Below are 57208 nucleotides of genomic sequence, written 5' to 3' on the forward strand. Positions count from 1 at the left end.
GGTTCCTCGCCATGGCGCAGGAGCTCGACCTCTGCGAGATCAACAAGGTCGCGGAGAGGCTCGGGGTCTACCAGGGTGACCTCACCCCGGTGACCGAGAAGAACGACCCCTACGGTGCGGTGCTCGGATCGAAGAACATCGCCCCGCTGCAGATGGCGGGGGCCTTTGCGGCGGTCGCCAACAAGGGCATCTTCTGCCAGCCTCGCGTGATCGACAAGATCATCGCCCAGGACGGTACCGAGCTGCCGGTCCCCCAGTCGAACTGCACGCAGGCGATCCAGCCCGAGATCGCCGCGACGGCGGCATTCGCCCTGCAGGGCGTGATGACGAACGGCACCGGCCGCGCCTCGAATCCGTTCGACGGGACGCCGGTGCTCGGCAAGACCGGCACGCACGAGGACTACAGCACGATGATGGTCGAGTCCAGCACCAAGGTGACCACCGCGGTGTGGGTCGGCGACTACAAGGGCGAGAACGGCTCGCTGTACGACAAGTGGTGGAACGGCGTGCGCTACTCCGACCTGCGCCACGAGATCGCCCCGGTCATGCAGCACGCGGCGAACGAGGTCTACGGCGGCGAGGAGTTCCCCCGGCCCGATCAGAACCTCACCCGTCCGGTCATGAAGGAGCTGCCGAACGTCGTCGGCATGCCGGTCGACCAGGCGACCCAGACGCTGGAGGAGGCCGGGTTCCAGGTCAGCGTCGGCGCCCCGGTGGACAGCACCGTCGGGGCCGGCCTCGTCGCCGCCCAGGACCCGGCGGCGGGTCAGGCCGCCGCCGGCACGACCGTCACGATCTCGCCGAGCTCCGGCAAGGCGCCGGCCGCACCGGTGCCGAACGTCGTCGGCTCGAAGCTCAAGCAGGCCGAGAAGGCGCTCACCGACGCCGGCTACGGGGTGACATCGGACGGATGCGGCAACGACGACGCCGTCGTCGCGCAGAACCCGGCCGCCGGCGCCGCTGTACCGCCCGGCACCTCCGTCGCACTGCAGTGCGGCGACGACGATTGAGCGCCGCACGGACGCACCCGGCCCTCATCGCGCTCGGCGCGATGGGGGCCGCCGGTGCGGCCGCCGCGGTGTGGGGCATCGGCATCGAGCGGTATCTGTTCACGGTCCGTGAGGCGACGGTGGCCGCCCTCGCTCCCGGGTCCGCGCCGATCCGGGTGCTGCACGTGTCGGACGCCCACATGGCGCCCTGGCAGGAGCGCAAGCAGCGCTGGCTGGCATCCCTCGCGGCGCTGGAGCCCGACCTTGTCGTGAACACCGGGGACAATCTCGGGCACCGCGACGGCATGCAGGGCATCCGCCGCGCATTCGAGCCGCTGGCGGGCATCCCCGGCGTCTTCGTGCACGGCTCGAACGACGTCAGCGCGCCGTCGCCGCGCAACCCGTTCCGCTACTTCCTGGGCCCGTCCGTGAAGAAGCCGGACCCGCGTCCTCTCGACACCGCGGCCATGGACCGCTTCTTCACAGAGGAGCTGGGCTGGCACGGGCTCAACAACGCCGCGGTGCGGCTCAGCGTCGCCGGCGGGACCGTCGACCTCTTCGGCGTGGACGACGCTCATCGCGACTGGGACCGGCTCGATGACCTCCCCGCCGCCCTCGACGGGCTCGGCCCGCGGCCGGAGGGCGCGTCGGTCCTCGGGGTGACGCACGCGCCGTATCAGCGCGTGCTGAACACGTTCACGGACCTCGGCGCGGATGCGATCTTCGCCGGGCACACGCACGGCGGGCAGGTCTGCCTGCCGTTCTTCGGCGCCCTCGTCGCGAACTGCGACATCCCGCTGAAGCAGGCGAAGGGCCTGAGCAGCTGGACGCACCACCGCCGCACGGTGCCGCTGAACGTGAGCGCCGGGTGCGGGCACTCGATCTACGCCCCGGTGCGCTTCGCGTGCCGTCCGGAGGCCACGCTGCTCACCCTCACGGCCCGGGGCTGACCCGCCGCCGTCACACCAGGACGGTGTGCGGCAGCCAGCCCTCACGACCGTCCGCGGCGCGGCACAGCTCCAGCCGGACTCCGCACGTTACGAGGACACGCCCGCGCGTGCCCCCTCGATTCGGAGATCGGCGCCGGTTCGATGTAGACTCGAACGGTTGCGAAACGGGGTGTGGCGCAGCTTGGTAGCGCGCTTCGTTCGGGACGAAGAGGCCGCAGGTTCAAATCCTGTCACCCCGACAAACGAGGAAGGGCCCGCCATCGGCGGGCCCTTCCTCGTTTCGCCGAGGTGACAGCGGGGCCCCGCGGTGCAGGAGGCTCCGCGCCCCGGCATCCGCCCCGCCCCGCCCACCCTGAACGCCTCCGTTCAGCCTGCTCCACTACCCTGGAACACACCATGACCTCGACCACGCCTCGCCTCGTCGCCTTCGACCTCGATGACACGCTGGCCCCGTCCAAGGGTGCGATCGATCCACGCATCGCGGACCTGCTGCGGGCGCTGCTGCGCCACGTGGACGTCGCGATCATCTCCGGCGGCAACGAGGAGCAGTTCCGCTCCCAGGTGATCGCCCGCCTCGGCGAGGCCGACCCCGCCGAGCAGGCGCGCCTGCACCTGCTCCCCACCTGCGGCACGCGCTATCTGCGCCACGACGGCACCGGCTTCGCGACCGTGTACGCCCACGACCTCTCCGAGGAGGAGAAGGAGGCGGCGATGGTCGCGCTCCGCGAGGAGGCCACGCGTCTGGGACTGTGGGAGGCGGAGCCCTGGGGAGAGATCCTCGAGGACCGCGGCTCGCAGATCACGTTCTCCGCGCTCGGTCAGCAGGCACCGCGCGAGGCGAAGCACCGCTGGGACCCGGACGGCGCCAAGCGCGCCGCCCTGCGCGACGCGGTGGCCGCCCGGCTCCCCGAGCTCGAGGTGCGCTCGGGCGGCTCGACGTCGATCGACGTCACCCGCGCCGGCATCGACAAGGCGTACGGGATGCTGCAGCTCGCCGAGCACACCGGCATCCCGCTGGCCGACATGCTCTTCTACGGCGACCGCCTCGACGAGGGCGGCAACGACTACCCGGTCCTCGCACTCGGCGTCCCCTCGGTCGCCGTCGAGGGCTGGGAGGACACCGCCGACAAGCTCGACGCCCTCCTGGAGACGCTCGAAGCCGACGTGGCATCCGCTCGCGCCTGACCGCGGCCTCCTCGCCCCGTGCGGCGACGCCACTCAGCGGGCGGCGGCCCCCACGGCATCCGACACCACCGGCACCAGCCGGGTCAGCTGCGTGACGTGCGCCGGCTCGAGCTCGGCGAGCGAGGACACGCCGAGCAGGCGCATGGTGCGCTCGATCTCGCCGCGCAGGATCGCGATCGCGCGGTCGACGCCGGCGCGCCCGCCCGCCATCAGCCCGTACAGGTAGGCGCGCCCGATCAGCGTGAAGTCCGCCCCGAGGGCGACGGATGCCACGATGTCCGCGCCGTTCATGATGCCGGTGTCGATCATCACGGTGAACTCGTCGCCGACGGCCCGGCGCACCTGGGGCAGCAGGTGGAACGGGATCGGCGCCCGGTCCAGCTGCCGGCCGCCGTGGTTGGAGAGGACGATGCCGTCCACACCCGCGTCCCGCAGCCGCAGCGAGTCCTCGACCGTCTGCACGCCCTTCACGACGATCCTCCCGGGCCAGAGGTCGCGGATCACGTCGAGGTCGGCGTAGCTGATCGTGGGGTCCATCGCCGCGTCCAGCAGCTCGCCGACCGTGCCGCCGGTCGAGCTCAGCGAGGCGAACTCGAGCTTCGGCGTGGTGAGGAAGTCGAACCACCACCACGGGCGGGGCAGCGCGTCGATGACCGTGCCCAGCGTGAGCTGCGGCGGGATGGAGAAGCCGTTGCGCTTGTCGCGCAGGCGGGCACCGGCGACCGGGGTGTCGACGGTGAACATCAGCGTGTCGAAGCCGGCCGCGGCGGCCCGCCGGGTCAGGTCGTACGAGATCTCCCGGTCGCGCATGACGTAGAGCTGGAACCAGTTGCGTCCGCGCGGGTTCGCCTCGGTCACGCCCTCGATGGAGGTCGTCCCGAGCGTGGAGAGGGTGAACGGGATGCCGGCGGCGCCGGCCGCGCCCGCCCCCGCGACCTCGCCCTCGGTCTGCATGAGCCGGGTGAATCCGGTCGGCGCGATGCCGAACGGGAGCGCGCTCGGTCCGCCGAGGATCGACACGCTCGTGTCCACCGTCGGCGCCGGCTTCAGCATGCCCGGGTGGAACTCGACGTCCTGGAACGCCTGACGGGCGCGGGCGAGGGAGATCTCGCCCTCGGCCGCGCCGTCGGTGTAGTCGAACGCGGCCTTCGGCGTGCGGCGCTTGGCGATGAGCCGCAGGTCGCCGATGGTGAGCGCGGACTCCAGGCGGCGCTTGCGCAGATCCAGCTCGGGCTTCTTGAACCTCATCAGCTCGAAGATCTCGCGGGGGTTGGGCAGCTGGCGCTGGACCATGGCATTCCTCTCGGTGTGCGGCGGCGGGGGCGGTCGGTGCGGACGGTCGGGGCGTCAGTCGGTGCGGACGGGGCGGTCCTCGGCGACGAGGCCCGCCGCGGTGTAGTAGCCGATGATGTGGTCGTGCACGAGGGCGCGGGCGGCATCCGCGTCGCCCGCCGCGATCGCCTCCACGATGCGGCGGTGCTCGCCGCGGAGCCGGCCGGCCATCGCCGGCCAGTCCTCCACGCGACCCGCCCCCTCGAGGACGTACGACTCGATCGAGGTGCGCAGCCCCGCCATCATCGCGGTGATCACGGTGTTGCCGGAGGCCTCGGCGAGGGCGAGGTGCAGCCGGGCGTCCAAGGCGAGGAACTCCGGCGCCGTGAGCTCCTCGGCATCCATCGCGTCGAGGATCCGCCGCGCCTCGGCCAGGTCGCGGTCGGGTCGGGCGGCGAGGGATGCCGCGACCGCGTCCTCCAGCACGAGACGGGTCTGCACCACGTCGCGGAGCGGGAAGCCCTGCGCCGCGACCTGCAGCCGCAGCAGGGCCGCCATCCCGCCTCCGGGAGCGGCCACGACGATCGCGCCCGCCTGCGGGCCGGAGCCGGTCGTGGTGCGGATCAGGCCCATCACCTCGAGCACCCGCAGCGCCTCCCGGACGCTGGAGCGCGCCACGCCGAGGTCGGCCGCGAGCTCACGCTCCGACGGCAGACGGTCCCCCGGGCCGAGGACGCCGTCCAGCAGATTTCCCTCGATCCGCTCCAGCACGGTGCGCCAGGCGCGCGGCGCCTGCGAGCCCTGCCTCGCGTCCGGCATCCGCACCTCCCTGTGGTCTGACCACAGAGTATCCTGTGTGGTCTGACCACGCAACCGCGGCGGCGTCCGTCAGCCCAGCCGCCCGCCGGACTCCTCGAGGTAGCAGTTGCCGCACAGCGACTCGTACGACACCACGCCCGGCCCGGTGGCCGGGCGCAGCGCCCCGGTGCCGTCGATGGCCACCTGGTCGCCCTGGAACACGAAGCGGCCGTCCACGATCCGGCCGTTGAACACGGCCTTGCGTCCGCAGCGGCAGATCGTCTTGAGCTCCTCGAGGGTGTGCGCGATCGCGAGCAGGCGGGCCGAGCCGGGGAAGGCGTGGGTGAGGAAGTCGTTGCGGATGCCGTAGGCCAGCACCGGGATGCCGTCGAGCACGGCGATCCGGAACAGATCGTCGACCTGCGCGGGGGTGAGGAACTGCGCCTCGTCGATGAGCAGGCAGGCCACGTCCATGGGGCCGGCCGGGAGCAGTCCGGCATCCGCGCTCCGGCGCACGCGCTCGCGCTCGGCGGCGAACAGGGCACGGGCGTCGTCGTCGGGGCCGAGCAGGAAGTCGACCTCGCGGGTGACGCCGAGGCGGCTCTCGATCTGCGAGGCGCCCTTCGTGTCGATCGCCGGCTTCGCGAGCAGCACGTGCTGGCCGCGCTCCTCGTAGTTGTACGCCGCCTGCAGCAGCGCGGTGGACTTGCCGGAGTTCATCGCGCCGTAGCGGAAGTACAGTTTGGCCACCGGTCGAGTGTAATGCCGGCCCACTCCCTCGTTCGGGAGGGGGTCAGTCGGTCATGCCGCGGCGCAGCAGCCGGCCGCGCGGGGTCTCGAAGTCGATCACCTCGCCGTGCAGCCACGTCTTGCGCACCACGCCGGCCAGGGGCTTGCCGTGGTACGGGGTGAGCGGGTTCTTGTGGTGCAGCTTCTTCACGTCGACCACGTAGGCGTCGTCGGCGGCGAACACCGAGAAGTCGGCGTCGTAGCCGGGGGCGATGCGGCCCTTGCCGGTCAGCCCGGCGAACTGCGCCGGGCGCTCGCTCATCCAGGAGACCACCTGCTCCAGCGACAGCCCGCGCTGTCGCGCCTCGGTCCAGATCAGCGACAGGCCGAGCTGCAGGGACGCCACGCCGCCCCAGGCGACGGCGAAGTCGCCGTTCTCGAGGTCCTTCAGGTCGAGGGTGGACGGCGAGTGGTCGGAGACGATGAAGTCGATCGTGCCGTCCTCGTGCCCCTGCCAGAGCAGCTCGCGGTTGCCGGCCTCGCGGATCGGCGGGCAGCACTTGAACTGCGTGGCGCCGTGCGGGATCTCCTCGGCGGTGAGCGTGAGGTAGTGCGGGCAGGTCTCGACCGTGAGCTTCAGGCCGTCCTGCTTGGCGGTGCGCAGCATCGGCAGCGCGTCCGAGGAGGACAGGTGCAGGATGTGGGCGCGGGCGCCGGTCCAGCGGGCCCGCTCGATGACCTCGGCGATGGCGAGGTTCTCGGCGCCGCGGGGACGCGAGGCCAGGAACTTGCTGTAGTCGTCGCCCTCGGGCTGCGGGGCGCGGTCGATGGCGCGGGAGTCCTCGGCGTGCACGATGAGGACGGAGTCGAAGGATGCCAGCTCGCGCATGTCCTTCTCCATCTCGTCCGCATCCAGCGGCGGGAACTCGTCCACGCCCGAGTGCAGCAGGAAGCACTTGAACCCGAACACGCCGGCGTCGTGCAGGGCGCGCAGGTCGCCGGTGTTGCCGGGCACGGCGCCAGAAGCCGACGTCCACGTGCGTCTGCCCCGTGGCGGCCTCGCGCTTGACGTTCAGCGCCTCCACGTTCACCGTCGGCGGGATGCTGTTCAGCGGCATGTCGATGATCGGCGTGACGCCGCCGGCGGCGGCCGCCCTGGTCGCCGAGTCGAAGCCCTCCCACTCGGTGCGGCCGGGCTCGTTCACGTGCACGTGCGTGTCGACCAGGCCCGGGATGAGGGTCTCGTCGTCGGCGAGCTCGACGACCTCGGTGCCGTCGAGGTTGTTGCCCAGCGGCTGCATCGCGACGATCACGCCGTCGCGCACGCCCACCTCGCGCGGCCGGATGCCGGCGCTGGTGAGCACGCGCTGACCGCGGATGGGATCGCGTCGGCGACGCGGTCGGCGTGCTCGGGCGAGGAGGTGTTGGCGGTGACGTCGACGATCATGCGGTCGGCGTGCGACTCGACGACGTCGAGCGCGGTGACCTGGCCGCCGGCCGCGCCGACGGCGGCCGCGAGCTCACTGGTGACCTGGTAGCTCGAGGGCGCTTCGACACGGACGGTGATTGAATAACCGGGGCTGGGGTTGGCCATAGGATCCTCCTTGATCGGCGAGGCCCGGCGGGCGCCGCTGCAACCGACTCCCTTCAGGAGGAACCATGACCGAACGGACCACGGGCGGCGTGCAGTCCGTCGAGCGCGCCTTCGAGCTTCTCGATCTCATGGCGGACGCCGGAGGCACGCAGACGCTCTCCGAGCTCGCCAACCGCACCGAGCTGCCCCCGCCCACCATCCACCGGCTGCTGCGCACCCTGGTCGGCCGCGGCTACGTGCGTCAGCTGCCGAACCGCCGGTACGCGCTGGGCCCCCGGCTGATCCGGCTGGGCGACGGCGCCAACCGGCAGCTCGGGCAGATCGCCGAACCGTACCTCGCCGAGCTCGTCGGCACGCTGCAGGAGACGGCGAACCTCGCCGTGCTCGACGGCGACATGGTGCTGTACGTCGCCCAGGTGCCCTCGCCGCACTCGGTGCGCATGTTCACCGAGATCGGCCGCCGCGCCCACACTCACGACACCGGCGTGGGCAAGGCCATCCTGTCCCAGCTGGACGAGCAGACGGTGCGCTCGATCGTGACCCGGGTGGGGATGCCCCGGGCCACCGAGCACAGCATCGGCGACCCGGACCAGCTGCTCGCCCACCTGTCGGAGATCCGCCGCCGCGGCTACTCGATCGACGACAACGAGCAGGAGATCGGCGTGCGCTGCTACGCCGTGCCGATCCCGAACGCGCCCACCCCGACCGCGGTGTCCGTGTCCGGTCCGCAGACCCGCGTCGACGAGGCGTTCGGCGAGCGCGCCGTGCCGCTGCTGATCTCCGCTGCAGAGGCCATCGGCCGCGAGATGAACCGGGTGGCCTGAGCCGAACCGGGCGGCCTGAACGAACCAGGAGCCGCCGCAGACGGGAGCGGGGCCGGCGCGTGACGTACAGCTCGCGCGGCTGGCCGGCATGCAGCACGGCGCTGTCGGCGTCGAGGGCCTCGCGGCGCAGTTCGTGGCTGGTCACAGACCACACGTCCGCGGCTACGCCCCACTCCTCGGCGAGGAGGCGCTGCGCCTCGATCGATCGTGACGACGGGATAGAAGGTGTCCGTGCCGCGCTGCGCGAAGTAGTCGGCGACCTCGAAGCGCAGCCGGTAGTGCCCGGTCTGCAGGGTCTCGGGGCCGAGGTCCTTCACACGTCCGTCCGCATCGGTGCGGGCGGATGCGACGACCGCGCCGTCGCCGGCCTCGAGCACGACCGCGACGTCCGCGGCCGGCCGGCCGATCGAGGCGTCGAGGATGTGCGTGGTGACGTGGCTCATGCGCGGAGGATCCCTTCCAGTCGGAGGAGCGCGATCTGGCGAAGCTGTTCGGCCACTTCCCGGATCTCGTCCTCGTCGGTGTTGCCGAGTCGGCGGTTCAGCTCGTCGAGAATCTCCCGACCGCTGCGGCCCGCCGCCCGGATGAGGAAGACACGGCCGAAGCGCTCCTCATAGGCGCGGTTGCCCTCGAGCAGCTGCTCGGCCAGCGCCGAATCGCTGGCATCGACGCCGGCCTGCTCACCGCGCTACATGCCGGCCTCGGTCGAGCTTCCACTCGCCCGCTCGCCGATGCGCGGATGATGTGCCAGCGCCGCATCGATGTCCTCGTCCGTCCAGTCGAGCGCCCGTTCGCGGGCAACCGACAGCACCTCCTCCACGCTGGAGTACGGACGAGCCGACACCACGGCCTCCACCCAGCCGTCGATGTCCGCGCTCGGGCGGATGAGCGCATCCGCCTCGTCGCGCGTCGCCGTCGTCACCGGAGCGGGCTCCGGGATCGGCCACGCCACCGCGCGAGAGCTGGGCCGGCGCGGCTGGCGGCTCGCCCTGATCGGCCGCACCCCGGAGACCCTCGAGCGCACGGCATCCGAGATCCGCGCGCAGGGCGGGGCGGACGTGCTGTGCGCGCCTGCCGACGTGACGCGCGCCGACGAGGTCGGCGCGGCGTTCGACCTCGCCCACGAGCGCTTCGGCCGGGTGGATCTGCTCTTCAACAACGCCGGCTCCTTCGGCCCGCAGGCGCGCGTCGATGAGCTCTCGGACGAGGACTGGGCGGCCACCCTGGCCGTGAACGTCACCGGCGCGCTGCACTGCGCCCGAGAGGCATTCCGGCGGATGCGGGCGCAGAGCCCGCAGGGCGGACGGATCATCAACAACGGGTCCGTGTCCGCCCACCGGCCGCGGCCGCGCTCGGCGGCGTACGCCATCACCAAGCACGCGGTGACCGGCCTCACCCGCTCAATCGCCTGTAAGTCTCTGAAGTGGCTGGCCTGGGGTCGGCTGGCAGGGTGGGTGCTGGTGCTCCGTCTGGTCGTGACTCTTGAATCGCCTGGCCTCCCGCTTCGGCGGGGTGCCTTTCCCAGGATCTGTCCGGCCGGGTGGGTGCCGGCGCCGACCCTGCCCACTCCGATGGCTTGATCAGAAGCTTGCCCGACCGTTCACGGCGGTCGTGGCCCATTACAGGCCTGCCTCGAAGTGACCATTCCCGGGTCGACGCCAGCAGTGACGTCAACCCAGTGGAGAGGATCACGGTCACCATGACCATCGTCGCAAACACGTTCGCGTATGTCATCGGCGCGGACACCCATTCCAGAACACACACTCTCGCCGTGCTCGACGCGCGCACTGGCGCCAGAGTGGACACTCGGACCTTCCCGACGACGCCGGCGGGATTATCACGCGCGGTCGCGTGGATCGCTCGGCGCACCAGCGGGCTGGCCGATGTGCTCGTAACGATCGAGGGCGTCGGCTCGTATGGCGCCCGGCTCGCGAGAGCATGCCAGGACGCCGGCTACCGGGTCGTGGAGTCGTTCCCGACAGCGGCACGTGAACGTCGCGGACGAGGCAAGAGCGACGAGATCGACGCGGAACTGATCGCCCGCTCCGTGCTCGGCGTCGATGCCGACAACCTCCGTGATCCGCGTCAGGACGCGGGAGTCCGCGCGGCGCTGCGGGTGCTGATCGGCGCCCGCGACCTCATCAACCTCGAACGCACCAGGTCGATCAACGCCTTGACCGCGCTGCTTCGAACGGTCGACCTCGGCATCGACGCCCGCGCCTCGCTCACCAAGAAGCAGCTCGCGGCGATCGAGTCCTGGCGCACGCGACAGGAGGACCTCGCGACCGCGACAGCCCGCCGGGAAGCGATCCGGCTGGCCCGACGGGTTGCCGTCTGCGATGAGGACCTCGCTGCTAACCGTGACGCGATCACCGCGCTGGTCGCCGCCAGCGACGCCGCAATCCTGCTCGACGAGCCCGGGATCGGCGCGATCAACGCGGCCGTGATCATCGCCGCCTGGTCACACCCCGGCCGGGTCCGCTCCGAAGCAGCGTTCGCCGTGCTCGCCGGCGTCAGTCCCGTGCCCGCCTCGAGCGGAAACACCACCCGTCATCGCCTCAACCGAGGAGGCGACAGGCGTCTGAACAGAGCCTTATCGTCGATCGCGCTGACCCGAATGTCGCACCACCCGCCGACCCGCGCCTACGTCGAACGCCGACGAGCCGAAGGACGCACCACCAAGGAAATCCGCCGCTCACTCAAGCGATACATAGCCCGCCAGCTCTACCGCCGCCTCAGCGAGCAGAGCGGACTTGACAACACATAGAAGCATCCTGGACGGGCGCGCGTTCGGCATCACCGCCACCCAGATCGACATCGGCAACGCCGCCACCGAGCTGCTGCAGGGCATCGGCGCGGACGCCGGCGCGCTGCAGGCGGACGGCTCGCGGCGCCCCGAGCCGTCCTTCGACGCCGCGCACGCCGCCCGGCTGATCGCCGACGTCGCCGATCTCCCCCTGGACGTCGCTGTGCACGAACTGGTGGTGACGGCCGCGGGCATGCCCTACGATGGCCGCGGCTGAGAACGCGCCGTTGCGCGCCGCGGCATCCGTGCTCTAGGCTCGGATTCCGATACACAGAAGCTTTGTTTCACGATACGGAACTGGAGGCATCGTGGCCACCCAACTCGAGCCCGGAGACGCCGCACCCGACTTCTCGCTCACGGATGCCGCCGGACGCACGGTCCGGCTCGGCGACTTCGCCGGACGGCGCGTGATCCTGTACTTCTACCCCGCCGCCTTCACGCCGGGGTGCACCACCGAGGCGTGCGACTTCCGCGACAACCTCGCGTCGCTGCGCGGCGCGGGCTACGAGGTCGTCGGGGTGTCCGGCGACGACCAGGAGACGCTGGCGCGCTTCGCCGCGGAGGACCGCCTGGAGTTCCCGCTGCTGTCCGACCCCGGCAACGAGGTCGCGAAGGCGTACGGGGCGTGGGGCGAGAAGGAGATCGACGGACGCACCCTGACGGGTGTGCTGCGCTCCACCTTCGTCATCGACGGCGACGGGCGGATCGAGCTCGCGCAGTACCGGGTCGACCCGAACGGGCACGTCGCAGCCCTGCGCGAGGAGCTCGCCGCCTGAGCCGGGCCCGTCGCGGCCCCGCGCGAGTGGCCGCGACGGGCGTGCTCAGGCCTGGAGCTGCAGCACCTCGGCGGTGCGGCGCATCGATTCCTGCGCCTTGGTGGCGTCGGTGTTCAGCTTCTCGCCGTAGGTCGGGATGAGCTCGCGCAGCGCCGGCTCCCACGACCGGAACCGGTCCGGGAAGCAGCGCTGCAGCAGGCTGAGCATGATCGGCACCGCCGTGGACGCACCCGGCGAGGCGCCGAGGAGTCCGGCGATCGTGCCGTCCTCCGCCGCGACCACCTCGGTGCCGAACTGCAGGATGCCGCCCTTCTCCGGGTCCTTCTTCATGACCTGGGCGCGCTGACCGGCCTGGATGAGCTCCCAGTCCTCGTCCTGCGCGGTCGGCATGAACACCCGCAGGCTGTCCACCTTCTTGCGGTGCGTCTTCAGCAGCTCGCCGACCAGGTAGGTGATCAGGTCGGGGTTGGCGAAGGCGACGCGGAGCATCGGCCAGATGTTGTGCGGCCGCACCTGGGTGACCAGGTCGAGCAGCGAGCCGTTCTTCAGGAATTTCGGGCTGAACGTCGCGAACGGGCCGAACAGCAGCGACGACTCGCCGTCCACGACGCGCGCGTCCAGGTGCGGGACGGACATCGGCGGGGCGCCGACGGAGGCCTGCGAGTACACCTTCGCCTTGTGCTGGGCGACGATCTTCGGGTTCGTGGTCTTCAGGAACTGTCCGCCGATCGGGAAGACGCCGTAGCCCTTGATCTCCGGGATGCCGGAGCGCTGCAGCATCTTCAGCGCCCAGCCGCCGGCGCCGACGAACACGAACCGCGCCTTCACCTCGCCCGGGGTGCCGCCGATGGTGCGGCGGTACTTGACCAGCCAGGAGCCGTCCTTCTGGCGCTTGAGGCGGCGCACCTCGGTGTCGGTGCGCAGCTCCACGCCGTTGGCGGAGAGGTGGTCGAAGAGCTGGTGGGTGAGGGCGCCGAAGTCCACGTCGGTGCCGGAGGGCACCCGCGTCGCCGCGAACGGCTCGCCCTTGCGGCGCTTCTGCATCAGCAGCGGCGCCCACTGGTTGATCACCCGGGAGTCCTCGCTGTACTCGATGCCCTCGAACAGCGGCTGGTCCTTGAGGATCTCGTAGCGGGCCTTCAGGTAGGCGACGTCCTTCTCGCCGCGCACGAAGGTCATGTGCGGCGTGGAGTTGATGAAAGTCGCCGGCTCGCGCAGCACCCCGCGCTCGACGAGGGATGCCCAGAACTGGCGGCTCTGCTGGAACTGCTCGTTGATCGAGATCGCCTTGGCGGGGTCGAGCGAGCCGTCCTTGCCCTGCGGCATGTAGTTCAGCTCGCACAGGGCGGCGTGACCGGTGCCGGCGTTGTTCCAGGGGTTGGTGCTCTCCTCGCCGATGTCGCTGAGGCGCTCGAACGCCACGATCCTCCAGTCGGGCTGGAGCTCGTGCAGCAGGGTACCCAGGGTGGCGCTCATGATGCCACCACCGATCAGGACGACGTCGACGGTTTCAGTCACCCGACCAGTCTAGTTCGACGCCGGATGCCCCCTTGGCCGCGTGACCCGTCCGGGAGCCGTTCAGGCGACGAGCGCGGGGACCAGCAGCTCGGCGATCTGCACGGCGTTCAGCGCGGCGCCCTTGCGGAGGTTGTCGTTGCTGATGAATAGCACGAGCCCCCTGCCCCCGGGGGCGGACTGGTCGGCGCGGATGCGGCCGACGAAGCTCGGGTCCTTGCCGGCGGCCTGCAGCGGCGTGGGCACCTCTTCGAGGGCGACGCCGGGTGCGGATGCCAGCACCTCGCGCGCCCGCTCAGGGGTGATCTCCCGCGCGAACTCGGCGTTGATCGAGAGCGAGTGGCCGGTGAACACCGGCACCCGCACGCACGTGCCGGCCACGCGGAGGTCGGGCAGCTCGAGGATCTTGCGGCTCTCGTTGCGGAGCTTCTTCTCCTCGTCGGTCTCGTTCAGCCCGTCGTCGACGACGGATCCGGCCAGCGGGATGACGTCGAACGCGATCGGGGCGACGTACTTCTGCGGCTCCGGGAAGTCCACGGCGGAGCCGTCGTGCACCAGGCGCAGCGTGTCGCCCTGGGCGAGCACGCCCTCGACCTGCCCGAGCAGCTCCTGCGCTCCGGCGAGGCCCGAACCGGACACCGCCTGGTAGGTGGAGACGATGAGACGCTCCAGCCCGGCCTCCTCGTGCAGCGCCTTCAGCACGGGCATCGCCGCCATCGTGGTGCAGTTCGGGTTGGCGATGATGCCCTTGGGCCGGTCGGCGGCGGCGTGCGGGTTGACCTCGCTGACCACCAGCGGCACCTCGGGGTCCATCCGCCAGGCGCTGGAGTTGTCGACCACGACGGCGCCGGCTTCGGCGAACCGCGGCGCGTAGGCGCGGCTGGCGGTGGCGCCGGCGGAGAACAGGGCGACGTCGATCCCGGACGGATCCGCGGTCTCCACATCCTCGACGACGACCGGGACGCCGCCGAAGTCGATGGCGGTGCCGGCGGAGCGGGCGGAGGCGAACAGGCGCAGCTCGCGCACGGGGAAGGACCGCTCGGCGAGGATCTCGCGCATCACGGTGCCCACCTGGCCGGTGGCGCCGACGATGGCGACGGAGAGTCCGGAATCGGAGATACGGGTCATGGGGGATCCTTGGCGTGGTGACGTTACGCCAGGCTCAGCCCCAGGGTGCGGATGCTGCGCCTGGCGGCGATGTCAGGGTTGCCGCGAGTCTACCGCCTCCCCGCACCCCCGGGTCGCGCCTTCTCCCCGGCCGCCCCGCTCCGGACGGTTCGGGGGCCGGGCGCGGTCGCGGCCGGGGGTCGGCGGGATCAGCGGCCGGAGGGCCGGGCGGGGTCGCGGCCGGGGGCGGCGGGATCAGCGGCCGGTGCCGGCGTGGACGACGGCCTCGACCTCGCCGTCCAGGCCGTAGGCGGTGTGCACGGCGCGGGCGGCGTCGACGAGGTCGGAGCCGCGCAGCACCACCGAGATGCGGATCTCCGAGGTGGAGATCATCTCGATGTTGATGCCGGTGTTCTTCAGCGCCTCGAACAGGGTGGCGGACACGCCGGAGTGGGTGCGCATGCCCGCACCGACGACGGAGAGCTTGCCGATCTGGTCGTCGTGGATGAGGTTCTCGAACCCGATCTCGGACTGGTCGGCGGCGAGCGCCTTCAGCGCCGCGGCGGCATCCGCCTTCGGCAGCGTGAACGAGATGTCGGTGCGCCCGGTGGAGGCGGCGGACACGTTCTGCACGATCATGTCCACGTTCGCACCGGACTTGGCGACGATGGTGAAGATCTCGGCTGCCTTGCCCGGCACGTCCGGGACGCCGGACACGGTGATCTTCGCCTGGCTGAGATCGGTGGCGACGCCGGTGACGATCGGTTCTTCCATGGCTGCTCCCTCGGGGTCGCGGGGGCTTCGCATGCCCTCGCCCAGAACGTAGGTGCCCTCTGCCGAGGAGAAGCTCGACCGGGCGTGGATGAGAACGCCGTGGCGGCGGGCGAACTCGACGGCGCGGATGTAGAGGACCTTGGCGCCGTTGGCCGCGAGCTCGAGCATCTCCTCGCTGGTGATGGTGTCGAGCTTGCGCGCCTTCGGGATGACGCGCGGATCGGCGGTGAAGATGCCGTCCACGTCGCTGTAGATCTCGCACACGTCGGCGTCCAGCGCGGCAGCGAGCGCCACGGCGGTGGTGTCGGAGCCGCCGCGGCCGAGCGTGGTGATGTCGCGGGTGTCGCGGTTGAAGCCCTGGAACCCGGCGACGATGACGATCGCCCCCTCGTCCAGCGCCTCGCGCAGCCGCACCGGCGTGACGTCCACGATGCGGGCGGCGCCGTGCTTGGCATCCGTGATCATGCCCGCCTGACTGCCGGTGAAGGAGCGGGCCTCGAAGCCCATCGAGTGGATCGCCATCGCCAGCAGTGCCATCGAGATGCGCTCCCCGCTGGAGAGGAGCATGTCGAGCTCCCGCGGCGCGGGGATCGGCGCCACCTCGCCTGCCAGCTCGAGGAGATCGTCGGTGGTGTCCCCCATCGCGCTCACCGCGACGACGACGTCGTGCCCGGCACGGCGCGTGTCGACGATGCGCTTGGCGACGCGCTTGATGCTCTCGGCGTCGGCGACGGACGAGCCGCCGTATTTCTGCACGATCAGGGCCACGTTCACTCCCGGGGACGTCGGGCGGATCCGCCCACGCACATTCTACGGACGCGCCTCATGCCCGCCCGTGCATGTGACGGTCAGCGCTCGTTGTCGGCGACGACGACCTCGGCGGTCTCGGCGGTGGTGACCGGGCCCGTGGTGAGGTCCGCCGCCGGGGCGTGCAGCCGGCCGCCGGTGGCGGCGAGCCAGCAGCCGGCGAGCACGATCGGGAACCCGACGAGCAGCCCGAGGGTGATCGGCTCGGCGAGCAGGGCGGTGCCGAGCAGGATCGCCACGATCGGGTTGATGTACGTGAACAGCGGCGCCCGCACCGGCCCGACCTCGCGGATCAGGGCGAAGAAGCCCACGAACGCGAGCGCGGTGCAGACGATCCCGAGCAGCGCCAGCGACACCGTGGACCGCAGCGTGGGGACGTCATGCTGGGTCAGCAGCGCGGCGGGCAGGTAGCCGATGCCGATGGCGAACAGGGCGAGGGTGATCGTGCCGATCGAGGGGACGTCGTGAAGCTTGTGCGCGATGATGAACGGCGCGATCGCGTACAGCAGCGCGGTGAGCAGGATCTCGCCGATCGCCAGCATGCTGCCGGCGCCCTGCGGGAACAGGCCGGGGCCGGCGACGACGATGACCACGCCGGCGAACCCGAGCACCAGCCCGCCCAGACGGACCGGGGCGAGCACCGTGCGGTCGCCGCGCAGCAGCGCGATGAGCACGGCGAACAGGGGCACGGTCGCGACCAGCAGCCCGGTCAGCCCGGACGGCAGACGGGTCTCGGCGTGGCTGAGCAGCAGGAACGGGCCGGCCATCTCGACGACGCCGAAGGCGAGCACCCACGGCCAGTGCCGCCACGCGGCGCGCAGGGCGCCGCTGCGGAGGGCGAAGGGCAGCAGGATGAGCGCGCCGAGCAGAGTGCGACCGGCGACGACGGCGGGCGGGCTGTAGGAGTGCACCGCCTCCTTGATGAACAGGTAGGTGGTGCCCCACACGAAGGACATGATCGCGAAGAGGATCCAGCCTTTGCGCGTGAATCCTGCGGTGTGCGCGGTCACAGCCGGCGCCGCCCCTCGAACGCGCGCCCGAGGGTGACCTCGTCGGCGTACTCCAGGTCGCCGCCGACGGGAAGGCCGGATGCCAGGCGGGAGACGGTGATCTGCATGCTCGTGAGCAGCCGGCTGAGGTAGCTCGCGGTGGCCTCCCCCTCGAGGTTCGGGTTGGTGGCGAGGATGACCTCCTGCACGGTGCCGTCGGCGAGGCGGCTCATCAGCTGCGCGACGCGCAGGTCGTCGGGGCCGACGCCGGCGATCGGGCTGATCGCGCCGCCGAGCACGTGGTACAGCCCACGGAACTCGCGGGTGCGCTCGATGGCGGCCACGTCCTTGGCGTCCTCGACCACGCAGATGAGCTCGGGATTGCGTCGCGGGTCGCGGCAGATGGCGCAGCGGTCCTGTTCGGACACGTTCCCGCACACCTCGCAGAATCGCACCCGGGCGCGCACCTCGGTGAGCAGCTCGGCGAGACGGGCGACGTCGAAGCTCGGCGTCTGCAGGATGTGGAACGCGATCCGCTGCGCCGACTTCGGTCCGATGCCGGGCAGCCGGCCGAACTCGTCGATGAGCTCCTGAACGATGCCGTCGTACATCAGCTGAACCTCGTCGGGGGCTCGAAGGGCTCCTCGCGCAGGAAGGTGGCGCCGAGCACCTGGCGGACCACGGCCTCGCCGTAGCGCTGCACGCCCTCGGGCGCCACGGAGCGGGCCGTCACGACCGGCGCGTTCGGCCCGGCCGGCCCGCGCCCGGGGACGGATGCCCGAGAGGCGGATGCCGGCGCGGATGCGGAGCCGGATGCCGGACCGGAGCCGGATGCCGGGCCGGACGGCGCAGCAGGGGCCGACGTCGACGCACGATGGGCCGACGCGCGATCGGGAGCCGACGCGGTCCGTCCCCCCGCCGGGATCACGGGCGCGCCAGCGCGTGCGGACGCACCGGGCCCGTCGAGATACGGATCGTACGGGGGCTCGTCGTCGTAGGGCGGGTGGTCGTCGTAGGGCGGCTCGTCATCGGGCAGCGGCGGCGGCTCCGGGTCGACCATGCCGTCCACCGCAGACGCGGGCGCGGAACGGGCGGCCTCGACCTCGGCCGGCTCCTCGTCGACGGGGAACTGCGGCTGCGGTGCTGTGATCGTCGCCGTGGGGATCGGCGCGACCGCCCACTCGGTCACCGGAGCCGACTGCGCGCGCGGGGCCTGTCGCGGAGCGGATGCCCGGGGGCCCGGCCGCTCCGGCTCCTGCATCGGGTTCGCCCAGCCGGCGGCCGGCGCGCTGTCGGACAGCGGAGCGCTCCCTGCCGCAGCGGGGCCGCTGGAGGGCTGCGAGCCGCGGGCGGGGGCGTCCGGACCGGCGGATGCGCGCGGGTCCGCGGTGCCGCGAGCCGTCCGGGGTGCCGGGCCGGACGACGGACCGCTCCCGCGGGACGCCGAGCCCGGGCCCGAAGCCGGGCCGGCGGACGTTCCTGCGCCCGGGGCCGGGGGCCCCGAGGATCCCGGATTCGCTCCGCCGGGCGGCATCGGCGCGGGCAGGTACTTCACGGTGACGCCGAGCTCCTGCTGGATGGCGGTGCGGAGGTGGTCGGAGGTGCCCTTGCCCGGCGTGGAGCCCTTGAATCGCGCCACGTCGCTCGGGCTGGTGAAGCCCAGTGTGAGCACGCTGCTGTCGGTGTCGTAGGCGAGCGGCTGCACGGCCGTGACGACGAGCCAGGATGCCCGGCTGATGCCCTCGAGACGGCGGAGGATGGCCGGCCAGGCGGCGGCGATGCGCTCGAAGGTCACCGGGCCGGAAGCGGCGGGTGCCGCATCCGTCTGCTCGGCCGCGCCGCCAGGAGCCGGCACCTGCGCGTCGGCAGCGCTCGCGCTGCCCGCTGGGCCCGCGGATGCCGGGCCCGCGCTGGACGGCGTCCCCACCGCCCCACCGGCCGCAGGAGCCCCACCGGCCGCAGGAGCCCCACCGGCCGCAGGAGCCCCACCGGCCGCAGGAGCGGCACCAACGGCGGAACCCGCGGCGTTCGCGGCGGCCTGCGCGGCACTGCCGGCGACGGACGGGGCCGCGACGGCATCCGCCGAGGCCCCCGAGAGCACTCGCGCGACCATCAGCTCCAGGTGCAGTCGCGGCGAGGTGGCGCCGGTCATGTCATCGAGTGCCTGGCTGACCAGGTCCGCGGTGCGCGACAGCCGCGCCGACCCGAAGGCCGCCGCCTGCTCCCGCATCCGCTGCAGCTCGTCCGCCGGGATGCCGCGCAGCACCGCCGAGGCGCCCTCGCCGACCGCGGCGATGACGATGAGGTCGCGCAGCCGCTCGAGCAGGTCGTCCACGAACCGGCGCGGGTCCTGCCCGGTCTGCACCACCCGGTCGACGGCCGGGAAGGCCGCTGCCGCGTCGCCCGCGGCGAGCGCGTCCACGATCTCGTCGAGCAGGGCGGCGTGCGTGTAGCCGAGGAGCGCGACCGCGCGCTCGTACCGCACCGACACCGCGCCGTCGCGGTCCTGATCCGAGCCGGCGATGAGCTGGTCCAGCAGCGACAGCGTGTCGCGCGGCGAACCGCCGCCGGCGCGCACCACGAGCGGAAGCACACCCGGCTCGACCTGCACCCCCTCCTCGGCGCACAGCTTCTCGACGTACTCGAGCATGGCCGCGGGCGGCACCAGCCGGAACGGGTAGTGGTGGGTGCGCGAGCGGATCGTGCCGAGCACCTTCTCCGGCTCGGTGGTCGCGAAGATGAACTTCACGTGCGCCGGCGGCTCCTCGACGAGCTTCAGCAGCGCGTTGAAGCCCTGCGGCGTGACCATGTGCGCCTCGTCGAGGATGAAGATCTTGTAGCGGTCGCGGCTGGGCGCGAAGGTGGCGCGCTCGCGCAGGTCGCGGGCATCGTCGACGCCGTTGTGGCTGGCCGCGTCGATCTCGACGACGTCCAGCGACCCGCCGCCGGAGCGCGACAGCTCCACGCAGCTCGGGCACACGCCGCACGGGGTGTCGGTGGGCCCCTCGGCGCAGTTCAGGCAGCGCGCCAGGATGCGGGCCGAGGTGGTCTTGCCGCACCCGCGCGGCCCGGAGAACAGGTAGGCGTGCCCGACCCGGTCGCTGCGCAGCGCGGTCATGAGCGGCTCGGTCACCTGGGACTGCCCGATCATCTCCGCGAAGGTCTCAGGCCGGTAGCGGCGGTAGAGGGCTGTGGTCACCCGTCCAGCCTACGGCGTGCCGCCGACACCGGACCCCGGGCATCCGCGCATCCCGCCCGGGCTTCCGCCGACCTGTTCCGCCCCGGCATCCGCCGAAGAGCGGGTTCCCGGCATCCGCCCGCGACGGATGCCGGGAACTCGCTAGTCCTCGATGGCGATGACCGGGATCGCCGAGGTCGTCACCGGGACCGTCGGCGACATCAGCGTGCCGTCTTCGCGGCGCGCCTCGGCGAACTTCTGCAGCGACGGGCGGCCGGGCCGCCGCGGGCCCTGCCCGGCGAGCGGGACCAGGGCGTCGCGCCCGACGCCCGCGCTGTGCGCGGCGCCGCGCACCGTGAACTCGACGTCGTCGCCGGAACGCACCTCGACGCGCAGCCGGTCGCGGGTGATCGTCACGAGCAGCTGCGAGCCGCGCCACTGCAGCGGGAAGGTCAGCTCCGGCCAGTCCTGGGGCAGGCGCGGATCGAAGCTGAGCCGGCCGCCGTGGTCGCGCATGCCGCCGAACCCGCAGGCGAGCGCGGCCCAGACGCCGCCCGCCGAGGCGACGTGCACCCCGTCCGCGGCGTTGTGGTGCAGGTCGCCGAGGTCGACGAAGAGCGCCTGCTCGAAGTACTCCCGCGCCAGGTCCTGGTAGCCGACCTCGGCCGCCATGATCGACTGCACCACCGCGGACAGCGTGGAGTCGCCGGTGGTCAGCGGGTCGTAGTACTCGAAGTCGGCGAGCTTCTCCTCGGCCGTGAAGTGGTCGCCCTGCAGGAACAGCGCGAGCACGACGTCCGCCTGCTTCAGCACCTGGAAGCGGTAGATGACCAGCGGGTGGAAGTGCAGCAGCAGCGGCCGCTGCTCCGGCGGGGTGTTCGCCAGGTCCCACACCTCGCGCTCCAGGAACAGCGAGTCCTGCGGGTGGATGCCGAGGTTCTCGCTGAACGGGATGTGCATGGCCTCCGCGGCGCGCGCCCACGCCTGCGGCTCGCCGGCGTCGAGTCCGGTGCGCTCGACCAGGGCGGCGTAGGCGGCCGGATGCTCCTGCGCGATCTCCTGCACCACCTGCGCGGCGTAGCCGAGGTTGAAGCGGGCCATCACGTTGGTGAACAGGTTGTCGTTCACGACCGTGGTGTACTCGTCCGGCCCGGTCACGCCGTGGATGTGGAAGGTCGCCGAGCCGTGGTGACCGGCCGCGGCCGGCAGCGTCCCGGCCGCCGGGTCGCGCCAGAAGCCGAGCGTCGCCCACAGCCGCGCGGTCTCGACGAGGATGTCGGCCCCCTCGCGGAGCAGGAAGTCGCGGTCGCCGGTGGCCTCGACGTACTTGCCGACCGCGAAGGAGATGTCGGCGTTGATGTGGTACTGCGCGGTGCCGGCGGCGTAGTAGGCGGACGCCTCCTCGCCGTTGATCGTGCGCCACGGGAACAGCGCCCCCGCCTCGTTCAGCTGCGCGGCGCGACGGCGCGCGGCCGGCAGCATCAGGGCACGCGCGCGCAGGGCGTTCCGCGCCCACTGCGGGGAGGTGTAGGTGAGGAACGGGAGCACGTAGATCTCGGTGTCCCAGAAATAGTGGCCGCTGTATCCGGAGCCGGTGAGGCCCTTCGCGGGCACGCCGGCGCCGTCGGCGCGCGCCGAGGCCTGCGCGAGCTGGAACAGGCACCAGCGGATCGCCTGCTGCAGGTCGTCGCGTCCGCCGATGCGCACGTCGCTGCGATCCCAGAACGCGGTCAGCCATTCCGCCTGACGGCGGAACTGGGTGTCCACACCCTCCACCGCGGCCCGGTCGAGCGTGCGCCGGCAGCGGTCCACGAGCTCGCGGGGCGGGACGCCGCGGGAGGTGTGGTAGCTCACCAGCTTGGTGATCCGCACCGGGACGCCGGCCTTCGCCTGCACGCGGAACACGTTCTTCGCGATGTCGGGCTCGACCAGCGAGCGGGCGCTGTAGTCGTTGTCGGTCTCGATGATGTGGTCGGCGACCACCGCGACCGTCATGCCCGAATCGGTGACCCGGTACGACAGCGCGGAGCGCAGCCCGTCCTGCCAGTACTCGGCGGGCTGCAGCACCCGCTCGGTGATCTTCTCCGCCTTGCGCGGGTCGAACGTCGCGGTCTTCCCCGCCGTGGACCGCGCCGCGGCCGGCGTGCCGGCGTAGATGCTGCCGCCGTCCTGGCGGTTCAGCAGCTGGCAGCTGATCGTGACCGGGGCGTCGGCGTTCTCCACCTCGACCTCGAGGCGCAGCACCGCCAGATGCCGCTCCTCGAAGCTCACCATCCGCTCGTCACGGATGCGCACCCGCTTCCCGGACGGGGTCTCCCACACCAGCGAGCGCTCCAGCACGCCGCGGCGCATGTCCAGCACCCGGGAGTACTCGCGCACGTCCGCCTCGTCGAAGGACAGCGGCTCGTCGTCGACGTAGACGCGCATGATCTTGGCATCCGGCGCATTCACGATGGTCTGGCCCACCTCGGCGAACCCGTACGCCTGCTCGGCGTGCCGGATCGGCCAGGTCTCGTGCAGGCCGTTGATGAACGTGCCGTGCTCGTGCGCGCCGCGGCCCTCCACGTGGTTGCCGCGCAGGCCGAGGTAGCCGTTGCCGACCGAGAACAGGGTCTCGGACACGCCGTGCTGGTCGTAGCGCGTCTCGATGAGGCGCCACGGGTCGACGGGGTAGAGGCCGCGGTCGATCATGCGTTCTCCGAGGGGGTCGGAAGGAGTCGGGCAAGGTCATCGACGATACCGGTTGCGCCGGCCGCGCGGAGCGCATCCGCGCCGGCCCCGCGGTCGACGCCGATCACGACGCCGAAGCCGGCCGCCGCGGCGGACGCGACGCCCGAGACGGCGTCCTCCACCGCCACGGCGTCCGCGGGCGCGACGCCGAGCGCCGCGGCGCCCTCGCGGAACATGTCCGGCGCCGGCTTGGAGGCGAGGCTGTCGCGCTCGGCGACCGCGCCGTCGACGACGGCGGTGAAGAAGTCGCGGATGCCGGCGGAGGCGAGCACCTCCTCGGCGTTCTTCGAGCTGGAGACGACGCCCATCGGCACGCCCTCCTCACGGAGCAGCTCGATCAGCGCCAGCGATCCGGGGAACGGCGCGATGCCGCCGCTGCGCAGCGCCGCGGCGAAGGCGGCGTTCTTGCGGTTGCCGATGCCGCACACCGTCTCCGCCTCGGGCGGATCGTCGACCTCGCCCCAGGGGATCTCGACGTTGCGGCTGTGCAGCAGGCTCGCCACGCCGTCGTAGCGCTTCTTGCCGTCGACGTAGGCGAAGTAGTCGTCGTCGGTGTACGGGGGCTCGATCCCCCAGCGGTCGAACACCTCGTCGAACACCTGCTTCCAGGCGCGCATGTGCACCTCGGCGGTGGGGGTGAGCACGCCGTCGAGGTCGAAGAGGACCGCTGCGGCGCGGCGCAGGTCGGGCAAGTCGGACACGGAGGCTCCTGGGGGCGGCGGGCTGGTCGGTTGGCCGTTACCCAGCGTAGTGACGCCGGTGCCCGCATGCGCCGCGAATCCCGCATCCGCCCCTCCCCGGCATCCGCTCCTCCCGGGCATCCACGCCCCGGCATCCGCCGGAAATCCCGGACCGGATGCCGCAGGCGCGGCGTGTCGAACCGGCGACACGCCGGAGGTGTGACGATCGGACTGGGTTTTCCGTCGCCCACCGGGCCCGCGCACCCACCCGCCCGCCGCGGTCAGATCGCGCTGAGCGTCTGCCGTGCGATCTCGAGCTCCTCGTCGGTGGGTACGACGAGGACGGCGACCGCGGAGTCGTCGGCGGAGATGAGACGGATGCCCCGGGCCCGCTCGGCGTTCCGGTCCGGGTCGACCCGCACGCCGAGGAAGCCGAGCGTGGCGAGGGCATCCGCGCGCACCGGCGCCGCGTTCTCGCCCACGCCCGCGGTGAACGAGATCACGTCCACTCCCCCGAGCTGGGCGATGTACGCCCCGGCGTAGGCGCGCAGCCGGTGGATGTACACGTCGTAGGCGAGGGTGGCCGCCTCGTCGCCCGCCTCCCGGCCGGCGAGGATGTCGCGCATGTCGCTGCGGCCGGCAAGGCCCCGCAGCCCGCTGCGCTTGTTCAGCAGGTCGTCGAGATCGTCCACGCCGAGACCGGCGCGGCGGGCGAGGTGCAGCAGAGCCGCGGGATCGATGTCGCCCGAGCGGGTGCCCATCACCAGGCCCTCGAGCGGTGTCAGGCCCATCGACGTCTCCACCGAGCGCCCGCCGTCGACGGCGGTGACGGATGCCCCGTTGCCGAGGTGGAACACGATCTGCTTCAGCGCGCCGAGGTCGCGGCCGAGGAAGGCCGCGGCGGCTTCGCTGACGTACTTGTGGCTGGTGCCGTGGAACCCGTAGCGGCGCACCCGGTGCTCCCGCGCGAGAGCCTCGTCGATGGCGTACGTGTACGCCGGGGCGGGCAGGGTCTGATGGAAGGCGGTGTCGAAGACCGCGACGTGGGGCACGTCGCCGAAGACCGCCTTCGCCGCGCGGATGCCGGCGAGATTGGCCGGGTTGTGCAGCGGCGCGAGCACGCTGAGCTCGCCGATCTGCCGCTCCACGTCGTCGGTGATCGGGGTGGGCGCGAAGAAGCGGGCGCCGCCGTGCACGACCCGGTGCCCGACCGCGACCGGCGGGCGGTCCTCCAGCGCGGGGCCGTGCGCCGCGAACATCGCCAGCATCGCGGCGAAGGCCTCGTCGTGGTCGGCGATCGGCCGCTCCTCGGTCCGCGTGGCCCTCAGCATCGCCGGCGCGGGCTCCCCGGGCCCGGCGCTCTGGTGCACGGTGTGGGTGACGGCCCCCTCAGCCTGGCCGATCCGCTCGACGAGCCCGTCCGCGAGCTCGGTCTCGCTGTCCATGTCGATCAGGCTGTACTTCAGCGACGACGAGCCGCTGTTGATCACCAGGACGACGCTCACCGGTCCTCCCCCGGGGTCGTCGCGTCGGCGCCCGCCGGTGCGCCCGCGGCCTGCGCCTGGATGGCGGTGATCGCGACGGTGTTCACGATGTCGTCGACGAGGGCGCCTCGGGAGAGGTCGTTGATCGGCTTGTTCAGGCCCTGCAGCACCGGGCCGATCGCCACCGCGCCGGCCGAGCGCTGCACGGCCTTGTAGGTGTTGTTGCCGGTGTTGAGATCCGGGAAGACGAACACGGTGGCGCGGCCGGCCACCGCCGACCCGGGCAGCTTCGCCTTCGCCACCGCGGCGTCGGCTGCCGCGTCGTACTGGATCGGCCCCTCCACCAGCAGCTCCGGCGCCCGCTCGCGCACGAGCGCGGTCGCCTCGCGCACCTTGTCGACGTCGGCCCCGGAGCCGGACTCGCCGGTCGAGTAGGAGAGCATCGCGACCCGCGGCTCGATGCCGAACTGCCGCGCGGTCGCCGCCGAGGAGATCGCGATGTCGGCGAGCTGCACGCTGGTGGGGTCGGGGATGACGGCGCAGTCGCCGTAGACGAGCACCCGATCGGCGAGCGCCATCAGGAAGACGCTGGAGACGACGTCCACGCCCGGACGCGTCTTGATCACCTCGAACGCGGGCCGGATGGTGTGCGCGGTGGTGTGCGCGGCGCCGGAGACCATTCCGTCGGCGAGGCCGAGATGCACCATCATCGTGCCGAAGTAGGACACGTCGGTGACGGTGTCCGCCGCCTGCTGCAGGGTGACGCCCTTGTGCGCCCGCAGCCGGGCGTACTCGGCCGCGAACCGCTCCACAAGCTCCGGGTCGGTCGGGCTCACCACGCGCGCCGCGGACAGGTCGAGGCCGAGGGCCGCGGCACGGGCGCGGATGTCCTTCTCGGCGCCGACGAGGGTGAGGTCGGCGACGTCGCGCGCGAGCAGGATCGCGGCGGCGCGCAGGATGCGGTCGTCGTCGCCCTCCGGCAGCACGATGTGCCGCCGGTCGGCCCGCGCCCGCTCGATCAGGCCGTACTGGAACATCAGCGGCGTGACCACGCGGGACTCGGCGAGCCCGAGCTCGATGGTCAGCTCGGTGAGGTCCACATGGCGCTGGAACAGCGACAGCGCGCGCTGGTAGCGCGGGCCGGATTCGGCGGTGAGCCGGCCGCGCGTGCTCATGATCCGCACCGCGGTGTCGTAGGTGCCGAGGTCGGTGGCGACGATGGGGATCTGCACGGAGAACCCGTCCAGCAGCCGCTCGATCGGCTCGGGGAGCGGGAACGGGCCGTTCAGCACGATCCCGGCGAGCGACGGGAAGGTGCCAGAGGAGGAGGCGAGCAGGGTGGCCAGCAGCACCTCGGTGCGGTCGGCGGGGATCACCACGACGGCGCCCTCGGTCAGCCGCGGCAGCACGTTCACCATCGACATGCCGGCGATCACGACCGCGTACGCCTCGCGTTCGAGCAGGTCGGCGTCGCCGCGCACGACGCGGCCGTCGACGGCGGCGAGGATGCCCCGCATGGACGGGGCGACGAGGGTGCGGTCCTCCGGGATCGCCCACACCGGTGTCCGGCCCACCGGGCCGTCCTGCAGCTCGTCCACGATCTCGCGGAGCCGGTCCGGGTCGGCGCGGTTGACGACGACGGCGAACAGCTCGGCGCGCTCGGCGGCGAGCTCGGCGGATGCCAGAGCCGCGATGTGACCGACCTCGGCGGGGGTCCGCGCGGTGGTGGTGCCCAGCTGCTCGGCCTGCCGCTGCTGGTCGCGGCCGGAGAGCACGAGCATCACCGGGGCGCCGAGGTTCGCGGCGATGCGGGCGTTGTAGCCGAGCTCGGCGGGACTGGCCACATCCGTGTAGTCGCTGCCGATCACGACCACCGCGTCGCACTGGGCCTCCACGGCCTTGAACCGGGCGACGATCGTCGCCAGCGCGTGCTCCGCGTCCTCCCGCACGTCGTCGTACGTCACGCCGACGCAGTCCTCGTAGTCCAGGTGCACGCCGTCGTGCGCGAGCAGCAGCTCGAGCACGTAGTCGCGCTCGCCGGCCGAGCGCGCGATCGGGCGGAACACGCCGACGCGCGGCGAGACCCGCATCAGGGCGTCGAGCACGCCCAGCGCGATCGTCGACTTGCCGGTGTGCCCCTCGGCCGAGGTGATGTAGATGCTCCGCGCCACGGCCCCAGCCTAGGTGGGGGCGGCGCGGCCCCGCATCCCTCCGCCTCGCCCCGCCGCTAGCTGTACCCGGCCATGAGGTTGGTCCCCTCGTTGGGATTGTGAATGGGGAGGACCTCCGGGCTTAGTGGAGATATCTGACGTCTTCACGAAGCACACGGAGGTCCCATGGCCCACGCTAACGCCCGTCTGACCGTTCATGGCAGGCGGTTGATCATTGAACGTGCCCGAGCCGGCTGGAAGCAGGCGCACATCGCCGCGGCGATGGGAGTCTCACGTCGTTGCGTGAAGCGCTGGATCGAGCGTTACCGCGCCGAGGGCGAGGCTGGGCTGGTCGACCGTTCCTCGCGTCCGCACACCAGCCCGACGCGTACGAGTCCCGGGCGCGAGGAGGCAGTGCTCGAGCTGCGCCAGAGGGAACGCATCGGGCGTGAGGAGATCGCCGCGCGACTGGGCATGTCGGCTCGGACGGTCTCGCGCATCCTCGCCCGTCACGGCGTCCCGCCGCTGCGGGCACTGGATCCGATCACGGGGGAGGTGATCCGCGCGTCGAAGACCACCGCGGTCCGTTACGAGCGGGACCGGGCCGGCGAGCTGGTCCACATGGACGTGAAGAAGCTCGGCAAGATCCCCGACGGCGGCGGCTGGAAAGCACACGGCCGCGCCAGCGGATCCATCCTGCGAGACCGGAACACGAAGGTCGGGTACGACTATGTCCACTCACTCGTCGACGATCACTCCCGGCTCGCGTACTCGGAGGTCCTGCCCGACGAGAAGGGAGCCACCTGCGCGGCGTTCCTGGAACGCGCGATCGCCTACTTTGCCGCCCACGGCATCCCCCGCATCGAGCGGCTCATCACCGACAACGCCTGGGCCTACAGGTTCTCGCTGCGCGAGGTCTGCGCCGCGCACGGGATCCGGCAGAAGTTCATCAAGCCGCACTGCCCCTGGCAGAACGGCAAGGTCGAACGCTTCAACCGCACCCTGCAGACCGAATGGGCCTACCGGCACGTCTTCCTCACCAACACAGACCGCACCGCAGCGCTTGCACCCTGGCTCGAGCACTACAACACTGGACGGCGCCACTCAGCCCTCGGAGGCCACCCGCCGATCACCCGACTGGCACCAACGTGATGACCCGGTACAGCTAGCGCGTCGTCGCCGGGCACGGCCCGGACAGGGCGTCGACGACGGCGGCGGCATCCGCCTCGAACCGGGCGTAGTGCTCGGGGTCGCTGTTGACCTGCACCCGGTGGATGGCGTGCGACGGCTCCATCTGCTGCCAGCCGTCCAGCCGTGCCAGGCGGGTGTAGAAGAGGGCGGCCGCGGTGGCCGGGTCCAGGCGCGCCTCGCGGCTGCCCCACCAGTCCTGCTGCTGGAACAGGCCGATGCTGGAGGTGGGGGTGCCGTCCGGGTTGGTGACGCCCGAGGTCTCCCAGTCGCCGTAGGCGATGTTGCGCAGCGAACTCTCCCCCATCGCCGTCATCACCCCGATGATCTGGCCGTCCCGGGCGAAGCCCAGCTCGCGCGCCGTGCGCACGATGGTCGCGGCGTTCTCCAGGTGCTCGCCGTTCCAGCCGGCCACGCCGGCCGCCGGGTAGGCCTGCGGCTCGTCCAGGCAGAACGGCTCCGGACGGGAGGAGGTCACCAGACCAAGGATCAGCAGCAGCACGGACGCCGCGGCGCCGACGGCCGCGGTGATCGCCGCGACCCGCATCCGGCGCCGGCGGCGTGCCACCGTCGCGCGCCGCCGCTGCGCGGTCGAGCGCCGCCGCTGACGGGCGGCGGGTGTCCTGCGCCGCTGTGCGGCTGCCGCAGACCTGCTCACGTCCCGATCCTGACAGCGCGGCCCCGGAGGAGCCTGGAAAAGAGAAGACCCTCCGCGCACCCGACAGAGCCCGGTTACCCTTGCTACGTTTCCGTCCTGGGGGAATTGGCCTGGATGCCGTCACGCGGAGAGCCGTCGTCCAGTCTACCCGACGCCGGGACCGGGGTCCTCCCCGGAGGGTACGATCGGGTACACGCACCGTCGCGCCAGCGAGAGGCATCGCATGCATCAGACCGCATCCTCGACGTCACCGTCGCTCTCCGCCGAGCAGTTCGCCGAGCAGACCTCCCGCATCATCGCATCCGTCTCGTCGGTGATCGACGGCAAGCCCGAGGCGGTGCGCAGCGCGCTGGTGTGCCTGCTCGCCGAGGGGCACCTGCTCATCGAGGACGTGCCCGGCGTGGGGAAGACCATGCTCGCCCGCGCCCTGGCCGCGAGCATCGACGCCACGGTGCGGCGCATCCAGTTCACCCCCGACCTGCTGCCCGGGGACGTCACCGGGGTCGCCGTGTTCAACCCGGTCGACCGCGAGTTCGAGTTCAAGCGCGGCGCCGTGTTCGCGCACATCGTGATCGCCGACGAGATCAACCGCGCCTCGCCGAAGACCCAGTCGGCGCTGCTGGAGGCGATGGAGGAGCACCAGGTCACCGTCGACGGCACCTCGCACCCGCTGCCCGCGCCGTTCCTCGTCGTCGCCACCCAGAACCCGCTCGAGATGGAGGGCACCTACCCGCTGCCGGAGGCGCAGCGCGACCGCTTCATGATGCGGATCTCGATGGGGTACCCGGATGCCGCCGCGGAGGCGCTGATGATCCGGCAGCGCGAGCGGGTGAATCCGCTCGCCGCGGTCACGGCGGTGACGGATGCCCGGGCCGTGCAGCAGCTGATCGCCTGGGCGCGCGGGGTGCACGTCGCCGAGTCGCTCGAGGAGTACGCCGTGGCGCTGGCGCAGGCCACCCGCATGGACCCGAACCTGCACCTCGGGGCGAGCCCGCGCGCCACGCTGCAGCTGGTCCGCGCGGCGAAGGTGTGGGCGGCGCTGGACGGCAGGGACTTCGTCATCCCGGACGACCTGACCGACCTGCTGATCCCCGTCTTCGCGCACCGGCTGCTGCCGGCCCGCGGGGTGCACCGCGCAGGGGCGCAGCCGGTGGAGGCCGCGCTGAACCAGATCGTCGCCCGGGTGCCGGTGCCGCTCGCCGCCGGCCGGCTCTGAGCCATGTCCCCCCGTCGGCGCCGGACGCTCACCGCTCGCGGTGCCGGGTGCCTGGCGCTCGGCGTCCTGCTGGTGATCGCCGGCGGCGTGGCCGCCGCCCCCGCGCTGCAGTACGTCGGCGCGCTGCTGGTGCTGCTGACCGTGATCGCCGTGCTGGCGGTGCGGCTGCCGCGCCGGCGCGGCACGGTGACGCGGGTGATCGCGACCGACCTGGTCGCCGTGGGCGAGGCGTCCCGCGTGTCGGTGCGCTTCGACCTGGTGGCCCCCGGCATCCCGCGCGGCGTCTGGCGGGACGTGCTTCCGGACGCGGTCAGCGGCACGGCATCCGGGGAGTACCCGGACGGCAGCCGCGTGCTGCGCTACGAGATCACCGGGGTGCGCCGCGGCATCTCCACGCTGGGGCCGCTGATCCTGCGGACGGTGGACCCGTTCGGGCTCGCCCAGCGGGAGCAGGTGTTCGGCGACACCCGCACCATCACCGTGGTGCCCCAGGTGTCGGCGCTCGCCCCGCTGCCGACGCGGGTGGGTGCCGCGGGCGGCACCGCGCAGACCCGGTCGAGCCGGCTCGGGCAGGGCAGCGACGACCTCATCCCGCGGCGGTACGTGTCCGGCGACTCGATGCGCCGCATCCACTGGCGCGCCACCGCGCACCGCGGCGATCTCATGGTCCGGCAGGAGGAGGAGGAGTCCAGCCCGGACGCGATGGTCGTGCTCGACCGCTCGGCGGCGCGCTGGCCTCGCGCCGGGGAGGAGCCGGATCCCGGCTTCGAGGCGGCCGTGTCGCTGTGCGCCTCCGCCGCCCTGCGCTTCATGCAGGACGGGTACAGCGTGGACGTGCTGGATTCCTCCGGCACGCTGCTCGGGGCGCTGCGCGGGCACGAGGACGACCGGGACGGGCTGCTCGTCGCCCTGGCCGCCCTCGCTCCGCGCGGCGAGGCGCGCGACATCCGCTCCCTGGTGGGCGGGACGGCGCCGGGGCCGCTGGTGATGATCACGGGACGGCTGTCGGAGGAGGACGCCGGGCACCTGAGCACGGCCGGGGCGGCGGCGCCGATGCTGTTCGCCAGCGCACCGGAGGCCGGTGCGCTGGCGGCGGCGTCCCATCGCGGCTGGCGCACCGCGCACCTGCGCACCGGGGACGACCTCGCCGAGGTGTGGGCCGACGCCCTGCCGGAGTTCGGGAGCGCGCGTGTTTGAGCGGAGCAGGATGCCGGAGGGTCCGCCGCGGCCGGCGGGGGCGGCTGTCGCTGCGGAGGAGACGCACGCGGTGCGACGGCGGGCCGTGTCGGGCGCCGCGCTCGGCGCCGCGGCCACGCTGGTGCCGATGTGGCCGTACACCGGGGTGATCACGCCCGGACGGTGGACGTTCGTGGTCGTCGTGCTCGTCGCCGTCATCGCCCTCACCGGTCTGGCCGCGCGCAGCGCCGCCGCGCGCCTGCGCCGCGGGACCCGCGAGCTGATCGCCCTGTGCGCCCAGCTCGCCGCGGCGGGGATGATCGGCACGGCGCTGCTGGCGCCGGAGGGCGCCGGGTTCGGCCTCATCCCGACCTCGGCGACGGTGCGCGTGCACGGCATCCGGATCCAGCAGGCGCTCGACGAGATCGTGAACGGATCCGCGCCGCTGGCGGCATCCGTCCCCCTCGCCACCCTGCTCGGACTCTCCTTCGCCGTGGTCGCGGTGCTCGTGGACCACCTCGTGGCGCAGCGGCTGGCGCTCCTGGCGGTGCTGCTGACCACGGTGGTCGGGGCGATGCCGATGCTGGTCACCTTCGGCGGCGTCAACATCGCCTGGTTCCTGCTGCACGCCGTGCTGGTGCTCCTGCTGCTGCGCACCGCGGCCCGCGGCGATCGCGACTCGCCCCGCGAGGCGTCCTTCGCGGTGGCGATGACGGTGGGCGCGGCGTCGGTCGCCGGCGCCCTGATCGTGGCGCCCGGGCTGCCGGCGGCGGAGACTCTGCCCGGTGCGGGTGCGGCGCTGACCGTCGATGCCAACCTGCGGCTGGGCGACGACCTGCGCCGGCCTCGGGAGACCGAGGTGCTCACGGTGGTCACCACCGGCACAGCCGCGCCGTACCTGCGGATGGCGACGCTCTCGCGGTTCGACGGTGAGGTGTGGCGCCCCGACCGCAGCAGGCTGCAGCCGCTGTCGGACGGGTTCGGCGGGGCGGACTGGACGGAGGAGATCGCGACCACGCAGGAGCGGACCTCCATCCGGGTGCTCGGGATGTCGAGCAGCCGGCTGCCGGTGCCGTACGCCGCCGAGGAGGTGTTCGGCGTGGCGAGCGGGTGGAGCGCCATGCCGCTGAACCGGACGGTGATCAGCCGCGGCCGCGACGCCGCCGGCAGCGACTACACCGTGGAGGCGACCGTCGTGACGCCCACCCTGGAGCAGATCCAGGCCGCGGAGGCGACCGCGGCTCCGGTCGACCTGCAGCCCGCCGCGGACCTGCCGCCGGTCATCGCGGAGACCGCGCGCGAGGTGACGGCCGGGGCGCAGAACGACTACGACCGGCTCATCGCGCTGCAGGACTGGTTCCGGTCCGCGTTCAGCTACTCCCTCGAGGCGCCGGTGGAGGAGGGCTTCGATGGCACGGGCGTGGAGGCGGTGGAGCGCTTCCTGCAGGAGCGCACCGGGTACTGCATCCACTTCGCCGGGGCGTTCGCGCTGATGGCGCAGACCATGGACATGCCGGTGCGGATCGTGGTCGGCTACCTGCCCGGAAACCCCACCGATCAGCAGCGCGGGGACGACACGGTGTACTCGGTCACCAGCGACCAGCTGCACGCCTGGCCCGAGGTGTTCTTCTCCGGGATCGGGTGGGTGCCCTTCGAGCCGACGGCGACGCTCGGCGTGCCCACGGCGTTCGCCCCGGCGAGCACGACCGGCGGAACCGGGGGCACCCCGGACGAGCCGGGACAGGAGCAGGGCCCGACGACCGCGCCGACCACGGGACCGACCGCGGGTCAGGATCCGCGGGCGGACGAGGCCGGCGGCGGTGACGCGCTGCGCACGGTCGACCCGAGGCCGGTGACGTACACGGTGCTCGGCGTGCTCGCGGTCGTGCTGCTGCCCGCCGCGGTGCGCGCGGTGCGCCGTCTGGTGCGGTTCGGCAGGGCGCGGGCGGGCGATGCGCTGGCCGCGTGGCGCGAGCTCACCGACACGCTGGTCGATCTCGGCCTTCCGGCCACCGACGCGCAGACCGTGCGGATGCGCGCCGCCGAGCTGGTGGAGGAGAGAGGGGTGGATGCCGCGGCGATCGCCCGGCTGGTGGACGCGCTGGAGCAGGCGGGGTATGCGCGCAATCCCCGGGATGCCGGCGATCTGGCCGCTCCGCTGCGGACGGTGCTGCGGCGCCTGGGCGGCGTGCTCGGGCCGGTGGCGCGGATCAGGGCGCTGATGATGCCGCGGTCGCTGCTGCCGAGGATCCGGTCCCGATCAGACGGCGCGCGCGTCTGAGCGCTCGGCGGGCGGGGCGGACTGCTCGCGGCGCGCCGCGGGGTGCGCCTCCGCGTGTTCGGCGCACGCCACGGCGTCGCAGTCCTCGCACACCACGGACTGCCGGCGGCAGGAGGCATCAGGGCAGTTCGCGGTGCGGCTGGTCGCCGCGCCGCATCCGCTGCACTCGCCGATGACGGCCGCGTGATCGGAGAAGGCGATCGCGCCGCGCCCGTCGAAGACGTACAGCGAGCCCTCCCAGAGGCCGTCGTCGCCGAAGGTCTCGCCGTAGCGGACGATGCCGCCGTCGAGCTGGTACACCTCGCCGAAGCCGCGCGCCGTCATCAGGCTGGAGAGCACCTCGCAGCGGATGCCGCCGGTGCAGTACGTCACCACCGGCTTGTCCTTGAGGTCGTCGTACGCTCCGGAGTCGAGCAGCCGCACGAAGTCGCGGGTGGTCTCGGTGTCGGGGACGACGGCGCCGCGGAAGCGCCCGATCTGCGCCTCGAGCGCATTGCGGCCGTCGAAGAACACGACCTCCTCGCCGCGTTCGGCGACGAGCTCGTGCAGCGCCTCGGGGGTGAGGCGGATGCCGCCGCCGACGACGCCGTGCTCATCGACGCGCAGCTCGCCCGGCGCTCCGAACGACACGATCTCGTCGCGCACCTTCACGCTCAGCTTCGGGAAGTCGAGGCTGAGACCGTCCTCGTCGAGCCCGGTGCCCTCGCTCCACTTGATGTCGGCGTTCTTGAAGGCGGGGTACTCGCGGAAGCGTCGCACCCACTTCTTCACGTTCGGCAGGTCACCGCCCAGGGTGCCGTTGATGCCGTGCGACGAGATCAGGATGCGGCCGCGGAGCTTCAGCGCCTCACACAGATCGCGCTGCCAGAGCCGGAGCGCCTCGGGGTCGGCGAGCGGCGCGAACGCGTAGAACAGGACGATCTTCGGGGTGGGCACCAGGAGATTCTAGGCGCCCGTCCTCCCGGTCCCTCCCGGCCGCCGCGCGCCCTCCACAGCTCGCACCGGCGCAGCCGGAGCGAGACGAACGCCCCCGGTCGTTGAGCGCCCTTCGACAGGCTCAGGAACCGCACCGGCGCAGCCGGAGCGAGACGAAACGCCCTCGGCGGATCGGGACGCCACAGCCCCCAGTTGTTCCCCCTCCCCCGGTCGTTGAGCGCCCTTCGACAGGCTCAGGAACCGCACCGGCGCAGCCGGAGCGAGACGAAACGCCCTCGCCGATCGGATAGGATGGTCAGGTTGTTCCCCAGGTGACGTGTCCGAGCGGCCGAAGGAGCACGCTTGGAAAGCGTGTGTTGTGCAAGCAACCGAGGGTTCGAATCCCTCCGTCACCGCCGACTGTCCGAAGGCCTCCGCGTAGCGGGGGCCTTCGGACATTTATCGAGGTTGTGGGATTCGAACCAGCGGCGCGCAGCGCCGCCGCGTGACCCGCGGGGCGTCAGTCCTCGAATCGGATGCCGTAGCTGAGCGTCCCCGGCGGGGACGCCAGCGGCACCATGCCGAGCCGCTCGTAGAAGGCCCTGGCACCGGTGTTCTCGGGGCTGAGTCCCAGATGCAGCCCGGGAACGCCCCGGCGGCGCAGCTCGGTGAACAGCGTGTCCATCAGCGCCCGTCCGAGACCCTGCCCCTGGGTCTCCGGGAGCAGGTCGATGTGCAGGTGCGCGGGGTACTCGGCGGTGTTCGGCTCGCGGCCGGGCGCGCGGCCCGCCGCGTACCTGATGATGCCGTCCTGCCGGGTGGGCTCGGCCTGGCCGGACAGCGGGTACCGCTCGGCATGCGTCGGCCACCACTCGTCCCGGAACCACTGCTCGAAGGCGTCCGTGTCATCCGTGGCGACGATGTAGCCGATCACACGGCCGTCCTCCGCCTCGACCACCCAAGCCAGATCCGGATGCCGTTCGGCGTAGGGCACCGCGAACACGTCGCCCCACAACCGGTCATCGGTGAACATCCCGGTCGCGTCCCCGCCGGCATCCGCGGTGCGCACGCACACCTCGTAGAGCGCATCGCAGTCTTCGGGGCGGTACGGACGGATGCGCGGCGCGGCGGTCTCCTCGGGATCCGGCCCGGACGGAACGGCCGGCGCGGACGGCCCGGACGGCGCCGACGGCCCGGACGGCTCAGACGGCCCGGACGGCCCGGACGGCGCCGACGGCCCGGACGGGTCAGACGGCGCCGCGGACGGAGCATCCGTCCATCCCAGCGAAGCCCACGAGGACGCTGCCGCGACGACGATCAGCGCCGCGCCGACGCCGACGAGGATTCCGCCCACCGTGTCGGTCAGCCAGTGCACGCTCAGCACGGTGCGCGACAGCGCCATCAGCACCGTCCACAGGATGCCGAGAACCGCGACCCAGATCCGCGGGAACACCGCCCACAGCACGACCGCGATCGTCGCGGCGTTCGCCGCATGCCCGGACGGGAAGGAACCGAAGTCGGAGGCCACGAGCATGTCGTCGGGACGCGCCCTGCGGAACACCCCCTTGATCAGCTGCACCATCGCGGCGCTCACCGCGAACGCGAAGAACGCGAACAGCGCCGACCGCCACCGCTGCAGCAGCACCAGCAGGCCTGCGATGAGCATCGGCACGAGGATCGTCGCGATCCATCCGCCGCCGGTCTTGTTCATCACGTGTGCGAAGGCAAGCATCCACGGCTGCCGGACCTCCGCCATGAACGAGTTCCACGCGACGTCGAACGACGCCGTCGCCTCGCCCGGCAGCACCACGACGAGTATGCCGAGCAGGCAGGCCGCCGTGATCAGCCCGGTTCCGGTCGTCAGCGCCGCGCGTCGAGTGATCGTCCGATGTGCGGTCATCGTCCCATTCTGCCCAAGCCGCTCGAGAGGCGTCGGAGCGACGTCAGGGTGCCAGCATCCCGACCGACCGCGGGCGCACCACGAGCCACAGCGAGAGGATGCCGACCACGGCGCATCCGACCATGACCGACGCCATCGTGGTCGCCGTGATCCCGGCATCCGCCGAGATCAACCCGACCACCGGCGAGATGATCGCCGCCACGCCGAAGTTCGCCGCCCCGAGGATCGACGCCGCGGTGCCGGCGGCCTTGCCGTGCCGGTCGAGGGCGAGCACCTGCACGCAGGGGAAGCTGAACCCGCAGGCCGTCATGAAGAACCACAGCGGGATGACCGTGCCTCAGAAGCCGAGCCCGAGCACATCGAACGCGACGATCGCCGCGCCGGAGACGAGCTGCATCGCCGTCGAGAACGCCAGGACCCACTGCGGCCCGAAGCGCGTCGCCAGCCGGGAGGACACCTGCACGCCGCCGACGACGCCGAGCGAGTTCACCGCGAACAGCAGCCCGTACGCCTGCGGGTCGAGGCCGTGCGTCTGCTGGAACAGGAACGGCGACGCGGACAGGTACGAGAACAGGCCGGAGAAGGTCATCCCGCCGATCACCAGCACCCCGAGGTACACGCGATCGGTGAGCACGCTGCGGTACCGCTGCAGCACGGTCGTCGCCCCGCGCTCGTGACGACGCTCCCGCGGCAGGGTCTCCGGGATGAGCAGCACCGCCGAGACGAGCATGACCGCTCCGTAGCCGGCGAGCACGCCGAAGATGCCTCGCCACGGCATCACCGTGAGCAGCGCCGATCCGATGAGCGGCGCCACCACCGGCGCCACTCCCGACACCAGTGCCAGGCGCGACAGCATCACGACGAGACGCTGCCCGCCGAAGAGGTCGCGTACGATCGCCATCGCCACGACGCCGCCGGCCGCCGCGCCGATGCCCATCAGCACCCGTGCGATGCCGAGCAGCATGAGATCGGGGGCGAACGCCGCGGCGAGGCTGGAGAGCACATGCAGCGCGGTGACCACGATCAGCGGGATGCGGCGGCCGAGCTTGTCGCTGAGGGGCCCCACCACGAGCTGGCCGATCGCGAAGCCGATCATCGTGCCGGTCAGCGTCAGCTGGATCATGGCCGCCGAGGTGGCGAAGTCCTGCTCCAGCTGCGGGAACGCCGGCAGGTACAGGTCGATCGTGAACGGGCCCAGCGCGGTTAGCGCTCCGAGCAGCAGGATGTACGCCGTGCGCCGGCCGCACGGGATCGCGTCGCCCGGATGCAGGACGACCGGTGCGGTCGCCGGATTCCTGCCGAGCGTGCGGATCGCCCCGGTCGGCGGCGTGGCGCGGATGGTGTCGGTGATGGCGCGGATGCTGCCGGTCGGCGTGCGGGAGTGCTCAGTGGGCGTGTCGGAACTCTCGGTGGGCGTGCGGATGCTGCCGGTGGGCGTGCGGAGGTCGGTCACGGAAGGCCTTCACGAGTGGGGGATGCCGGGCCGAATCGTTTCGACTCGGAGGGTTCCATGCTACTCGCGGGCATCCGCTCGTCCGCAACGGGCAGCCAGCGCGCGCCCGTGCGCCCCGCCGTCAGCGGGCGACGCGGGCGAGGCCCTGCTCGAGGTCGGCGATGAGGTCGCTCACGTCCTCGATGCCCACCGACAGGCGGACGACGTTCTCGGGCACGGCGAGCGCGGTGCCGCGCACCGACGCGTGCGTCATCTCCGGCGGGTAGCCGATCAGCGACTCCACTCCCCCGAGCGACTCGGCGAGCTGGAACAGTTCGGTGGACTCCGCGAAGGCGCGGGCCGCCTCGGGTCCGGCGGCGAGCCCCAGCGAGAGCATCCCGCCGAAGGCGCTCATCTGCCGCGCGGCCACCTCGTGCCCGGGGTGCGACGACAGCCCCGGGTAGAACACCTCGGAGAACTCGGGCCGCGCCGCCGCCCACTCCGCGATCGCCGCCGCGTTCTCGGAGTGCTGCCGCATCCGCACCGCGAGCGTCTTGATGCCGCGGGTCGTCAGCCAGGCGTCCAGCGGGGCGGAGACGGCCCCGACCGCGAACTGCTGGAACCCGACCTGCTCGACGAACCGGTCGTCGCCGAACACGACGGCGCCGCCGAGAACATCGGAGTGCCCTCCGAGGTACTTCGTGGTCGAGTGCACGACGAGGTCCGCGCCGAGCGCGAGGGGCTGCTGCAGCGCGGGCGAGGCGAAGGTGTTGTCGACCACGACGATCGCCCCTGCGGCGTGCGCGATCCCGGCGATCTGCGCGATGTCGACGATCTTCAGCAGCGGGTTGCTCGGCGTCTCCAGCCAGACGATCCGGGTCTCCGGCCGCAGCGCCGAGCGCAGGGCGTCGGCGTCGCCGAGTTCGACCGTCGTGGTGTCGATGCCCCACGGCGCGAGCACCCGGGTGAGCAGCCGGTAGGTGCCGCCGTAAACGTCGTTGCCGAGCACGACGTGATCGCCCGGCTTCAGGACGCCGCGCAGCAGCGCGTCCTCGGCGGCAAGCCCCGAGGCGAACGACAGCGCCCGTACGCCGCCCTCGAGCGCGGCGAGCTGCGTCTCCAGCGACGAGCGGGTGGGGTTGCCGGCCCGGTTGTACTCGTAGCCGCCGCGGAAGTTGCCGATGCCGTCCTGCACGTGAGTGGACGACTGGTAGATCGGCGGGATGATCGCCCCGGTCGTCGGGTCCGGCGTCTGGCCGGCATGGATGGCACGGGTGGCGAAGGCGCGGTCGGTCATGTCACTCCTCGGGTCGGTGCTTCCACGCTACGCCCCGCGCCCGGGGCACCCCCGCCCCTCCCGACACAATGTGTCACCAAGTGCTGAGGGAAGCCCCTCCGACCCGCAGTTCGGGACACAGTGTGGCTGGAAGGGCGGGGGCTCAGCGCGACAGGTAGGCCAGCAGGTCCTGGCGGGTGAGCACCGTGTGCGGGCGGCCGTCCTGGGTCACCAGCAGGGCGTCGGCGTCGGCGAGCGCCGCCCTGGCCTGCTCCACGGGCGCGTGCAGACCGACCAGAGGCAGCCGCTCCCCCACATGCCGGCCGACCGGGTCGGCGGGCGTCGCCTCCCCGCGGAACAGCAGGTCCAGCAGGCCGCGCTCATCCACCGTCCCGATCAGCTCGCCCATCATCACCGGCGGCTCGGTGCTGAGCACCACCAGCTGCGAGACGCCGTACTCGCCCATGATGCCGATCGCGTCCAGCACGGTCTCGTCCGGATGCACGTGCACGAGGTCGGGGATCACGGACCCCGACTCCTCCCGCATCCGTGCGCGCACCGCGAGGACGTCGGCCACGGTCCCCGGGCCCTCGTCGTCGCCGAAGCCGTACGCCCGCATCCACGCGTCGTTGAAGATCTTGCTCAGGTACCCGCGCCCGCCGTCCGGCAGCAGCACCACCATCACGGCATCCGCGGGGAGGTCCTTCGCGACGCGAAGCGCCCCCACCACCGCCATGCCGCTGGACCCGCCGACGAGGATGCCCTCCTCGCGCGCGAGCCGGCGGGTCATGGCGAACGCCTCCGCGTCGCTCACCGCCACGATCTCGTGCGGCACCGACGCGTCGTACGCCCCCGGCCAGATGTCCTCGCCGACGCCCTCGACGAGGTACGGCCGCCCGGTGCCGCCGCTGTAGACGCTGCCCTCCGGGTCGACGCCCACGATCCGCACCCGGTCGCCGGACACCTCGCGCAGGTACCGTCCGGTGCCGGTGATCGTGCCGCCGGTGCCGACGCCGGCGACGAAGTGCGTGATCCGCCCCTCGGTGTCCGCCCAGATCTCGGGGCCAGTGGTCTCGTAGTGGCTGCGCGGGCCGTTCGGGTTCTCGTACTGGTTCGGCTTGAACGCGCCGGGGATCTCACGCGCGAGCCGGTCGCTGACGCTGTAGTACGACTCGGGGCTGTCGGCGGGGACGGATGTCGGTGTCACCACCACCTCGGCGCCGTAGGCGCGCAGCACGTCGATCTTGTCCTGCCCCACCTTGTCCGGTACGACGAACACGCAGCGATACCCGCGCTGCTGGGCGACCAGAGCCAGCCCTACACCGGTGTTGCCGCTGGTCGGCTCGACGATGGTCCCGCCCGGACGCAGGTCGCCGGATGCCTCGGCGGCGTCGATGATCCGGCGGGCGATGCGGTCCTTGCTCGATCCGCCCGGGTTCAGGTACTCGAGCTTGACCAGCACGGTGCAGGCGACGCCGTCCGTCACCCGGTTGAGCCGGACCAGGGGCGTGCCGCCGACGAGGTCGGCGACGGATTCCGCGTAGCGCATGCTCTCAGGCTAGACGCGCGGATGCCGGATGGGACTCCCCGTTTCGGGGCGGCTTCTCCCGTTCGGGGCGGGCATCCGCCGCCCCAAGTGCGAGAATCCGCCCCGAACCCGGCTTGGCAACCGTCCGACCCGGCCCGGCATCCGTCTCCGGAGCCGGGCGGGCGGAGCCGGGCCGGGCGGGCGGAGATCAGCCCTTCGTGGCCCCCGCCAGCAGACCGCGGACGAAGAAGCGCTGCAGGGAGAAGAACACGATCAGCGGCACGATGATCGAGATGAAGGTACCCGCCGACTGCAGGAACCAGCGGTTGCCCCATGTGCCCGACAGCGAGTTCAGCGCCTGGGTGATCGGCAGCGCGCCCGGTGCGGCGAAGATCGTCGCCACGAGCAGGTCGTTCCACACCCAGAGGAACTGGAAGATCGCGAACGACGCGATCGCCGGCATCGCCAGCGGCAGGATGATCCGGAAGAACACCTGGCCGTGGCCGGCCCCGTCCACCCGGGCGGCCTCGACGATGTCGCCCGGGATCTCCGCGATGAAGTTGTGCAGCATGAACGTCGCCAGAGGCAGCGCGAAGATCGCGTGCGCGATCCAGACGCGGGCGTAGCTGTAGTTCACGTCGTTCAGGCCGAAGCCCGGGAACACCTGCACATCGCCGATCGTCAGCCCGTCCGAGAACAGGCTCAGCAGCGGGACGAGGGCCATCTGCAGCGGCACGATCTGCAGGGCGAACACGAAGATGAACAGCATGTTCCGGCCCTTGAAGTCGATCCACGCGAACGCGTAGGCGGCCATCGACGCGATCACGATCGGGAACACCGTGGCCGGGATCGTGATCGCGAGCGAGTTCACGAACGCGGCGGCGAGCGTGGTCGAGGTGCCGCCCGAGGTGAGCGCCTCGGCATAGTTCTGCAGCGTGAACGACGGGTCGGTGAACACCGTCCACCATCCGGTCGACTGCGTGTCGGCGCCGGGACGGAAGGAGGTGACGAACAGGCCGAAGGTCGGGATCGTCCAGAACACCGCGATGATGACCGCGGCGATCGTGGCGCCCTTGGACCGCAGCTTCTTGTGGGCGATCGCCTCGTTGCGGCGGGTGTCGCGCGCCACCTGGCGCTTGCTGCGGTTGTCCAGCACGACGGCTTCGGTGGCACTCATCAGCGGATCTCCCTCTGCTTGCGCAGCGATCGGGCGTTGTAGACGATCAGCGGCAGCACGAACAGGAACAGCACCACGGCCAGCGCCGAGGAGTGCCCGTAGCTCTGGAACCGCTGCTGCTGGTTCACCATCTCGAAGCCGAGCACGGTGGTGTCGTCACGTCCGCCGGTCATCACCGCGACGATGTCGTACACCTTCAGCGACGCGATCGTGATGGTCGTCAGCACGACGATGAGCGACGAGCGGATGCCGGGGACGGTGACGTTCCGGAAGCGCTCCCACGCGTTCGCGCCGTCGAGCTCGGCCGCCTCGATCTGCTCGGTGGGCACCGCCTTGATCGCGGCGGACAGGATCACCATGGCGAAGCCGGTCTGCGTCCAGATGAACACGACCAGCAGCATCAGGGTGTTCACGATCGGCTTCACCGCCAGCCAGTTGACCGGGTCGCCGCCGAACAGCGTGACGACCGCGTTCAACAGGCCGAGCTGGTCGCCCTGCCGGTAGTCGTACATGAACTTCCAGATGATGCCCGCGCCGACGAACGAGATCGCCACCGGCATGAACACCAGCACCTTCAGCACCTTCTCGCCGTGCGCGCGGTCGATGAACACCGCATACGCCAGGCCGATCACCACGGAGACGACCGGGGCGAGGATCGCCCAGATCAGCGTGTTGATCACGGATGCCGAGCCGACGGGGTTCGTGAAGACCCAGACGTAGTTCTCGAGGCCGACGAAGTCGGTGCCGGTCTTGTCGAAGAACGACTTCACGAAGGTGGCGATCGCCGGGTAGATCAGCCCGGTCAGCAGCATCACCGCCGCCGGGGCCATGAACAGCACCAGCTGGAACAGGTAGCCGGCGCCCTGCCGCGACCGGTAGTCGGCGAAGAACAGCAGCGCCCCGACGAGCAGGGCGATCGCGACGACGTAGAGCACCGCGTTCGCATACGGACGCAGCAGCATGAACGCCAGCACGGGGATGGCGAGGCATGCGACCAGGCGCATGACGAAGTACCCGCGGCCCGGTCGCGGCGCGAACTCGATGAGCACGAGCAGGATCGCCACGACGACGCCGAAGGCGAGCAGCACGGCCGGGATCTGCAGCAGCGGATGCAGGTTGCCCAGCCACAGGAAGTAGCTGTTCAGCGAGACCCCGATCGTGACCCGTGCCGGGTCCTCCACCGGGGCGCTGAAGATGAGCATGAAGAGCAGTGCGGCGACGAGCACGAAGCCGACGATCACGACGGCACGCGTGATCGCGCGCCCCTTCGGATCAGTGCCGTGCGTCGTCACCGGACTGTCGGTCGTCGCCTCACGGTCGACGGTCGCTTGTGACATGGAGACCCCTTCTGAGTACGGCGCCGGACTCGTCCGGTGCGGATGCGGACGCGGGGTCGGGCACGCGGCCCGACCCCGCGTCGATCAGCAGGTTGAGATCAGCCCTGCTCCGGACTAGTTCTCGTAGCCGGCCTGGATGTCGGAGAGCACCTGCTCGGTGGGCTTCCCGTCGATCCAGTCGACCATCCCCTTCCAGAAGGAGCCAGAGCCGACCGTGGAGGGCATCAGGTCGGACGCGTCGAAACGGAACGTGGTCGACTCGTCCTGGAGGATCGCCATGGACTCCTGCAGGAACTCGCTCGAGGCGAGGCTCGGGTCGGCCTTCTTGTTCGCCGAGATGACACCGCCCAGCTCGACGCGCGCGTCAGCGAACTCCGGGGTCGTCATGAACTCGAGCACCTGCTGGGTGGCCTCGTCGTCGTTGAACGCGGCGACGAACTCGCCGCCACCGGAGACCTGCAGCTCGCCCTCGGTCATGCCCGGGGTGATGAACGCGTAGACGTCGCCGTCCGGCGCCACCGTCGGGGTCTCACCGTCGGCGTTCTTCACGTCGAGGAAGTTCGCCGACAGGAACGACGCCTGGTGGGTGAGCGCGCAGGTGCCGTCGGCGATCTTGGCCGCGACGTCGGCGAACGCGGTGGAGTTGATGCTCTTCACGTCGCCGAACCCGGCGTTCACGTACTCCGGGTTGAGCAGGATGGAGCCGACCGCGTCGAAGGCCTCCTTGATCTTCGGGTCGGTGAACTCCACCTCGCCCGCAGCCCACTGGTCGTAGACCTCGGGGCCGGCCTGGCGCAGGACCAGGTCCTCGATCCAGTCGGTGCCCGGCCAGCCGGAGGCGTCGCCGGAGGCGAAGCCCGCGCACCACGGCGGCTGCCCCGTCTTCTCGCGGATCGTCTCAGTCAGGGTGATCAGCTCGTCCCAGGTCTTCGGGACCTCGACACCCCATTCCTGGAACTTCGCAGGCTGGTACCAGATGTAGCCCTTCAGGTTGGCCAGCATCGGTGCGGCGTAGAAGGTGTCGTCGAACGTGGCGATGTCCTTCCACGCTTCGGACCAGTTCTCGTCGACGGCCTTCTCGACGCTCTCCGGTGCCGGCACGACCTTGCCGGTGTCGACGAGGGTCTTCAGCAGACCCGGCTGCGGGACGATCGCGATGTCCGGCGCGTCACCGCCGGTCACCTTGGTGACGATGTTGCCCTCGAAGCTCTTGTCGCCGGTGTACTCGACGTTGATCCCGGTCTCCTCCTCGAACGCCGCGAAGGACTCGTTCAGGTCGTCCGCCTCGGTGCCGGTGATGCCGCCGGAGATGCGCACCGTCTGCTCGCCGTCGCCGCCGCCACCACCGGTGTCGGCTTCCGCGCATCCGACGAGCGAGACGCCCAGGACCGTCGGGACCGCGAGCGAAGCAAGCAACATGCGCCGCTTGGAAATACTCATTCGTGCCTCCTTGATGTGCGCAGGATCTCTTCCTCACGCGGCGATCGACACCGACCGCCATGGTGACAATCTATTCACCCCTGGTAACGCTTACAACGACCCGCAGGTCACAACCGGCTAACAGATCGCGCCCGCGAGCACCGCCGCAGGCGGAGCGAGACGAAACGCCCCCGCACACGCACGAAGGCCCCGGGCGGACCTCCCCGGTCGTTGAGCGAGCACCGCCGCAGGCGGAGCGAGACGAAACGCCCCCGCACACACACGAAGGCCCCGGGCGGACCTCCCCGGTCGTTGAGCGAGCACCGCCGCAGGCGGAGCGAGACGAAACGCCCCCGCACACGCACGAAGGCCCCGGGCGGACCCGGGGCCTTCATGAAACGCGGTGACGCGGATTACTTGAGGGTGACCGTCGCGCCGGCCTCCTCCAGGGCGGCCTTCGCCTTCTCGGCGGTCTCCTTGTTGGCGCCCTCGAGGACGGCCTTCGGAGCACCGTCGACGACGGCCTTGGCCTCGCCGAGGCCGAGCGAGGTGAGCTCGCGGACGACCTTGATGACCTGGATCTTCTTGTCGCCGGCGGCCTCGAGGACGACGTCGAACGAGTCCTTCTCCTCGGCCTCCTCGGCGGGGGCGCCACCGGCCGGGGCACCCGCGGCGGCAACGGCCACCGGAGCAGCAGCGGTGACGTCGAAGGTCTCCTCGAAGGCCTTCACGAACTCGCTGAGCTCGATGAGGGTGAGCTCCTTGAACGCGTCGAGCAGCTCCTCAGTGCTGAGCTTCGCCATGATGTATCTCCTTGATCGGGGTTTCTATCGCCGCGCCCGGATTCAGGCAGCGGACTCCTGCTTCTCACGCAGCGCCTCGACCGTGCGGACGGTCTTCGACAGCGGTGCCTGGAAGAGTGCGGCTGCCTTCGCCATCGAGGCCTTGAAGAGGCCGGCTGCCTTGGCGAGCAGGACCTCACGGCTCTCGAGGTCGGCGAGCTTGCCGACCTCTTCTGCGGACAGGGCGGCACCGTCGAAGTAGCCGCCCTTGATCACCAGAAGAGGGTGTGCCTTGGCGAAAGCACGCAGACCCTTCGCGACGGAGACCGGGTCACCGTGCACGAAGGCGATGGCGGACGGGCCCTTCAGCTCGTCGTCCAGCGCCGTGATCCCCGCGTTGTTCGCGGCGATCTTGGTCAGCGTGTTCTTCACCACGGCGTATTCCGCGTCCTGACGGATGCTGTTGCGAAGCTCCTTGAGCTCGGCGACCGTCAGACCGCGGTACTCGGTGAGCAGAACGGCGGTCGAGTCCTCGAAGTGCTTCGTGAGCTCGGCGACCGATGCTTCCTTCTGCGCCATGGCCACTCCTTGTGTGTGCGTGATGTCCCACGGCAGTGGGACATCGGCCTCGACCCCGGGCGCACGGCAAAGAAAAACGCTCCGGCGCAAGCGCACGGAGCGGTGGACAGGAGGAATCCTGAATCGTTCGTGTCACCTGCGCGGGCCCCTGCTCAGCAGTGCTTCGATCCCCGTGCTCGCGCACGACGATGACCGGCGGTCTTCGGTTACGACAACTCTAACGGCTCCCCGCCCGCTCGCCAAATCGGCGGGGGTTCCGCGCGCGACGGCCCGCAGGCTAGCGTGGCGTGCATGACCGACGAGACGACGCTCGTGCTCTTCGGGGCATCCGGCGACCTGGCATCCCGCCTGCTCCTGCCGGCCCTCGGCCAGCTGCTCAGCACCGAACCCGACCGCTCGGTGCGGCTGCTCGGGTCCAGCACCGAGGACTGGACAGACGCGGATCTGCAGCGGGTCGTCGACACGGCATTCGCCGCGGCGAAGGCGGAATCGGCGCTCGACCGCATCCGCGTCGAGTACGTCCGCTGCGACATCACGGATGCCGCCGAGCTCGCCGCCCTGCTCGAACGCGCGCCGGACGCCGCCGCGCTGTACTTCGCGGTGCCGCCGGCGGTCACCGCGAAGGCATGCGAGGCGCTGAACTCCGAGATGCTGCCGCCGGGGGTCATGCTCGCCCTCGAGAAGCCGTTCGGGGTCGACGAGGAGAGCGCCCGCGCGCTGAACGAGCGGCTGGCGAGGATCGTGCCGGAGAACCAGGTGTTCCGCATCGACCACTTCCTCGGCCGCTCCAGCATCCTGAACCTGCTCGGCGTGCGCTTCGCGAACCGCCGCGTCGAGCCGATCTGGTCGGCCGAGCACATCGAGTCGGTGACGCTCGTGTACGACGAGAAGCTCGGACTCGAGGGCCGCGCCGGCTACTACGACAAGGCGGGCGCCCTGGTCGATATGATCCAGAGCCACCTGCTGCAGCTGCTCGCCGTCGTGGCGATGGACCGCCCGGAGGCGCTCGACGAGCACGACTTCCGCGAGGCGACCACGCGGGTGCTCCGCGACGTGCACGTCTGGGGCGACGATCCGGTGCGCTCCTCGCGCCGCGCCCGCTACACGGCCGGCGAGATCGACGGCGCCGCACGGGTCGACTACCTCGAGGAGCCGGGCGTGGATCCGGCCCGCGACACCGAGACCCTGGCCGAGGTCGATCTCGAGGTGCGCAGCGACCGCTGGCGCGGGGTGCCGTTCACGCTCCGCTCCGGCAAGGCCATGGGCGCGAAGTTCGCCGAGGTCGCGGTGTTCTTCCGCCCGGTCGAGGCGATCCCGCGCGGGTTCACCGGCTCCGCACCCGGCGAGGTGATGCGGTTCACGCTCGGCCCGGACCGGATGTCGATCGAGATGAACGTGAACGGCCCGGGCGACCCGTTCGAGCTGGATCGGGCGACCCTCACCGCCGAACTCGGCCCGGGGGCGCTGCAGGCGTACGCGGAGGTGCTCGCCGGCATCCTGGATCGCGACGCGACGCTCGCGGTGCGCGGGGACGCCGCGGAGGAGTGCTGGCGGATCGTCGCGCCGGTCCTGGAGGCGTGGCGCCGCGGCGAGGTGCCGATGCAGGAGTACCCGGCGGGCTCGCGCGGCCCGGCCGACTGGCCGTCCAAGCGCTGAGGCCGGCGGCCCCGCGCCGGCGCGCACGTGACAGCGGCGGATGCCCGGCACGCCGAGGATCCGGCGCGGGCGTGTCGGCGGTCCGGGGGTAGCGTGGAGGGGTGACCCCGGAACTCCAAGCGCGCATCGTGGCGGACTCCCGCGACCGCGTCGCGTGGCTCCGCGCGAGGGCCAGGGGGATCACCGCCACCGACGTCGCCGGGCTCTCCAGCGAGGCGTCGATCGCGCGTGCGGCGGACGCCAAGCTGGGCCGCGGCCCGCGCTTCGGCGGCAACGCGTACACCGACCACGGCCGCCGTCGCGAGCCCGAGATCGCGTCCTGGGTCGCCGCGACGCACGGCATCCTGCCCTCCACCGCACTGTTCTGCGCCGAACGCGAGCGGCGCCACCTGGCCACCCCGGACGGGATCCGCGTCGACGGCGAGGGCCGGGTGCTGCTCGCCGAGATCAAGACGACGAACAAGTCCTGGCGCAGCATCCCGCGCACCTACCTGCGCCAGGTGTGGTGGCAGCAGCATGTGCTCGGCGCCGAGCGGACCCTGTTCGTCTGGGAGGAGCACGACGACTTCAGCCCGGTGCACGACGAGCCGAAGGCGGTGTGGATCGACCGCGACGAGCGCGAGATCGCGCGCCTCGTCGGCCTCGCCACCCGCCTGATCGACGAGCTCTACCAACGCACCACCGGTCAGCGCCCGCCGGCCGCCGCGCCGGCATCCGTCGAGAGCCGCCTGGAGTCCCTCCGCGAGCGCGACATGTTCCGCGCCCTCGCCCTCGCCGACTGACCCGCGCCTCTCCCCTGCGCCCGTCGCGCGCGGAACCACGCTGTTCACGCGGAACCACGCGGCCTCGGCGAATCCGACGGTTCCGCGTGAACATCGTGGTTCGCGGCGCCTGGAGTCCCGGTCAGCGCAGCGGCGCGAGCCGGCGGCGCGCCTCGGCGGCGATCTCCGCGCCGATCGCGTCGAGGAGCGGCGAGCGCAGATTCCACTGCTGCCAGTAGAGCGCCACGCGGGTCGGCTCGCCGCCGAGGTCGACGAGATCGGCGGATGCCGGCGAGGCCTGCGGCTCCGGGATGAGCCCCCACCCCAGCCCGAGCTCGACCGCCCTCGCGAAGTCGTACGAGGCGGGCACGTAGTGCCGCGGCACCGCCCACGGGTCCACGCCGCGCGCCCGCAGCCAGTCGTGCTGCAGGGTGTCGCGCCGGTCGAAGTCGACGAACGGCGCTCGGGCGAGCGCCTCCGGGGTGGCGCCGTCGGGCAGCCAGCGCTCGGCATACGCGCGCGTGGCCATCGGCCGGTACTCCAGCACGCCGAGGCCGGTGACGAGGCACCCGCCCACCGGCTTCGCCTCCGAGGTGACCGCCGCCATCACCTCCCCGGACTCGAGCAGCCGCGCGGTGTAGTTCTGGTCGTCGCGGTGCAGGTCGAAGTCGACGTCGTGCTCCTCGGCCAGGCGGGCGATCGGCGGCAGGAACCAGGTCGCCATCGAGTCGGCGTTTACCGCCAGCGGGATGCGGATGCGGGGCGCCTCGCCGCCGTCCGGGCGCAGGCCGAACGCGGTGACCGTGTCGTGCTCGAGCAGCGCGATCTGCCGCGCCAGGCGGACCAGCGCCTCCCCGGCCTCGGTGGCGCGCACCGGTTTGGAGCGCACCAGCACCACCCGGCCGAGACGCTGCTCCAGGGCCTTGATCCGCTGGCTGATCGCGGACGGCGTGACATGCAGGCGCCGCGCGGCGGCGTCGAAGCTGCCCTCGTCGATCACGGCCGCGACGGTCGCGGCGAGCTGGGCGTCGATCTGCACATGAATCATGCTAATGCCGAGGCAGGATTCATAACTGGCGTTCAGGTGAACCGAAACCTAGCGTGGAGGCATGCTCACCGTTCTCGCGGGTCTCGGACTCGGCCTCTCCCTCATCGTCGCCATCGGCGCGCAGAACGTCTTCGTGCTGCGCCAGGGCCTCCGGCGGGAGCACGTCCTGCCCGTGGTCGTGATCTGCGCGGTGTCGGATGCCGTGCTCATCGCCGCCGGTGTGGCCGGCCTCGGCTACATCGTGCAGCAGGCGCCGTGGCTGGTGACGATCGCCCGCTGGGCGGGCGCGGTCTTCCTCGTGACCTACGGCGTGATGGCGGCACGGCGCGCCTGGCGCGGCGACGGCAGCCTGCAGGTGGACGCCTCCCCCTCCTCCGCCGGCCTCTCGACCGCCGACGCCGGCGCGGCATCCGCTCCGACATCCGGCGGCACCGCGACGATGACCCGCACCCGCCTGGCGCCCGTGATCGGCACGGTGCTCGCGCTCACCTGGCTGAACCCGCACGTCTACCTCGACACGGTCCTCATGCTGGGTTCCGTGGCCGCCACGCACGGCGAGGAGCGCTGGCTGTTCGCGGCGGGGGCGATGACGGCGAGCGTGCTGTGGTTCGCCGGGCTCGGCCTCGGCGCGCGTCACCTCGGACGCTGGCTGCGCACGCGGCGGGCGTGGCGGATGCTGGATGCCGGGATCGCCGTGGTCATGGTGGTGCTCGGCGTCGGCCTGGTGCTGCCGGTCCTCGGCGGCTGACCCGGCCGGCGTCGGGCCCCGACCGACGGTCGTCGGGCTCCCGACCGACGGTCGTCGGGCTCCCAACCGACGGTCGTCGGGCTCCCGACCTACCCCCCGTCGAGCGGGCGCAGGATGCGGGTGAGGAACCGGCGGGTGCGCTCGTGCGCGGGAGCCGTGAACAGCTGCGCGGGCGGCCCCTCCTCGACGACCACGCCGTGATCCAGGAAGAGGACGTGGTCGGCGGCCTCGCGGGCGAAGCCGAGCTCGTGGGTGACGACGATCATCGACCAGCCCTCGTCGGCCAGCTCCTTGATCACCAGGAGCACCTCGCCGACGAGCTCCGGGTCGAGGGCGCTGGTGGGCTCGTCGAAGAGCAGCAGCTCGGGCCGCAGGGCGAGGGCGCGCACGATGCCCACCCGCTGCTGCTGCCCGCCGGAGAGCTCGTGCGGATAGGCATCCTGCCTACCCTCGAGCCCGACGCGGGCGAGGAGCTGCTGCGCCTCGGCGACCACCTCGTCCTTGGGCCGCCGCTGCACCCGCCACGGACCCTCGATCACGTTCTGCAGCACGGTCATGTGCGGGAACAGGTTGTGGTGCTGGAAGACCATCGCCGACCGATCACGCAGCGCGAAGCGCTCGGCCGGGGTGATGCCGCCGGCGAAGTCGACCCGGGTGTCGGCGATCGACAGCGTCCCGGCGTCCGGGATCTCGAGGCCGTTCAGCGAGCGCAGCACGGTGGTCTTGCCGGAGCCGCTGGGGCCGATCAGCACGACCACCTCGCCGCGGTGCAGCGTGAGGTCGATGCCCTTGAGCACCTCGGTGCCGCCGAAGCTCTTGTGCAGGCCCTGTGCGGTCAGCAGCGGGGTGCCGCCGAACGTCCTATCGCGCGACATGACGATCCAGCCTCTTCTCCAGCAGGTTCTGCAGCCCGGACAGCACCAGGCAGATCACCCAGTAGACCAGGGCGGCGGCGAGGTACACGATCATGAACCGCTGCGTCGACGAGGCGATCTGCTGACCGATCCGGAACAGCTCGGTGACGAGGATGAGGGATGCCAGCGAGGTGTCCTTCACCAGCGAGATGAACGTGTTCGACAGCGGCGGCACCGACACTCGCGCCGCCTGCGGCAGGATCACCCGGCGCAGGGTCCGGGCCCGCCCCATCCCGACGGTGTAGGCGGCCTCCCACTGCCCCTTCGGCACCGAGAGGATGGCGGCGCGCACCACCTCGGCGGCGTACCCGCCCACGTTCAGCGAGAAGGCGACGATGGCGCTCGGCCACGGGTCGACGAGGAGCCCGATCGAGGGCAGGCCGTAGAAGATCACGAACAGCTGCACCAGCAGCGGCGTGCCGCGGATGACGGAGATGTAGCCCCGGGCGAGGCCCGAGACGAGCGGCCGGGTGGAGATCCGCATCAGCGCGATCCCGATCGCGATGACCAGCCCGAGCGCGAACGAGATCACCGCGAGCGGGATCGACCCGGTGATGCCCGCGAGCGCCAGCGGGCCCAGCGAGCCGAGGAAGAGCTCCCAGCCGTCCATCCGCTACTGCGTGACGTCGGCGCCGAAGTACTTCTCGCTGATCTCGGCGAGCGTCCCGTCGGCCCGCAGCTCCTCCAGTGCGCCGTCGATCGCCTCGACCAGCGCCTTCTTGTCCTTGGTGAAGACGAAGGCCTGCTCGCCGGCCTCCTCGGTCTCGGCGGCGATCTTCAGCCCGGTCGGGCCGTCGGTCTTCTCGTAGTCGAGGTAGGTGAGCTTGTCGTTGATCGTGGCGTCGACGCGCCCCTGCTGCAGCAGGGCGACGGCCTGCGCCCAGCCCTCGACGGCCTCCACGTTCGCGCCCGACTCGACGGCCAGGTCGTACCAGTTGCTGGTGAGGGACTGCGCGGTGGTCTTGCCCTTGAGGTCGTCGAAGGAGGAGATCGAGTCGTCGTCCTCGAGGGTCACGATGACGCCCGGAGAGACGGTGTACGGCTCGCTGAACAGGTAGTTCGCCTCGCGCTCCTCGTTGATGGTGACCTGGTTGGCGATGAGGTCGAAGCGCCCGGCGTCGAGTCCTGCGAAGATCGCATCCCACTGCGTCTCCTTGAACTCGATCTCGAGGTCGAGCTTCTCGGCGACCGCTTCGATGATCTCCACGTCGTAGCCGACCAGGTCACCGGTGCCGCCGTCCTCGTGGTAGCTGAACGGACGGTAGGTGCCCTCCGTGGCGACGGTGAGGGTGCCGGGGGTGACCAGTCCGAAGTCGTCGCCGCCGGCATCCGCGGTGCTGCTCGGCTCGGAGCTGCCGCCGCACCCGGCGAGGGCGAGGGCGGTGACGGCGAGGGCTGCGACGGCGGTGAGGCGGCGGACCATGGGCGATCTCCTGTGTCTCGGGTGAGGCGGCGCTCTCGGATGAGGGCGCGTTCGCGCGTGATCCAGCGTACGCAGGTTGCGGCGACCCGGCCGCATCCTGTGACGGCGCGTGACATCAGGCGGGACCGGGCACCGGTGGGGACGGCACCGGCGCCCGGAACGCGGAAGAGCCCCCGCCGAGGCGAGGGCTCTTCGTGCCGGGTGTCAGCGTCAGATGGCGTTGACGTCCAGCGGGATGCCGGGGCCGAACGTGGTCGACACGGCGCCCTTCTGGATGTAGCGGCCCTTCGAGCTGGACGGCTTCAGGCGCACGATCTCCTCGAGCGCGGCCTTCAGGTTCTCGTCGAGCTGCTCGGCCGAGAACGAGGCCTTGCCGACGATGAAGTGCACGTTGGCGTGCTTGTCGACGCGGAACTCGATCTTTCCGCCCTTGATCTCCTCGACGGCCTTGGCCGGGTTCGGGGTGACGGTGCCGGTCTTCGGGTTCGGCATCAGGCCGCGGGGGCCGAGCACCTTGCCGAGACGACCGACCTGGCCCATGAGCTCCGGGGTCGCGACGGCGGCGTCGAAGTCGGTCCAGCCGGCGGCGACCTTCTCGATGAGCTCGGTGCCGCCGACCTCGTCCGCACCCGCGGCGAGAGCGGCCTCAGCGGCCGGGCCGTTCGCGAACACGATGACGCGGGCGGTCTTGCCGGTGCCGTGCGGGAGCATGACGGTGCCGCGCACCATCTGGTCGGCCTTGCGCGGGTCGACCGAGAGCTTCAGCGCGACCTCGACGGTCGAGTCGAACTTCGCCGAACCGGTCTCCTTCGCCAGAGCGACGGCCTCGGTGGGCGTGTAGTAGCGGTCCGCCTCGATCTTCGCGGCGGCAGCCTTGTAAGCCTTGGACTTGGTAGCCATTGTTCCTATCCCCCTCAGTCCTCGACCGTGATGCCCATGGAACGGGCGGTGCCGGCGATGATCTTCGACGCGGCCTCGATGTCGTTCGCGTTGAGGTCGGGCTGCTTGGTCTCGGCGATCTGGCGCACCTGCTCCTTGGTCAGCTTGCCGACCTTGGCGGTGTGCGGGGTGGCCGAGCCCTTCTGCAGGCCGGCGGCCTTCTTGATGAGCTCCGCGGCCGGCGGGGTCTTCAGGACGAAGGTGAAGCTGCGGTCCTCGTAGACGGTGATCTCCACGGGGATGACGTTGCCGCGCTGCGACTCGGTCGCGGCGTTGTACGCCTTGCAGAACTCCATGATGTTGACGCCATGCTGACCGAGCGCGGGGCCGATCGGCGGCGCCGGGTTGGCGGCACCGGCGTTGATCTGAAGCTTGATCAGGCCGGTCACCTTCTTCTTCGGTGCCATTCTCTTTCCTTTCGTCGAGCGGATGCCGCGGCATCCGTTCTCCCGCGAATCCGGCATCTCCGGACCGCGGTCGCCTGCGCGCACGCATGAGCGCGCACACAAACCACAACAGTCTACCGGATCGGCACGGATGCTCGAGTCCGCGCCGATCCGCGGCAACCACTTCGGGGGTCGACACGCCACACCTCGGTCGGATCCGGCGATGTGGTCCGTCAACCGGCGTGTCGACCCCCGATTCGTCACGGGGCCGCCGGATGCTACGCGTCGCGGTATCGCGCCACGATGCGCTCCCCGAGCATCCGCAGCCCGACGCGGACCTCGGCCGGCTCGACGACCTCCGCCACGTCGACCCAGCCCGCCAGCTGCTCCGCGAGCGCGTCCGCGCGACGCGCACTCACCTCCACCCGCACCCGGCTCGGCGCCTCGGCGCTCGCGCCGTGGTCGAGCAGGCGGGCCTGCACCCCGAAGCGGTCGCACAGCGCCCGCACCGCCCACGCGTCGACCTCCACGACGGCACGGACAGCGCCGCGCAACCCCTCCACCCGCTCGACCATGCGCGCCCACGTCGCGGCGGCGTCGAAGTCGGACGGCGGCAGTCCGGGTAGGTCGAGCGGTTCGAGCGACGAGAGACGGTCGACGCGGTAGGTGCGCAGTCCGCTCTCGTCGGCGGCATCCGTCCCGCGCTGCGCCGGCGCGCCGAGCAGGTACCAGCGTGCACCGCGGCTGCCCACGACGAGCGGCACGAGTTCGACCGTCGCCGGACCCCGTGAGCCGTCGTAGTCGAACCGCACGCGGATGCGCCGTGCGATCGCTCGCTGCAGCACCGCCACCTTGGCGGGGTCGTCGGGCGCGGAGCTCTCACCCCACGGCACGTCTCGCACGGTCGCCTCGGCGATCCGCTGCGCTCCTTCACGAAAGGGCGCGGGGACGGCGCGGACGAGCTTGCGGAGAGCGGCCACGCGGTCAGGTCCTGCCCCGAGACTCTGGGTCAGACCGGCCAGAAGAGCGGTGACCTCGGTCTCGGTGAGGCCGGTCAGGTCGGTGCGTGCCCCGCCGATCAGCTGCCAGCCCCCGCCCCTCCCCCGGGTCGGATAGATCGGCACGCCCGCCATCGCCAGCGCCTCGAGGTCGCGGCGCGCCGTCGGCACCGAGACCTCGAGCTCGGCCGCGAGCTCGGCGGCCGTGATCCGGGCGCGCCCCTGCATCAGCAGCAGCGCCTGGATGAGGCGATCGGCGCGCATTCGGAATCCGTCCCGCGAGAAGTGATCAAAGGGTGATCACTTCAACGTCGAGCATAGAAGCATCCGCACCTCGCCAGAAGGAGAACCGACATGTTCCGTGGACTCGCCAACCTCAACCTCGTGGCCGACGACATGGCCGCCGCCATCGACTGGTACACCCGCGTGTTCGACGCGCCGCCGTACTTCGTCCGCCCCGAGCAGGGCCCGCCCAGTACGCCGAGTGGCGCTTCGGCGACGACGAGGACGAACTCGCCCTGATGGACGCGCGCTTCCGACCTGCTCTCCCGCAGCCCGGCGGCGCGCTCGTCAGCATGCATGTGGATGACATCCGGGCGGCCTTCGACCGCTTGATCGCGCTCGGGGCGCAGCCCTTCGACCCGGTCACGCAGCGGGGCGAGGGCTGGTGGTCGGCATCCGTCAGCGACCCGTTCGGCAACCTGCTGGGCCTCGTCCAGAGTCCGCACTGGGCCGCACGGCACGCCGGCTGACGAGCATCCGCCGGCGCATCGTGCCCCGGGCGCTTCGCACGGATGCGGCGGCGCACGCGTCCCGGGCAACCACTTCGGGGGTCGACACGCCACATGTCGGTCGGGTTCGGCGATGTAACCCGCCAACTGGCGTGTCGACCCCCGATCCGTCACGACGGCGCCGACGGCCGTCGGATGCAGGAACGGCCGCCCCCGGAGGAGCGGCCGTTCCAGTGACGGGTCAGAACCGTCAGAGCATCTTGGTGACCTGGTCGAACGACAGCTCGACCGGGGTCTCGCGCTCGAACAGCGACACGAGCACGGTGAGCTTGCCGCTCTCCGGCTTGATCTCGCTGATCGTGCCGGGAAGACCCGCGAACGAGCCCTCCTTGATCGTGATGGTCTCGCCGACCTCGAAGTCGACCTCGGCCAGCACCGGGCGGGCGACCGCGGTGCCGCCCTTGGCGGCGATGGACTTCGCGGTGGGGACGTCCTTGACCTCGACGAGCGGCTTCAGCATGTTGAAGGCCTCTTCGAAGCGCAGCGGGGTCGGGTTGTGCGCGTTCCCGACGAAGCCGGTCACGCCCGGCGTGTGCCGCACGACCGACCAGGTGTCCTCGTTCAGCTCCATGCGCACCAGCACGTAGCCGGGGATGCGCACGCGGTTGACCATCTTGCGCTGGCCGTTCTTGATCTCGACGACGTCCTCCATCGGGACCTCGACCTGGTAGATCTCGTCCTCGACCTCGAGCGTCGACTTGCGCTGCTCGATGTTGGCCTTCACCTTGCGCTCGAAGCCGGCGTAGGAGTGGATCACGTACCACTTGCCGGGCAGCATCCGAAGCTCGGCGCGGAAGGCCTCGTACGGGTCCTCCTCCGCGTCGGACTCGTCGTCCGAGGTCTCCGCGTCGCCGTTCACGTCGGGCCCGTCGTACGGGTCCACTTCGTCCGCGGCCGCGGCCTCGAGCTCGGCGGCCTCTTCGGCGACCGAATCGTTGAGGACTTCAGCGGCGGCCTCAGCCTCAGCCGCTTCGTCCAGGTTGAGAGCGTCGTTCACGATCGCGTCCGCCTCCGGGTCTTCGATGTCGATGTCTTCGTCCGCGCCGTCGAACTCCTCGCCGTCGCCCTCGATGTGGAGGGCGATGTGCTCGGCCGAGGTCGACGAGCGCTCCTGCTCTGCGAGGACGTTGCCCTCCTGGGCCTCGTCCTCCTCGCTGGACTGCTCTGCCGCGGTGGCCCAGTCTGCGTCGTCGGAATATCGTTCAGACACGTTGCTTCTTTCCGTTCACTGCGACGGCTGGCAGGCGGTCCCTGAGCCCGTCGAAGGGTGCGTCAGCTGCCGGGCACTCCGAACACGTAGTGGGTCAGCATTCCGAAAAGCCAGTCGAGGCCGGAGACCAGAC

The 57208-nt window shown here is 71.6% G+C and carries 49 protein-coding genes, 2 tRNA genes, 1 other RNA gene and 4 pseudogenes (2 of these 56 only partly in view); 19 read left to right on the forward strand and 37 right to left on the reverse strand.

All coding sequences use genetic code 11. From position 1 onward, the window contains the following. The 4 genes from JRG78_RS09920 to JRG78_RS09935 form a co-directional block, all read left to right on the forward strand. Positions 1-1010 carry the 3' portion of a transglycosylase domain-containing protein gene (locus JRG78_RS09920; RefSeq protein ID WP_259606519.1) on the forward strand. The gene continues 1561 nt to the left of window position 1, outside the view, so the window shows 1010 of its 2571 coding nt (coding positions 1562-2571); its start codon lies beyond the left edge, outside the window; its stop codon occupies positions 1008-1010. Beyond that, positions 1007-1939 (forward strand): metallophosphoesterase, encoded by a 933-nt coding sequence (locus tag JRG78_RS09925; protein WP_432806409.1) that lies wholly within the window; start codon positions 1007-1009, stop codon positions 1937-1939. The genes JRG78_RS09920 and JRG78_RS09925 overlap by 4 nt, the downstream gene beginning before the upstream one ends. A 165-nt stretch (positions 1940-2104) precedes the next feature. Continuing rightward, positions 2105-2178: transfer RNA gene (locus JRG78_RS09930), tRNA-Pro, on the forward strand. Between the two features lie 157 nt (positions 2179-2335). Continuing rightward, entirely contained in the window at positions 2336-3124 is a 789-nt protein-coding gene (locus tag JRG78_RS09935) for an HAD-IIB family hydrolase (protein WP_259606520.1), read from the forward strand. Positions 3125-3157: 33 nt separating this feature from the next. Here the strand turns inward: JRG78_RS09935 and JRG78_RS09940 are convergent, their stop codons facing one another. The 4 genes and pseudogenes from JRG78_RS09940 to allB form a co-directional block, all read right to left on the reverse strand. After that, positions 3158-4417, reverse strand: a complete 1260-nt coding sequence (locus tag JRG78_RS09940; protein WP_259606521.1) for an alpha-hydroxy acid oxidase — start codon at positions 4415-4417, stop codon at positions 3158-3160. Between the two features lie 54 nt (positions 4418-4471). Then, positions 4472-5215, reverse strand: a complete 744-nt coding sequence (locus tag JRG78_RS09945; RefSeq protein ID WP_259606522.1) for a FadR/GntR family transcriptional regulator — start codon at positions 5213-5215, stop codon at positions 4472-4474. A gap of 69 nt (positions 5216-5284) precedes the next feature. After that, entirely contained in the window at positions 5285-5944 is a 660-nt protein-coding gene (locus JRG78_RS09950) for a thymidine kinase (RefSeq protein WP_259606523.1), read from the reverse strand. Positions 5945-5987: 43 nt separating this feature from the next. After that, a pseudogene (gene allB / locus JRG78_RS09955) lies at positions 5988-7560 on the reverse strand (allantoinase AllB); the annotation flags it as partial. A 22-nt stretch (positions 7561-7582) separates the two neighbouring features. Between allB and JRG78_RS09960 the strand changes: the two are divergent. Continuing rightward, a complete protein-coding gene (locus tag JRG78_RS09960; RefSeq protein ID WP_259606524.1) occupies positions 7583-8341 on the forward strand; it encodes an IclR family transcriptional regulator in 759 nt (252 codons plus the stop codon). A gap of 260 nt (positions 8342-8601) precedes the next feature. Here the strand turns inward: JRG78_RS09960 and JRG78_RS09965 are convergent. Beyond that, positions 8602-8784 (reverse strand): annotated as a pseudogene (locus JRG78_RS09965) (hydroxyisourate hydrolase); the annotation flags it as partial. Beyond that, positions 8781-9344, reverse strand: a pseudogene (gene uraD / locus JRG78_RS09970) (2-oxo-4-hydroxy-4-carboxy-5-ureidoimidazoline decarboxylase). The pseudogenes JRG78_RS09965 and uraD, both read right to left, overlap by 4 nt. Between uraD and JRG78_RS09975 the strand changes: the two are divergent. From JRG78_RS09975 to bcp, 4 genes are all read left to right on the forward strand, one after another. Further along, positions 9226-9921: an SDR family oxidoreductase gene (locus JRG78_RS09975; protein ID WP_259606525.1), complete on the forward strand. Its 696-nt coding sequence runs from the start codon at positions 9226-9228 to the stop codon at positions 9919-9921. The pseudogene uraD and the gene JRG78_RS09975 sit on opposite strands and share 119 nt — an antisense overlap. Before the next feature lie 119 nt (positions 9922-10040). Further along, on the forward strand, positions 10041-11108 hold the full coding sequence (locus tag JRG78_RS09980; protein ID WP_259606526.1) for an IS110 family transposase: 1068 nt from the start codon (positions 10041-10043) through the stop codon (positions 11106-11108). Next, the gene (locus JRG78_RS09985) at positions 11095-11364 is read left to right on the forward strand and encodes a hypothetical protein (protein WP_259606527.1); all 270 of its coding nucleotides are present in this window, start codon (positions 11095-11097) and stop codon (positions 11362-11364) included. The genes JRG78_RS09980 and JRG78_RS09985 overlap by 14 nt, the downstream gene beginning before the upstream one ends. 91 nt (positions 11365-11455) lie before the next feature. Then, positions 11456-11923 (forward strand): thioredoxin-dependent thiol peroxidase, encoded by a 468-nt coding sequence (gene bcp / locus JRG78_RS09990; protein WP_259606528.1) that lies wholly within the window; start codon positions 11456-11458, stop codon positions 11921-11923. Positions 11924-11968: 45 nt separating this feature from the next. On the opposite strand, the gene JRG78_RS09995 is transcribed toward bcp, so the two are convergent. The 10 genes from JRG78_RS09995 to pta all read right to left on the reverse strand — a co-directional run bounded on the left by JRG78_RS09995 (position 11969) and on the right by pta (position 27358). Beyond that, positions 11969-13399, reverse strand: a complete 1431-nt coding sequence (locus JRG78_RS09995; RefSeq protein ID WP_259608196.1) for a malate:quinone oxidoreductase — start codon at positions 13397-13399, stop codon at positions 11969-11971. Between the two features lie 102 nt (positions 13400-13501). Beyond that, entirely contained in the window at positions 13502-14566 is a 1065-nt protein-coding gene (locus JRG78_RS10000; RefSeq protein WP_272653350.1) for an aspartate-semialdehyde dehydrogenase, read from the reverse strand. Between the two features lie 234 nt (positions 14567-14800). Then, positions 14801-16087 (reverse strand): aspartate kinase, encoded by a 1287-nt coding sequence (locus JRG78_RS10005; protein ID WP_259606529.1) that lies wholly within the window; start codon positions 16085-16087, stop codon positions 14801-14803. Between the two features lie 80 nt (positions 16088-16167). After that, positions 16168-17136: a DMT family transporter gene (locus JRG78_RS10010; protein WP_259606530.1), complete on the reverse strand. Its 969-nt coding sequence runs from the start codon at positions 17134-17136 to the stop codon at positions 16168-16170. Further along, on the reverse strand, positions 17133-17726 hold the full coding sequence (gene recR, locus JRG78_RS10015) for a recombination mediator RecR (RefSeq protein WP_259606531.1): 594 nt from the start codon (positions 17724-17726) through the stop codon (positions 17133-17135). The genes JRG78_RS10010 and recR overlap by 4 nt, the downstream gene beginning before the upstream one ends. Next, positions 17726-20314 carry a DNA polymerase III subunit gamma and tau gene (locus JRG78_RS10020; RefSeq protein WP_259606532.1) on the reverse strand — a complete coding sequence of 863 codons (2589 nt, stop codon included), beginning with the start codon at positions 20312-20314 and terminating at the stop codon, positions 17726-17728. Before JRG78_RS10020 ends, recR begins: the two co-directional genes overlap by 1 nt. A 141-nt stretch (positions 20315-20455) precedes the next feature. After that, positions 20456-22984 carry a glycoside hydrolase family 65 protein gene (locus JRG78_RS10025; RefSeq protein WP_259606533.1) on the reverse strand — a complete coding sequence of 843 codons (2529 nt, stop codon included), beginning with the start codon at positions 22982-22984 and terminating at the stop codon, positions 20456-20458. Next, entirely contained in the window at positions 22981-23724 is a 744-nt protein-coding gene (locus JRG78_RS10030) for an HAD family hydrolase (RefSeq protein ID WP_259606534.1), read from the reverse strand. The genes JRG78_RS10025 and JRG78_RS10030 overlap by 4 nt, the downstream gene beginning before the upstream one ends. A 260-nt stretch (positions 23725-23984) precedes the next feature. Next, a complete protein-coding gene (locus JRG78_RS10035) occupies positions 23985-25208 on the reverse strand; it encodes an acetate kinase (protein ID WP_259606535.1) in 1224 nt (407 codons plus the stop codon). Next, positions 25205-27358, reverse strand: a complete 2154-nt coding sequence (pta, locus tag JRG78_RS10040; protein ID WP_259606536.1) for a phosphate acetyltransferase — start codon at positions 27356-27358, stop codon at positions 25205-25207. The genes JRG78_RS10035 and pta overlap by 4 nt, the downstream gene beginning before the upstream one ends. Positions 27359-27523: 165 nt before the next feature. Between pta and JRG78_RS10045 the strand changes: the two genes are divergently transcribed. After that, positions 27524-28489, forward strand: a complete 966-nt coding sequence (locus JRG78_RS10045) for an IS481 family transposase (RefSeq protein WP_259606537.1) — start codon at positions 27524-27526, stop codon at positions 28487-28489. 13 nt (positions 28490-28502) lie between these two features. On the opposite strand, the gene JRG78_RS10050 is transcribed toward JRG78_RS10045, so the two are convergent. Both JRG78_RS10050 and ffs read right to left on the reverse strand, forming a co-directional pair. Continuing rightward, positions 28503-29183, reverse strand: coding sequence for a hypothetical protein (locus JRG78_RS10050; protein ID WP_272653351.1), 681 nt, complete (start codon positions 29181-29183; stop codon positions 28503-28505). A gap of 40 nt (positions 29184-29223) precedes the next feature. Beyond that, positions 29224-29320: signal recognition particle sRNA small type (ffs, locus tag JRG78_RS10055), an RNA gene on the reverse strand. A gap of 86 nt (positions 29321-29406) precedes the next feature. Between ffs and JRG78_RS10060 the strand changes: the two genes are divergently transcribed. The 3 genes from JRG78_RS10060 to JRG78_RS10070 all read left to right on the forward strand — a co-directional run bounded on the left by JRG78_RS10060 (position 29407) and on the right by JRG78_RS10070 (position 33856). Continuing rightward, on the forward strand, positions 29407-30399 hold the full coding sequence (locus JRG78_RS10060) for an AAA family ATPase (protein ID WP_259606539.1): 993 nt from the start codon (positions 29407-29409) through the stop codon (positions 30397-30399). A gap of 3 nt (positions 30400-30402) precedes the next feature. Beyond that, the gene (locus JRG78_RS10065; RefSeq protein ID WP_259606540.1) at positions 30403-31596 is read left to right on the forward strand and encodes a DUF58 domain-containing protein; all 1194 of its coding nucleotides are present in this window, start codon (positions 30403-30405) and stop codon (positions 31594-31596) included. Between the two features lie 70 nt (positions 31597-31666). Further along, positions 31667-33856, forward strand: a complete 2190-nt coding sequence (locus JRG78_RS10070; protein WP_259606541.1) for a transglutaminase TgpA family protein — start codon at positions 31667-31669, stop codon at positions 33854-33856. On the opposite strand, the gene trhO is transcribed toward JRG78_RS10070, so the two are convergent. Then, entirely contained in the window at positions 33836-34792 is a 957-nt protein-coding gene (gene trhO, locus JRG78_RS10075) for an oxygen-dependent tRNA uridine(34) hydroxylase TrhO (RefSeq protein ID WP_259606542.1), read from the reverse strand. The genes JRG78_RS10070 and trhO overlap by 21 nt on opposite strands. A gap of 310 nt (positions 34793-35102) precedes the next feature. Between trhO and JRG78_RS10080 the strand changes: the two genes are divergently transcribed. Beyond that, positions 35103-35187, forward strand: a tRNA-Ser gene (locus JRG78_RS10080). A gap of 104 nt (positions 35188-35291) precedes the next feature. Here the strand turns inward: JRG78_RS10080 and JRG78_RS12605 are convergent. The 9 genes and pseudogenes from JRG78_RS12605 to rplJ form a co-directional block, all read right to left on the reverse strand. Next, the gene (locus tag JRG78_RS12605) at positions 35292-36671 is read right to left on the reverse strand and encodes a GNAT family N-acetyltransferase (RefSeq protein WP_336297684.1); all 1380 of its coding nucleotides are present in this window, start codon (positions 36669-36671) and stop codon (positions 35292-35294) included. A 43-nt stretch (positions 36672-36714) separates the two neighbouring features. Next, positions 36715-37941 (reverse strand): annotated as a pseudogene (locus JRG78_RS10095) (multidrug effflux MFS transporter). Positions 37942-38245: 304 nt separating this feature from the next. Next, positions 38246-39400 (reverse strand): cystathionine gamma-synthase, encoded by a 1155-nt coding sequence (locus JRG78_RS10100; RefSeq protein ID WP_259606543.1) that lies wholly within the window; start codon positions 39398-39400, stop codon positions 38246-38248. A 142-nt stretch (positions 39401-39542) separates the two neighbouring features. Then, a complete protein-coding gene (locus tag JRG78_RS10105; RefSeq protein WP_259606544.1) occupies positions 39543-40928 on the reverse strand; it encodes a cystathionine beta-synthase in 1386 nt (461 codons plus the stop codon). Between the two features lie 187 nt (positions 40929-41115). Then, positions 41116-42084, reverse strand: coding sequence for a carbohydrate ABC transporter permease (locus JRG78_RS10110; RefSeq protein ID WP_259606545.1), 969 nt, complete (start codon positions 42082-42084; stop codon positions 41116-41118). Next, positions 42084-43421, reverse strand: coding sequence for a carbohydrate ABC transporter permease (locus tag JRG78_RS10115; protein ID WP_259606546.1), 1338 nt, complete (start codon positions 43419-43421; stop codon positions 42084-42086). Before JRG78_RS10115 ends, JRG78_RS10110 begins: the two co-directional genes overlap by 1 nt. 114 nt (positions 43422-43535) lie before the next feature. After that, positions 43536-44861 (reverse strand): ABC transporter substrate-binding protein, encoded by a 1326-nt coding sequence (locus JRG78_RS10120; protein WP_259606547.1) that lies wholly within the window; start codon positions 44859-44861, stop codon positions 43536-43538. A gap of 392 nt (positions 44862-45253) precedes the next feature. After that, entirely contained in the window at positions 45254-45643 is a 390-nt protein-coding gene (rplL, locus tag JRG78_RS10125; RefSeq protein WP_259606548.1) for a 50S ribosomal protein L7/L12, read from the reverse strand. Between the two features lie 42 nt (positions 45644-45685). Continuing rightward, complete coding sequence (gene rplJ / locus JRG78_RS10130; RefSeq protein ID WP_259606549.1) at positions 45686-46201, reverse strand: 50S ribosomal protein L10; 516 nt, start codon at positions 46199-46201, stop codon at positions 45686-45688. A 291-nt stretch (positions 46202-46492) separates the two neighbouring features. Between rplJ and JRG78_RS10135 the strand changes: the two genes are divergently transcribed. Together JRG78_RS10135 and JRG78_RS10140 are read left to right on the forward strand one after the other, a co-directional pair. Continuing rightward, positions 46493-47857 (forward strand): glucose-6-phosphate dehydrogenase, encoded by a 1365-nt coding sequence (locus tag JRG78_RS10135; RefSeq protein WP_272653352.1) that lies wholly within the window; start codon positions 46493-46495, stop codon positions 47855-47857. A 101-nt stretch (positions 47858-47958) separates the two neighbouring features. Next, a complete protein-coding gene (locus JRG78_RS10140) occupies positions 47959-48639 on the forward strand; it encodes a YqaJ viral recombinase family protein (RefSeq protein WP_272653353.1) in 681 nt (226 codons plus the stop codon). Positions 48640-48760: 121 nt separating this feature from the next. On the opposite strand, the gene JRG78_RS10145 is transcribed toward JRG78_RS10140, so the two are convergent. Then, positions 48761-49657 (reverse strand): LysR family transcriptional regulator ArgP, encoded by an 897-nt coding sequence (locus JRG78_RS10145; protein ID WP_272653354.1) that lies wholly within the window; start codon positions 49655-49657, stop codon positions 48761-48763. A gap of 70 nt (positions 49658-49727) precedes the next feature. On the opposite strand from JRG78_RS10145, the gene JRG78_RS10150 reads away from it, so the two are divergent. Then, complete coding sequence (locus JRG78_RS10150) at positions 49728-50414, forward strand: LysE/ArgO family amino acid transporter (protein ID WP_272653355.1); 687 nt, start codon at positions 49728-49730, stop codon at positions 50412-50414. Between the two features lie 89 nt (positions 50415-50503). Here the strand turns inward: JRG78_RS10150 and JRG78_RS10155 are convergent, their stop codons facing one another. From JRG78_RS10155 to JRG78_RS10180, 6 genes are all read right to left on the reverse strand, one after another. Then, entirely contained in the window at positions 50504-51289 is a 786-nt protein-coding gene (locus JRG78_RS10155) for an amino acid ABC transporter ATP-binding protein (protein WP_272653356.1), read from the reverse strand. Then, positions 51276-51938, reverse strand: coding sequence for an amino acid ABC transporter permease (locus tag JRG78_RS10160; protein ID WP_259606557.1), 663 nt, complete (start codon positions 51936-51938; stop codon positions 51276-51278). Before JRG78_RS10160 ends, JRG78_RS10155 begins: the two co-directional genes overlap by 14 nt. 3 nt (positions 51939-51941) lie before the next feature. Next, the gene (locus JRG78_RS10165; protein WP_272653357.1) at positions 51942-52751 is read right to left on the reverse strand and encodes an amino acid ABC transporter substrate-binding protein; all 810 of its coding nucleotides are present in this window, start codon (positions 52749-52751) and stop codon (positions 51942-51944) included. A 210-nt stretch (positions 52752-52961) separates the two neighbouring features. Beyond that, the gene (rplA, locus tag JRG78_RS10170) at positions 52962-53651 is read right to left on the reverse strand and encodes a 50S ribosomal protein L1 (RefSeq protein ID WP_259606559.1); all 690 of its coding nucleotides are present in this window, start codon (positions 53649-53651) and stop codon (positions 52962-52964) included. 14 nt (positions 53652-53665) lie between these two features. After that, entirely contained in the window at positions 53666-54097 is a 432-nt protein-coding gene (gene rplK / locus JRG78_RS10175) for a 50S ribosomal protein L11 (protein ID WP_272653358.1), read from the reverse strand. Positions 54098-54354: 257 nt separating this feature from the next. Then, on the reverse strand, positions 54355-55338 hold the full coding sequence (locus tag JRG78_RS10180) for a helix-turn-helix transcriptional regulator (protein ID WP_272653359.1): 984 nt from the start codon (positions 55336-55338) through the stop codon (positions 54355-54357). Positions 55339-55428: 90 nt separating this feature from the next. Between JRG78_RS10180 and JRG78_RS10185 the strand changes: the two genes are divergently transcribed. Together JRG78_RS10185 and JRG78_RS10190 are read left to right on the forward strand one after the other, a co-directional pair. Further along, on the forward strand, positions 55429-55596 hold the full coding sequence (locus JRG78_RS10185) for a VOC family protein (RefSeq protein ID WP_272653360.1): 168 nt from the start codon (positions 55429-55431) through the stop codon (positions 55594-55596). Positions 55597-55655: 59 nt separating this feature from the next. Continuing rightward, entirely contained in the window at positions 55656-55826 is a 171-nt protein-coding gene (locus JRG78_RS10190; RefSeq protein WP_336297685.1) for a VOC family protein, read from the forward strand. 229 nt (positions 55827-56055) lie between these two features. Here the strand turns inward: JRG78_RS10190 and nusG are convergent, their stop codons facing one another. Both nusG and secE read right to left on the reverse strand, forming a co-directional pair. Continuing rightward, positions 56056-57075, reverse strand: a complete 1020-nt coding sequence (gene nusG / locus JRG78_RS10195) for a transcription termination/antitermination protein NusG (RefSeq protein ID WP_259606563.1) — start codon at positions 57073-57075, stop codon at positions 56056-56058. A gap of 62 nt (positions 57076-57137) precedes the next feature. Next, on the reverse strand, positions 57138-57208 hold the 3' end of the coding sequence (secE, locus tag JRG78_RS10200; RefSeq protein WP_259606564.1) for a preprotein translocase subunit SecE. The gene runs 199 nt beyond the window's last position; the window shows 71 of its 270 coding nt (coding positions 200-270); its start codon lies off the right edge, out of view; it ends in the stop codon at positions 57138-57140.

The sequence above is a fragment of the Microbacterium sp. EF45047 genome, assembly GCF_028472845.1.
GTDB classification, from domain to species: Bacteria; Actinomycetota; Actinomycetes; order Actinomycetales; family Microbacteriaceae; genus Microbacterium; species Microbacterium neungamense.

What these genes read in the sequence shown, in the direction of transcription:
- JRG78_RS09935 (WP_259606520.1), top strand. Translation starts at nt 2,336, where the DNA reads ATGACCTCGACCACGCCTCGCCTCGTCGCCTTCGACCTCGATGACACG.
- JRG78_RS09940 (WP_259606521.1), bottom strand. Translation starts at nt 4,417, where the DNA reads ATGGTCCAGCGCCAGCTGCCCAACCCCCGCGAGATCTTCGAGCTGATG.
- JRG78_RS09945 (WP_259606522.1), bottom strand. Translation starts at nt 5,215, where the DNA reads ATGCCGGACGCGAGGCAGGGCTCGCAGGCGCCGCGCGCCTGGCGCACC.
- JRG78_RS09960 (WP_259606524.1), top strand. Translation starts at nt 7,583, where the DNA reads ATGACCGAACGGACCACGGGCGGCGTGCAGTCCGTCGAGCGCGCCTTC.
- JRG78_RS09975 (WP_259606525.1), top strand. Translation starts at nt 9,226, where the DNA reads ATGAGCGCATCCGCCTCGTCGCGCGTCGCCGTCGTCACCGGAGCGGGC.
- JRG78_RS09980 (WP_259606526.1), top strand. Translation starts at nt 10,041, where the DNA reads ATGACCATCGTCGCAAACACGTTCGCGTATGTCATCGGCGCGGACACC.
- JRG78_RS09995 (WP_259608196.1), bottom strand. Translation starts at nt 13,399, where the DNA reads ATGAGCGCCACCCTGGGTACCCTGCTGCACGAGCTCCAGCCCGACTGG.
- JRG78_RS10000 (WP_272653350.1), bottom strand. Translation starts at nt 14,566, where the DNA reads ATGACCCGTATCTCCGATTCCGGACTCTCCGTCGCCATCGTCGGCGCC.
- recR (WP_259606531.1), bottom strand. Translation starts at nt 17,726, where the DNA reads ATGTACGACGGCATCGTTCAGGAGCTCATCGACGAGTTCGGCCGGCTG.
- JRG78_RS10025 (WP_259606533.1), bottom strand. Translation starts at nt 22,984, where the DNA reads ATGATCGACCGCGGCCTCTACCCCGTCGACCCGTGGCGCCTCATCGAG.
- JRG78_RS10045 (WP_259606537.1), top strand. Translation starts at nt 27,524, where the DNA reads ATGGCCCACGCTAACGCCCGTCTGACCGTTCATGGCAGGCGGTTGATC.
- JRG78_RS10060 (WP_259606539.1), top strand. Translation starts at nt 29,407, where the DNA reads ATGCATCAGACCGCATCCTCGACGTCACCGTCGCTCTCCGCCGAGCAG.
- JRG78_RS10065 (WP_259606540.1), top strand. Translation starts at nt 30,403, where the DNA reads ATGTCCCCCCGTCGGCGCCGGACGCTCACCGCTCGCGGTGCCGGGTGC.
- JRG78_RS12605 (WP_336297684.1), bottom strand. Translation starts at nt 36,671, where the DNA reads ATGACCGCACATCGGACGATCACTCGACGCGCGGCGCTGACGACCGGA.
- JRG78_RS10100 (WP_259606543.1), bottom strand. Translation starts at nt 39,400, where the DNA reads ATGACCGACCGCGCCTTCGCCACCCGTGCCATCCATGCCGGCCAGACG.
- JRG78_RS10105 (WP_259606544.1), bottom strand. Translation starts at nt 40,928, where the DNA reads ATGCGCTACGCGGAATCCGTCGCCGACCTCGTCGGCGGCACGCCCCTG.
- JRG78_RS10110 (WP_259606545.1), bottom strand. Translation starts at nt 42,084, where the DNA reads ATGAGTGCCACCGAAGCCGTCGTGCTGGACAACCGCAGCAAGCGCCAG.
- JRG78_RS10115 (WP_259606546.1), bottom strand. Translation starts at nt 43,421, where the DNA reads ATGTCACAAGCGACCGTCGACCGTGAGGCGACGACCGACAGTCCGGTG.
- JRG78_RS10120 (WP_259606547.1), bottom strand. Translation starts at nt 44,861, where the DNA reads ATGAGTATTTCCAAGCGGCGCATGTTGCTTGCTTCGCTCGCGGTCCCG.
- rplL (WP_259606548.1), bottom strand. Translation starts at nt 45,643, where the DNA reads ATGGCGAAGCTCAGCACTGAGGAGCTGCTCGACGCGTTCAAGGAGCTC.
- rplJ (WP_259606549.1), bottom strand. Translation starts at nt 46,201, where the DNA reads ATGGCGCAGAAGGAAGCATCGGTCGCCGAGCTCACGAAGCACTTCGAG.
- JRG78_RS10135 (WP_272653352.1), top strand. Translation starts at nt 46,493, where the DNA reads ATGACCGACGAGACGACGCTCGTGCTCTTCGGGGCATCCGGCGACCTG.
- JRG78_RS10150 (WP_272653355.1), top strand. Translation starts at nt 49,728, where the DNA reads ATGCTCACCGTTCTCGCGGGTCTCGGACTCGGCCTCTCCCTCATCGTC.
- JRG78_RS10155 (WP_272653356.1), bottom strand. Translation starts at nt 51,289, where the DNA reads ATGTCGCGCGATAGGACGTTCGGCGGCACCCCGCTGCTGACCGCACAG.
- JRG78_RS10160 (WP_259606557.1), bottom strand. Translation starts at nt 51,938, where the DNA reads ATGGACGGCTGGGAGCTCTTCCTCGGCTCGCTGGGCCCGCTGGCGCTC.
- JRG78_RS10165 (WP_272653357.1), bottom strand. Translation starts at nt 52,751, where the DNA reads ATGGTCCGCCGCCTCACCGCCGTCGCAGCCCTCGCCGTCACCGCCCTC.
- rplA (WP_259606559.1), bottom strand. Translation starts at nt 53,651, where the DNA reads ATGGCTACCAAGTCCAAGGCTTACAAGGCTGCCGCCGCGAAGATCGAG.
- rplK (WP_272653358.1), bottom strand. Translation starts at nt 54,097, where the DNA reads ATGGCACCGAAGAAGAAGGTGACCGGCCTGATCAAGCTTCAGATCAAC.
- JRG78_RS10180 (WP_272653359.1), bottom strand. Translation starts at nt 55,338, where the DNA reads ATGCGCGCCGATCGCCTCATCCAGGCGCTGCTGCTGATGCAGGGGCGC.
- JRG78_RS10185 (WP_272653360.1), top strand. Translation starts at nt 55,429, where the DNA reads ATGTTCCGTGGACTCGCCAACCTCAACCTCGTGGCCGACGACATGGCC.